Raw genomic sequence first — 54,803 nt, forward strand, 5'->3', positions numbered from 1 at the left:
GCGGGGTCACCTTCATGACGGCGATCCCGTGCCGCAGCACCCCGGACTCGTTGCCGCTCTGCACCATCGCATCGACGAACGCCCGGATGAAGGCACCCGCTCCGACCTGCAGGATCCGTACCGGTAGGGGTGGCATCACGGTCCTCTCGACGCACGTCAGGAGCGCGTGCCAGGATACCCATTGCAAACGTTCCCGCAAATTTTCATCGATGGGCTCGTCCATGCTGGAGCGGTGCGCGTACCCGAAGAAGGAGCGTGAGATGACAGCCCTGACCGAGGTGGCACTGATCCTTCGCGACGGCGACGACGTCGCCGTCGCGACCCGGGACCTGGCGGTGGGGGAGACCTTCCGGCACGCGGGCGCCGACCTGACGGTCACCGCTGCGGTGCCGCGCGGCCACAAGCTGGCGTTGCGCGATCTGCCGCCGGGCGCGCTTCTTATCAAGTACGGTCAATCGATCGGACGCACCACTCAAGAGGTGGCCGCCGGATCCCATATCCACTCCCACAATCTGGGCATGGGAGAGGTTTCCCAGTCCTACGAGTTCGGTACCGCAGCCGGTTCTATGGAAATGTCATCGGACGTCCGGACGTTTCAGGGCTTCGTGCGCGCGGACGGCTCGGTCGGCACCCGGAACGTCGTCGGCATCGTGACCTCGGTGAACTGCTCCGCCTCGACGGCTCGCATGATCGCCGACCAGTTCCGTGGGCCGATCATGGACGCCTGGCCGCACGTGGACGGCGTGGTCGCGCTCGCCCACGACTCCGGCTGCGGGCTGGTGCCCTCCAGCGAGGGCGGGCGGATCCTGTGGCGCACGCTGCGCGGCTACGCGTCCCACCCGAACATCGGCGGCCTGCTCGTTCTCGGTCTCGGCTGCGAGATGATCGGCGTGGAGACGCTGCTGGACGGCCTGCCCGCACCCGCTGACACCGTCGTCTCGCACCTGACCATCCAGGAGTCCGGCGGGGTCCGGTCCACCGTGCGGGCCGGTGCCGCCGTGGTCCGCGACCTGCTCGACCAGCTGGAACAGCGCCGCCGGAGCACGGTGCCCGCGTCCCGGCTGGTCCTCGGGCTGAACTGCGGCGGCTCCGACGGGTACTCGGGCATCACCGCGAACCCGGCCCTCGGCTACGCCTCCGACCTGCTGGTCGCCCAGGGCGCGACCACCGTACTGGCCGAGACGCCCGAGGTCTTCGGCGCCGAGCACCTGCTCACCCGTCGCGCGGTGAGCCGCGAGGTGGGGCAGCGCCTGCTGGACCGGATCGAATGGTGGCACTCCTACGTCTCGGCGGGCGGCGGCACCCTGGACAACAACCCGTCGCCGGGCAACAAGGCGGGCGGGCTGACCACGATCCTGGAGAAGTCCCTGGGTGCGGTGGCCAAGGGCGGGAGCGCGCCGTTGACCGCGGTCTACGAGTACGCGGAGCGGGTCACCGAGCCGGGCTTCACGTTCATGGACACGCCCGGCTACGACCCGGTCTCGGTCACCGGCCTGGTCGCCGGGGGAGCGACGGTCGTCTGCTTCACCACGGGCCGCGGGTCGGTCCTGGGCGGCAAGCCCGCCCCGGTCATCAAGATCGCCACGAACACCGAGATCTTCACGCGCATGCGCGACGACATGGACATCGACACGGGCGGCATCGTCACCGGTTCGACGACGATCGCGGCGGCCGGCACCGAGATCTTCGACCGCATCCTCGCCGTAGCGTCCGGAGACCCGACGGCGAGCGAGGACCTGGACCTGGGCCGCGACGAGTTCGTCCCCTGGCAGTTGGGCGCCGTCACCTGACCCCGTCCCGCCCCGGCTTCGCTGTCAGGCCCCCGGTTCTGCTTGCCGGTGGTCGCGCACGCGGCCGAGCGGGTCGCCGCGGCCGCAGGGCGGCTCCCGGGTTTGATCGGCATTTCATGATCAACTAGGGATTCGACCTTCGTGGCTGGTGGTCAGGGGTGTGTCGGCGGGCTGGAGAGACCCGTGAGCGCCAGCTTTCCCGGCGTGGCTGGAGTTCAGGGGTCTCTCGGGGCACCTGAGGCACCCCGGATCGCCAGCCGACCGGCCTGAGGCACCCCGGATCGCCAGCCGACCGGCCTGAGGCACCCCGGATCGCGCGACCGGGCCTCGGTACTGCCCCTGGACATGCGCCCGGGCCCCGGTGCTGCCCCGGGCACACCAGCGTGTTCCGGCGTTGCCCCGCCCCATGCTGCGGGGCGAGGCGGGGATAACCGACCGGGCGCTCGCCGTGGGATCCGGCATCCCGCCCCGGCGGGCCGGCATTGACCGGCAGGGTCAGCGTTGTATCGGGTTGCGTGAAGCAGCGGTGAGGGCCAGCCGGGATCCGGCGCGGGGCGTGCGGTGGGGGATGCGCCGCGGGCGTGCGGTGGGGGCGTGCGCCGCGGGCGTGTGGGGCGTGTGGGGCGTGTGGGGCGTGTGGGGCGTGTGGGGCGTGTGGGGCGTGTGGGGCGTGTGGGGCGTGTGGGGCGTGTGGGGCGTGCGGTGGGGGATGTGTGGGAAGGGGTTGACGGGTATCGGGGTTCGTGGGAAGACTTGGAATACGTTTTCCCGGCCTTGCCAGGAGGCGGTCACGGGTGATCGGGTTGAGGAGGAACTAGGATATGTCGCGATATCGGGCGGCGATCGTGGGGACCGGGGCCATCGCCACCTCGCACGCTGAGGCCTTGCGAGCGCATGCCGACCGGATCACCCTCGTCGCCGTAGCGGACCTGGCGCTCGACCGGGCGCAGACCTTCGCCGACGCGTGGGGAATCCCCGCCGTCTACCGCGACGTGGCCGGGCTGCTCGCCGCCGAGAACGGTGATTCCTCCGGAGGCGGGCTCGATCTCGTGCTGCTCTGCACGCCGCCGTCCACGCACGCGCCGATCGCCGTCCAGTGTCTGCGGGCGGACGTCAACGTCCTCGTCGAGAAGCCGCCCACCCTCTCGCTCGCCGAGCTGGACCACATCGCCGAGGTCGCGGCGACGTCGGCCGCCGGCGTCGGCACCGTCTTCCAGCACCGGTTCGGGGCCGGCGCCGCCCGGCTGCGGAACCTCGGGTCCGAGCTCGGCCGATCGCTGGTCGCCACCTGTCATACGCTCTGGTACCGGGACGACGAGTACTACCAGGTCCCGTGGCGCGGCCGGTGGGAGACCGAGGGCGGCGGCCCGACCATGGGCCACGGCATCCACCAGTTCGACCTGCTGCTCTCGGTGCTCGGACCCTGGGAGAAGGTCACCGCGATGGCCGCCCGCCGGTCCCGTCCGGTGGAGACCGAGGACGTCTCGATGGCGATCGTCGAGTTCGCCGACGGCACCCTCGCCACGGTGGTCAACTCGGTGGTGTCCCCGCGGCAGACCTCCGACCTGCGCTTCGACTTCGAGCATGCCACCGTCGAGGTGTCCCACCTGTACGGGTACACCGACGCCGACTGGACGTTCACCCCGGCGCCGGGCCACGAGGACCTGCGCCGCCACTGGACGAGCGACGGTACGGCGACCAGCGGGCACGCCGATCAACTCCGGAGTGTCCTCGACGCCCTCGACGCCGGTGAGCCGCTCCCGGTCACCCTGCCCGACACCCGGATGACCATGGAGCTGATCGCCGCCATCTACGCCTCGGCGGCCACCGAACGCCCGGTCCGCCGCGGCGAGATCGGCCCGGACCACCCCTTCGCCACCCGTATGAACGGAGCCGTATCCGCATGGCAGACCTCCTCGTCGATCACGCTCTCGACCGATCGGTAACGGTCACCGCCGGAGACATCCCGCTTTTCACGTACGTCTACCGCCCCGACACGGTCCAACTGGAATCGCCCAAGCCGTACCTGCACCCGATCCGGACGCTCGCCGGTGACCTGGTCTCGCTCTTTCGTCCGCACGACCACGTCTGGCACAAGGGCATCGCGCTCTCCCTGCCGCACGTCGGCGAGCACAACTTCTGGGGCGGCAACACCTACACCGACGGGCGATATGTCCAGCTGGCCAACAACGGTGCGGCCGTGCACCGCGAGCTGATCGCGCTGACCGGGGAGAGGATGGCCCACACCCTCGACTGGACCTCCCAGGCCGGTGCGCCGATCATCACGGAGGAGCGCGAGCTCACCTGGTCGCTGGCCGACGAGACCACGTGGGCGCTCACGTTCAGCACGGCCCTGACGAACGTTTCCGGTGACACGATCGATTTCGGCTCGCCGACGACCAAGGGCCGGGAGAACGCGGGCTACGGCGGCCTGTTCTGGCGCGGCCCGCGCGACTTCACCAACGGCCTGATCCACTCGCCGGACAAGACCGGCGGCGACGAGCTGCGCGGCAGCCGGGCCGAGTGGTTCGCCTTCACCGGAAAGCACGACGGCTCCGACCGTACGTCGACCGTCCTGATGCTGGACGACACCACGAACCCGCAGCACCCGCCGCAGTGGTTCGCGCGCACCGAGGAGTTCGCCTGCCTGAACCCGGCACCGTTCTTCAGCGAGGAGGTCGCCCTTCCCCATGGTGACACCCTGTCCTTCCGGTACGCCGTGGTGGTCGCCGCCGGTGACCCTCCGGCCTCGGAGCTGGCCGACCACGGCCGTGCTGCGCTGCGCTCCGCGACGGCCGGCGCATGACGACGTTTCCGGGCGGTTGTTCGGTCACGCGCCTCTTCTCGTACGCCGACGGCAGCGCCCCGCACCTGCACACCGTCTCGACCGAGTCCTATGTGGTGATCGGCGGCACCGGAACCCTGCAGACGCTGGACATGTCCGGGTACCGGGAGACCCCGCTCGCCGAGGGCAGCACGATCTGGTTCACGCCGGGCACCATCCACCGCGCCGTCAACCACGGTGATCTGCGCGTCATCGTGGTCATGTCGAACGCCGGTCTCCCCGAGGCGGGCGACGCCGTGATGACGTTCCCGCCGTCGATCGTCGCCGACCCTGAGCGCTACCGGAACGCGGCGCGCCTGCCCACCGTCAGCACCCGCCCCGGCGGTGCCCAGCCCGGCGGCACCAGCCCCGGCGAGACCCGAAGCGACGGGAAGCGAAACGGCGAGGCGCGAGGCGGCGAGATCGAGAGAGCGGTCGACGCCCGGCGTGCTCTCGCGCTGGAGGGGTTCCAGCAGCTCATCGACGGTGGGCCGGAAGCGCTCGCCGTGTTCTACGAGCACGCCACCGCGCTGGTCCGCCCGAACGTGGACGCCTGGCGTGGGATCGTGGCGGAGATCGTACGGAAGCAGACCGAACGGACGACCGCCGTGCTGGACGCCCTGGAGGCCGGCGACGGCCGGCACCTGCGAGACGCGGCGCTGTTCGGCGCACCGCAGAGCGAGACGGCCGGATGGGGGATGTGCGGCCGGCTGCGCACCCACGACGTTCACGATCCGAAGGGGCTTTGAGATGACTCGCCGTTACGCCGTTGTCGGGCTCGGTCACCGTGCGCAGCTCTACATCGACGCGCTCGTGGGCGACTGGAGTGACGCGGGCCGGATCGTCGCGTTCTGCGACACCAACCGTACCCGGATGGCCTTCCACAACGCCCGCCTCGCCGAGCCGGTCCCGGAGTACCACCCGGACGATTACGCGAAGCTGCTCACCCAGGTCGACGCCGTGATCGTCACCACGGTGGACGCCACCCACGCGGACTACGTCTGCGCGGCGCTCGACGCGGGCGTGGACGTCGTGGTGGAGAAGCCGCTCACCGTCGACGAGGAGGGCTGCCGCCGGATCGCCGACTCGGCCACCCGGAGCGGCGCGCGCCTGATCGTGACGTTCAACTACCGGTACTCGCCGCGCAACTCGGCCGTGCGTGAACTGATCGCTTCCGGACGGATCGGGCGCGTGACCGCGGTGCACTTCGAGTGGTACCTGGACACCATCCACGGCGCGGACTACTTCCGGCGCTGGCACCGGCGCCGGGAGAGCTCCGGCGGCCTGCAGGTGCACAAGTCCACCCACCACTTCGACCTGGTCAACTGGTGGCTGGGCAGTTCGCCGGCGCTGGTCTTCTCCCAGGCGTCGCTGAAGTTCTACGGCTCCCCGCCGGAGTCCCGGGGCGAGCGCCCGGCCCGGTCGCACGGAGCGCCCGGCCTCGGCACCGACCCCTTCCTGCTCGACCTGACGAAGGATCCACGTCTCAAGGGCCTTTACCTGGACGCGGAGCACGAGGACGGGTACATCCGGGACCAGGACGTCTTCGCGCCCGGCGTCACGATCGACGACACGATGTCGGTGATGGTCCGGTACGCCGACGACGCGGTGCTGACCTACGCGCTCAACGCGTACGCCCCGCGCGAGGGTTACCGCGTGGTCTTCACCGGGACCAACGGGCGGATCGAGCTCGACGTGGTGGAACGGGCGTGGGCCTCGCCGCAGGCCGCGATCGACCCGACCGCGGGGAAGACCGACGGCATCGAGCGGCTGACCGTTCAGGAACACTGGAAGCCGGTCGCGGAGGTCCCGATCATCCAGGGCGCGGGTGGTCACGGTGGTGGCGACACGTTGCTGCTCAATGACGTCTTCCGCGGCCCGGGCGACGACCCGCTGGCCCGTCAGGCGGGGTGGCGCGACGGCATCCGCAGCGTGCTCACCGGGGTGGCGGCTGTCCGTTCCGCGCGTACCGGTCTCCCGGTCCTCCTCACCGAGGAGGGCACGGCGCTGGCCGGTTGAGAACCACGGCCGGAGAACCGGCTGGGGAGGGCGGCCGGAAACGGGGAGGGCTGCGGGCGACGGCCTGAAAAGAAGCTGGGAACTAACGGCCATCGAGGGGCGACTACCGCTCTGACGCGGGAACCGGGAGCGCGCCCCGGTGCGTCGACTGCACCCCTGCCGACCTTCGACGAGGACAGCCGATGGCCGTTACACCCGAGCTCCAGGAAATCGTCCCGCCCCCGCCGCGCGTCGCGCGCCGTCCCTCCCCGCTGGGCGCGCTGTTGCTGCGCCTGCACTTCTACGCGGGCGTCCTGGTGGCCCCGTTCCTGCTGGTGGCGGCGACGACCGGGATCCTCTACGCGTTCACCCCGCAGATCGAGAAGATCGTTTACGCCACCGAGCTCACCGTCGACGATCCGGGTTCCGCGGCCCTGCCGCTGGCCGATCAGGTTGCCGCGGCGCGCGCCTCGCATCCCGCCGGAGACCTGGTCTCGGTACGCCCGGGGGAGGGCCAGAGCACCACTCAGGTCGACTTCAGTGATCCCTCGCTGGACGCCGATCACCAGCACACGGTCTACGTGGATCCGTACACGGGTAAGGTCACCGGGCAGCTGACCACCTGGTGGGCGGCCACCCCACTCAACGAGTGGCTCGACAACATGCACGCCAACCTGCACCTCGGCGAGACCGGCGCCCTCTACTCCGAGTTCGCCGCCAGCTGGCTCTGGGTCCTCGCCCTCGGCGGCGTGGTCCTGTGGTGGCGGCGCCTGCAGGGCAACCGGACGGCACGGCGCCTGCTCACCCCCGATCTGGCTGCCAAGAAGGGCGTCCGCCGCAGCCGTGGCTGGCACGCCGCCACCGGCATCTGGATCAGCATCGGCCTGATCTTCCTCTCCGCCACGGGCCTGACCTGGTCCAACCACGCGGGCGCCAACTTCGGCGAGCTCGTCGACGCGCTGCACGGCAGCCGCCCCGAGGTCTCCACCACTCTGACCGGCACCGAGGCCGCCGCCACCGGCGGCCACCACGCCGGGATGAACATGGGCGGTTCCGCCGACGGCACCGTCGACCCGGCAGCCATCACCACGGTGTACAAGGCCGCCACCGACGCCGGACTCGACGGGCCGGTATCGATCACGGTTCCGGCCGACGCCGCGACGGCGTGGACGGTCACCCAGACCGACTCGCTCTGGCCGCTGCGCCGCGACAGCGTCGCCACCGACTCGACCGGCAAGATCGTCGAGCGGATCGACTTCGCCGACTGGCCCGTCATGGCCAAGCTGACGCAGTGGGGCATCTACGCCCACATGGGGAACCTCTTCGGCCTCGCCAACCAGATCCTCCTCGCGGCCCTCGCCGTCGGCCTGATCACCGTGATCATCTGGGGTTACCGCATGTGGTGGCAGCGCCGCCCCACCCGCGCCGGCCGTCGTGCCCTGGCCGGCACCCCGCCGCCCGGCGGCAACTGGACCGGTCTTCCGCTGTGGTCGATCGCCCTGGGCCTCCCGCTGCTCTTCGCCCTGGGATGGTTCCTTCCCCTCTTCGGCATCCCGCTCCTGGCCTTCCTGGCGCTGGACACCCTCGTCACCCTCGTCCGCCGTCGGCCCGCGCCGGTCATCCCGGTCTCCCCGCCGCCGGCCGGTTCCTGACCTCCGCTCCGCCCGCGGCCTCCCCGCACCGCCCGGCGCGCCGCCGCCCGGTGCGGGGAGGAGCCGCGGGACGACCGTGTGACTCCTGATCGGGCCCGCACCGGAGCCGCCGGTGGGTGGCCGCCTCTTGAGCGCGGGGAGGGCGCGGACGGCGTACGGGAAAAGAAGCGTGAGAAAAAGGCCGGAGCCTTACAACCGATCGATGAGGATCGCCGTCGGATACGCAGGAAGCGGGGACGGGACGGGCGGGGTATGCCGAGCGGATCTGACAGTGAGTATCTGGGGTACGTGCACGGGCGAATCGCCGGGCTGAGACGGACCGCCTACCTGCTCTGCGGGGACACGTACGAGGCCGACGACATGGTGCAGGAGACGCTGACCAAGCTGTACGTGCGGTGGCCGCGGATCCAGCACGTCGAGAACGTGGACGCGTACGTGCACACGATGCTGGTCCGGGTGTTCCTGGACGACCGGCGGCGCGGGTGGTGGAAGGTCGCGCTGCTGGGCTGGCTGCCGGAGCGCGCCGAGCCGGGAGCCGGGGCGGAGGACCGGTCGATGCTCCGGACGGCGCTGGCCAAGCTGCCGCCGCGCCAGCAGGCCGTGCTGGTGCTGCGTTACCTCTGTGATCAGCCGGTTCGGGAGGTCGCCCGCTACCTGCGGATCTCCGAGGGGACGGTGAAGAGCCAGACCACGCACGGGCTCACCCGGCTCCGGAAGGTGCTCGGCGACGTGCCACCGGGCGGGCCACAGCGAGCGAGGCCGGAACAGGCGGAATCGATGCGGGCGGATTCCGGGCGGGCGGATCCCGGGCGGGCGGAAGCCGGGCGGGCGGATCCCGGGCGGGTGGGATCGATGCGGGTCGGGGTGGAGCGGGGACTGTGATGAGAAACGAGGAACAGAAGGGCGACGACGAGCGGGCGGTCGTGCTGCTGCGCCCGTTGCGGGGCGAGCCGGCCGGTCCGTCCGCGGTGGACGTGCCGCGGGCGATGGCCGAGGGATCGCGGAGGCGGCGGCTGCGGCGCTGGTCGTCCGGGGTGGCGATGGCCGCGGTGACGGCGCTCGCGGTGAGCGGCGGGAGCGTGGCGGCGACGGCGCTGACCAGGCGGGACGATCCGCAGCCCGCGCCATCGATGACCGCCTCCGCCGGGGCGCCCGCTTCGGCTGGGGTGCCTGCTTCGGCTGGGGTGACCGCTTCCGCTGGGGTGGGCCGACCCGTCGCGGTGGCGCCCACCGATTGCACCGTTACCAGGTTGCCGACCGGCGGTGTGGAGAAGGCGCTGGTCACCGGTGGGGATCCGAGTGGCCGCTACCTCGTGGGACGGCTCTACCCGGCGGCCGGGCAGGACGCGAAGAAGAGGGTGGTGCTCTGGAAGGACGGGAAGATCGCGGCCTACCCGGCCCTCGCGGGGGCGGACGCCAGTCTCGAGGACGTCACCACCGACGGGATCGCGGTCGGGTCGAGTTTCGACGGCGCGGACCGGTACGGGTGGGTCTACCGGGACGGCCTGCTGTGGCGGCTGGCCGGTGGCACCGGGGAGGCCCGGTCGATCAACGAGGACCGGGTGATCGTCGGCAGTCTGGGCGGGGTGCTGGACCGGGTGCCGGCGCGCTGGAACGGGATGACCGCGGAACCGGTCAGGTTGCGCCTGCCGGACGGGGCGACGGGTGGGTCGGCGGACTACATCGGTGCGGACGGGACGATCGCCGGTACGGCGGGTGCGGAGGCCGGGAACGAGTCGGGTGTGCTCTGGCTGCCCGACGGGACGATGCGGGTGATGCCGCTGCCGACCGTGGACGGGCGGCGGGCGGACTTCTTCTGGCCCGAGTCGATCGTCGGCGACACCGTGGCCGGGCGGGCGGTCTTCGAGACGGCGGAGATCCGGGAGCGGACGTTCGTCGCGATGACGTACAGCATCGCGGGGGGCGGCTATCGGGAGGTGGCCGGCAACGTGGGGTTGCGGTCGTACGCCGCGGCGAACGGGTGGGTGGCCGGCTTCGCGGGGATGGACGATGCGAAGCCTGCCATCGTGGCCGGGGAGACCGTGGTGCGGTTGCCGCTCTACCGGGAGCAGCGGGAGTACGTGCTCTCCAGCCTCAGCGCCGACGGGAAGGTGCTCGGCGGGTACAGCACGGACGGGTTCACCAACGGCGAGGTGCGCAACCTGCCACTGATGTGGACCTGCCGATGACCAGGGGCGGCAGGCTCGGGGCTGCCGCCCCGAGAAGCGGGAGGCGCGCCGCCCCGGAATGCCGGGAACGGCGCTGCCCGCAAAGAGGGGGATGTCAGACCGTGAGGGTCCAGGTGTTGATGTAGCCCGTGTCCCCGGAGTAGTTGTCCTTGACGCTCAGGGTCCAGGTGCCGTTCGCGGTCTCGCTGGAGAGGTCTGCGGTGTACGTCGTGTCCACGTTGGCCGTGCTGTCCGAGCTGCTCGCGGACTTCAGGATGTAGTAGGTGCCGTCCGGGGCGTACAACCAGACCGAGAGGTCGCCGCGGTAGGTGTGCACGATGTTGACGTAGATCGTGGAGGTGGCCAGTGCGGCGGTGTGCCCGCAGCCGGAGATGGTGATCGCGCTGGTCACCGGGGAGCTGTAGTCCGGGATGCTCACGTCGGTGGCGTTGGTGCCGGTGCACGTCCCGCTCGTCGAGGTGGCGGTCGGGCTGCTGGTGGCGGTCGGGCTGCTGGTCGTGGTCGTGGTCGTGGTGGCGGTGGCGGTCGAGCCGCTGCCGAGCACCACCTCGACGGTGACCGTGCTGTTGGTGCAGGCGGCGGCGTACGAGGTCAGCGCGGTCTTCTCGGCCGTGTCGACGCTCAGGCCCCAGCGGGTCTTCACCACGGTCCACTCGGTGATGTACCGGCAGTAGACGCTGGTCAGGCTCGGCATCCACTCTGCCACGTCGGAGTCGCTCTTGCTCTGGTTCACGTTGTCGGTGACCGCGACCAGGTCCCGGTCGTCGCCGAGGTCGTTCGCGTACGCCTCCCGCTGCGCCGCCGTCCAGTTCCGGGCGCCGGAGTCCCACGCCTCGGCGAGCGGGACCAGGTGGTCGATGTCCAGGTCGGACGGGTCGGTCCAGGTGGCTCCGTCGTAGTACGAGTACCACGCGCCGCCGGTGAGCGAGCAGCCGGAGCCGACGGTGGGCGCGGTGGTGGCCTCGGCGATGAGGACCTCGTACCGGGTGTTGCAGCCGTCGCCGTCGGCGTCGATCCAGAGGTTGAAGAGGTCACGGTCGTAACCGGTGCGTACCTCGGTCTCGACCGGCAGGTTGGCGACCATGGTGCGCAGCGGCTGGGACACGGTCGCCGCCGCGGCGGGACCGGCGCTGATCAGTGTGACCAGCCCGGCGGCGACGACCGTGGCGGTCGAGGTGACCAGTGCCACGGCGCGGAGTGTGCGGTTCATCGCGGACTCCCTGAGGGGTGAGAGGGATTCGACGATTGTCAAGCCACACGCATCGACGCCAATAGATTGGTGGACGAAAATGTTCGCATGTCAAACGGGTAATACCGCCCCGCTATGTGGCCTGCACGGTGGTCGTCCGGAGTACCGTGGACCGGCCCCGGCGGGCGAATCCCCGGGCGGCGGCACGATCCCCGGACGTGCGGACGAGAGTGGAATCGGGGCCCGGGCGGGTGCGGTTGACCGTCCGGCGCAGGCTCGGGTGGCGGGTCTCCCAGGCCTCGCGTACCCGGAACGGCAGGTGCAGATCGCGCCAGACGCGGCGCAGGGTGGCCGGGTTGATCAGGTCCTCGACCTCGCCGCAGCCGGCCGCCTCGCAGAGCACCTGCTCGTAGGCGTGGCGGAGCTGGGCGGGATCCTCGAGGTCGTACCGGCGGCGGCTGGCGTGGCCGCAGGCCATGTGGTGCGGGACCTCGAGAACGCCGAGACTGTTTCCGTGCAGGTCGTCGATCCGGTCGGGGACTGCTGGAGCCCGGTTGGCGGCGCTGCGATTCCGGCGCCCGTCACGGGCGGCGACGTACGACATGCCACTCAGGTTAGGACGAGCGGAGGCCGCCCCTTTTCGACTTACCGGCACTGGTGACGAGGGTCTGCGGGAGTGCCGGATGGGGTTGCCGACACGGAAGGGGAGTGCCGATGCGGGTCACGATCGTGGACGCCTGCCTGAGGGACGGGCGCGGCGGCAGTCCGACGGCGGTCGTCGAGGAGCGGGAGACGGCCGGGATCGATCACCGCCGGGTCCCGGTGCTGGCGGGCACGTCCCACGCGGTCCTCCTGAGGCGGACCGTGGACGGTCCCACCGAGCTGCGCTTCTTCACCCGGGAGGGCGAGCTGCCGGCGTGCGGCCACGGAACGGTCGCGGCGCTGACCTATCTGGACCGCGACGGCGACCCCGGCACCGGCGGCCGTGGACGCGGGCATCGCGAGTCCGGCGCCGGCGGACGGGTCGGCGGATATCGCGAGCTCAGTGTCGGCGGGCGGGTCTTCGGCGGCCGTGTGGACGGTGGCGTCGCCACCTTCGAGCAGGGGAGGGTCCGGCTCCGCGACCCGCTTCCGGCCGAGTGCGACCAGGTTCTCGAGGCTTACGGTACGACCGGAGCCCGGGCCCACATCGCGTCCCTCGGCCGGGAACGGATGCTCGTCGAGGCGGCGGACCCGGCGGCCCTGACGCCCGATCTCCGCCTGCTGCGGGCGGCCTGTGACCGATTCGGCCTGCTCGGGTGTTATGCGTACTCGCCGCCGGACCCGCACGGCCGCCGGTCGGCGCGGATGTTCGCGCCGTCGATCGGGGTGCCCGAGGACATCGCGAACGTCAACAGCACCTCGTGTCTGGCCGCGCTGCTCAACACCCGGGTGGTCGTCGACATGGGCGACAGCCTGGGGCGGCCGGCGACCGTGGTGGCGTCGATCGGGCCGGGCGGCGTGGTCGAGGCCGGGGGTGCGGCGCGCGTGGTCCGGGACTTCCGGACATAGAGATGTGCCCCGCCGCAGGGGGATCGGCGGGGCACATCGGTCGGGAGGCCGCTCGTCACGGCGTACCGGAAAAGCTCTTGAAAGGGGGGTGGAGGGCTGGTGAGCGGTCAGTAACCGAAGTCCTGGGTGTAGTACGTGATGCCGTCGGCCGCGGTGACGACGCCGACGCCCAGCGTCTTGGAGGCGCAGCTGAGGATGTTGGCGCGGTGACCCGGGCTGCGCATCCAGCCGTCCATGACGGCCTCGGCGGTCTTGTAGCGGTAGGCGATGTTCTCGGCGGACGGGGCGGCGAAACCGGCGGCCTGGGCGCGGGCGACGAACGACGAACCGGCGTCGCCGACGTGCGAGAAGGTGCCGGTGCTGCCCATCCACGCGCTGTGCGTGCGGGCGGCCTCGGTGAGCTGGTCGTTCGCGGTCAGCGGGGCGCAACCGGCGGCGGCGCGCTGCTCGTTGGTGAGGCGCAGGATGTCGGCCTGCATGCCCCGCTCAGCGGCGGAGGCGGCGGAGGCGGCGGAGGCGGCGGAGGTGGCGGAGGAGGTGGTGGGGACGGCGGGCGCTGCTTCGGCGGGCGTGGCGAACATCGAGACGGCACCGGCGGCGGCCGGGGCGATGATGGCGGCCAGGGCGATACGACGAAGAAGCGAGCGCAAGAGGTGACCCTTTCGACGAGCGGTGCCTGACGTGGCGCCAGGTTCACCGTTCTCTTCGTCGCCCGCCGTGCCCCGGGGAGCGCAGATCGGTGGTGCACCGGTCGCCGTTCGGTTGCCGGGCCGTCCGGGCGCTCCAGCGGCCGTCGCGGTGCTCGACCTCGATCGGGTGCCGGAACGTCGCGCTGACGTTCGCGCTGGTCAGCACGGTCGCCACCGGTCCGGCCGCGACCACCTGGCCGTCCGCGATGAGCAGCGCGTGCGTGGTCTGCTCCGGCAGCTCCTCCAGGTGGTGGGTGACCAGCACCGACGCCAGCGTGGGGTGGGTGGCGTGCAGCAGGTCGATGGTGTCCAGCAACTGCTCCCGCGCGGCCACGTCCAGGCCGGTCGACGGCTCGTCCAGCAGCAGGAGCTCCGGCTCGGCGATCAGCGCGCGGGCGATCAGGGCCCGCCCGCGTTCGCCCTGGGAGAGGACCGGCCAGACGCTCTCCTCCCGGCCGCCCAGCCCGAGCATCTCGATCAGCTCGCCGGCCCGCTTGAGCTGCTCGTCCCCGGCGGCCCAGCGCATCGGGAGCTCGACGGTCCCGGTGATCCCGGTCAGCACCACCTCGCGGACGGTCAGCGGCGACCGCAGCGGGTGACGCGGGTTGACGTGCCCGATCGAGCGCCGCAGCGTCTGCAGCTCGACGGTGCCGAGCCGCCGGCCGAGCACGTGCACGCTGCCGGTGGTCGGGTGGGTGACCGCCCCGCAGAACCCGAGGACGGTGCTCTTGCCGGCGCCGTTCGGCCCGAGCAGCACCCAGTGCTCCCCGGCACGCACGGTGAAGTCGATGCCGTGCAGGATCTCCCGGCCGTCACGCCGGAAGGTGACCCGGTCCAGTCGCAGGACGCTCACGTGTGCTCTCTCATCGAGGTCTTGACCGATTCGATCAGGTGGTAGGAAGCGGTCACCGCGGCGTCGCGGTCACCGGCCCGGACGGCGTCCAGGATGGCGTGGTGCGCGTCCCGGACATCCGGGTCCTCGGGGAGGATCGTGGTGTCCTCCATCGACCGCTCGATCGCCTCGGCGACCGCGTCGTAGAGGCGCAGCAGCAGCGGGTTCCCGCCGGCCACGACCACGCCGCGGTGGAAGGCGGCGTCCGCGGCGATGTACCCGGCCCGGTCGCCGGCGTCGTGCGCGGCGGCGCGGGTGGCGAGTGCGGCCTCCAGCGCGGCCAGGTCACCCGGGGTGGCGGCGGTGGCCGCGAGCCGGGCCGAGGCGGCCTCCAGCCCGGCGCGGGCGTCGAGCACACCGGTCAGCTCGTCGCGGACCAGCACGCCGGTGATCTCGTTCGTGGCGCGGACGTAGGTGCCGTCACCGATCCGTGGTTCCAGCAGTCCGGTCACGCTCAGTGCGCGTAGGGCCTCACGGACCGTGCCGCGACTGACACCGAGCTCGGCGGCGAGAGGTATCTCGCCGGGGATCCGTTCGCCGACCGCCCACGCACCGGACGCGATCAGCCCGCGGAACTGATCCGCGACCTGGGTGACGAGCGGCGTCTGCCGTACCGGACTGTTCAGGACCACGAGCGGGAAGGCTACCCACGTTCAGTGCAGATGTCCAACATTTGCAAACCCTTCTCTTCGCGTACGTGCCCAAGCCGCGCCGCCCGTCGCCGATCGTTGTCGCCGTGACCGTACGCAGTCTCGCCGGCCACCGGTCTTCGGCTGGCGTGCCGGTGTGCCTGAGCCCGTTCGTGGCACCCCTGGTCGCCGGCCGTCGGTCGTCGGCTGCGTGCAGGGCCCACCTCAACCGCAGGAAGTGGCGGGCCTGGTTCGGCTGGAAGTGAACCGCGCATACCGGCAGTCCGCCCCGGACCGGGGTGGCTCGCCCGCCCCCACAGAGCATGATCGTGAACCCGGACCGCCCCCGACCAGAACCCGGCGGCCAGTGGCGGCGAGTCGCTGGGCGGGTGGTCGGGAGAACGGAGCGGCGCGTGGGGACCTTCGGCCCTGAACGGGGTGAGTGTCCGGTTCTAGCGTCGGGGTATGGGAGTCGCGGGTGCGGTGAAGCGGTGGATGTATCGCGATGGGCGGCCCAACGGGCTGGCGCGGGTGCTCAATCGGGTCTCGGCGGCGCAGTACAGCGCCGGGATCCTCTCGCCGGGGACCTGGGTCACCCTGGAAGTCGTCGGGCGCACGAGTGGGCGGGTGGTGTCCTGTCCGCTGGTGGTCACGGTCCATGAAGGCGAGCGCTACCTCTGCTCGATGCTCGGGGGGAGCGCGAACTGGGTCGCCAACGTCCGCGCGGCGCACGGGGACGCGGTGATCAGGCGCGGTGACCGGGAGCCGGTCCGGCTGGTCGAGGTGCCGGTCGAGGAGCGCGCCCCGATTCTGCGCCGGTACCTGGCCGTGGCGCCCGGCGCCCGCCCGCACATCCCGGTGAACCGGCACGCCCCGCTCGCCGACTTCGCCGCGATCGCTGCCGAATATCCGGTTTTTCGGATTAATCCGCGCTGAGCGGCCACGAACGGTGGTGGCCACGAACGGTGGTGGCCACGAACGGTGGTGGCCACGAACGGTGGTGGCCACGAACGGTGGTGGCCAGGAACGGGTGGTGGGCGGGAACGGGCGGTGGCCAGGAACGGGTGGTGGCCGCGAACGGGGAACGGTTGCTCAGCTCGGGGACGGGACCAGGGCCGGGATGCGGCGCAGGGCCAGCGCGAGCACGCCGCCGACCGTGACGAAGACCGCGGCCAAGAGGACCACGCCCGGCCACGACGCGGCTGACCAGGCCGTACCGGAGAGGCTTCCGAAGATCGAGGAACCGGCGTAGTAGGCGAAGAGGTAGAGGGAGGCCGCCTGGGCGGCCGGGACGTCGCCCGCGTGGGCACGGACCGGGACCCAGCCGCTCGCCACGCCGTGGACGCAGAAGAAGCCCGCGGTCATCACCGCCAGGCCGAGGATCACGGTCGGGAGCGCGTCCGGCAGGGTCAGTAGCAGGCCCGCGGCGGTGAGCAGGCAGCCGAACGGCAGGACCGCGCGGCGGCCGTAGCGGTCGGCGAGGCGGCCGGAGATCGCGGAGCTGAGCGTGCCGACCGGGTAGACCAGGAAGACCGCGCCGGCGGCCGCCGCGCCCAGGCCGAAGGGTGCGCTGGTCAGGCGGAAGCCCATGGTGTTGTAGACGGCGACGAACGCGCCCATCGCGCACGCCCCGATCCCGTAGAGGCCGAGCAGTGCCGGGTCGGCGAGCGCCCGCCAGGTCATCGCGGCCGTACGCCGGGGGACGAAGTTGCCCGACGGTGGGAGCAGCGCGGCGACCAGGGACGCGCAGGCCAGGCCGACCACGGCGACCGCGGCCAGCGCCCACCGCCAGCCGAACCACTCGGCGACCGTGCCGGAGAGCAGCCGGCCGACCATGCCGCCCAGCGCGGTGCCGCCGATGTAGAGGCCGGCGACCCGGCCCTGGGTGCCGGCGGGCAGTTCCTCGCGCAGGTACGCCGTCGCCACCGCGGGCAGCCCGGCCAGCGTCACGCCCTGGAGCAGCCGCAGCGCGAGCAGCACGTGCCAGCCGGGCGCCAGGGCGCAGAGGATCCCGACGAGCGCCGAGCTGAAGAGCGAGAGGTGGATCAGCGGGGTACGCCCGATCTTCTCGGAGAGCGGGCCGGTGATCAGCAGGGCCACGCCGAGGCCGACCGTGGCGAGGGAGAGCGACCAGGAGCTCTGCGCCGGTGTCACGCCGAAGTGCGACGCGAGCGTGGGCAGCAGCGCCTGCGTGCTGTAGAGCAGGGCGAACGTCGCGACACCGGCGGCGAACAGGGCGAGGGAAACCCGGCGATAGGTGCTCACCCCGGTCACTCTCCGCCGGAAAATTCCATGCGTCCAATGCATGAAAATCATCAACCTGATACGAAGTACGCATGATGCTGGATGATCTGCGCGGGCTGCTGGCACTCGGTGAGCATCACCACGTCACGGAGGCCGCGGCCGCGCTCGGCGTGAGCCAGCCGACCCTGTCCCGGCTGCTCTCCCGGGTCGAGGCGGAGCTCGGCGCCCGGCTCTTCGAGCGCGACGCGCGGGGTGTGCACCCGAACCCGCTCGGTGACGTGGCGCTGACCGGCGCCCGGGAGATCGTCGACCGCTACGACCGGCTGCGGCGTGACCTGGCCGGGCTGCTCGACCCGGACTCCGGAACGGTCCGGCTCGCGTTCCTCGACTCGATGGCGATCTCGCTGGTGCCGCGGCTGCTCCGGGACGTACGCCGGGCCGCCCCGAACCTGCGGGTCGAGCTGCGCCAGGAGCCGAACCACGTGATCGTGCCCGACCTGGCGTCCGGCGTCGCGGAGCTCGCGCTCACGTCACCGCACCCGCCGGGACCGTACGGCTGGCTGCCCCTGCAACGACAGGTGCTCGCCCTGATCGTGCCGCCCGGGCACCGGCTGGCCGGCCGCCGCAGTGTCCGGCTGACCGACGTCGCGGACGAGGACTTCGTCAGCATCCCGCCCGGGTTCGGCTTCCGTGTCCTGCTCGACGACCTCTTCGCCACGGCCGGGGTGACGCCGCGGATCGCGTTCGAGATCGGTGACCTGGCCACCATCGAGGGCCTGGTCGGGGCGGGGCTCGGCGTGGCGCTGGTGCCGGAGCAGTTCGCCGGGGCGTCCGGTACGGTCGCTCTGGCGCTGACCTCGCCGAGCGCCGAGCGGATCGTCGGCCTGACCTGGCGCGACGACCGGCCCCTGGGGCCGGCCGCCGCGCGTTTCCGGGAGATCGTGGCCGCGGCGGGCCCCTACGACGCGGCGGGCTGACCCGTGTTTCGCAAACCCTAGGCGGCGGCCGGGATCACCATGGTGGGTGCGTTCGCCATGCTCGCCACGCCCGCGGCGGTCATCCGGTTGGCGATCTTGAAGATCTCGTTGTCGGTGACCTCGTGGCCGTGCACGGCGTGCTCCATCGCGTGCCGCTCGGCGCGGGCGACCAGGCGGATCAGGTCGGAGACCGCGCACGGGTAGTACCGGCAGAGCTTGACCGCGATCCGCAGCTCGCGGTCGGTGACCCCGTGCAGGTACTCCGGCATGCCCGCCTGCCAGGCCGGGCCGTAGACGAGGTACCCGGCGGGCAGGTTGCCGGGACCGCCGAGCACGTCGAGGATCCGGCGGCGGTCGATCCTCGGCGGCGGCGCCTTCACGCCGGCGTAGACCAGGCCGAGCGCCGCGAGGCCGACCGCCACCAGGAGGCCCAGGACCGGGTTGCCGGTGCCGACCGAGATGATCACGCCGAAGACGCCCAGCACCAGCCCGCCGGCGGCCACCGTGGTGGTGGAGCCGGACTCGGCGCCGCGCCGGTGCGAGTCCTCGATGCATTTGCGGATGATGCCGTTGAGTACCACGTCCGTGGGTCTCCACCGGTCGTCGCGTACGGGTACGCCACGATTCACGGTCTGGGCCATTGTCATTCCTTCCGTCCCTGGATGCTCGCGAACATCGGCGGAAGGGGGAGGTGCTGAAGGGTTTTCAGGCGAGGAGGCTCTCGCGCATCTGCTGGCCCGGGTTCCACTTGCCGACGATCCGGCTGATCGCCGGGTCCAGCACGTCGACGCTGTTGTTCCGGCGCATCTGGGCGCGGGCCGGCGGCGGGATCGGCGGCGGGTCGGTCATCGCGCCACGGACCTCGGTCGCCGTGGTGATCAGCTGGGTGGCGAGCGTCGCGCCGTCCACGTCCACCAGGACCCGGCCGAACTCCCAGCCGGCCAGGGTCAGGTCGAGGATCTCGAAGAGGTGGCCGACCATCGGGAGCGGGTTGATCACGCGGACGGTCTGCTGGGACTGGATGCCGAGCAGCGTGACCGCGCCTGCGACGTGCACGTACGGGTGAAAACCGCCGGGCGAGGCGAAGAGCGGCGAGCGCATCCGCTTGCCGGCCTGCTCCCACAGTGGCCGGTAGGCGCGCCGGTCCGGGGTCAGCCCGAGCTCCCGGCACTGGCCGGCGACGTCGTGGTACGCCGCGTCGGCGAACTCCCGGAGCACGAAGGCCGCGACCACGATGCCGTCCGGGTCGTTCAACATGTGAGCGACGTCGTTGGCCTGCTCGGCCAGCGGCCGCCCGGACGCCTTCGGCCCATAGCGTTCCCGGACGTCCCGGAGCATCACCTGCTGCCGGGCCGGATCGTGCTGGATTCGCCGTTTACGGAACCACCGCATGTCGCCTCCACCGCTCGCCGAACGCAGCACATGCTAAAGGTGGTCGAGGCCGGTGTCTTTCGCGCCCTTCTCGTAACGTACGTGACCTACCTCGCTCTCGCCGTGACCGGCGCCGATGTGGACCGCCGTGCCGGATTCAGCCGCGGAGGGCCTCGGCGATCGGGGTCGGGCCGTTGTTGAAGCGGATGGTGTGGCCGATCGTGGCCGGGTCGGCGAGCGCCGCGACCACCACGGCGGCGACGTCGGACCTGGTCACCGAGCCGGCCACGGCGCCCTGGGCGGCCGTCTCGATCCGTCCGGTCGGCTCGCCGTCGGTCAGGGCGCTCGGCCCGAGGACGGTCCACTCCAGAGCGCTCGATGTGAGGAAGGCGTCGGCGGCGGCCTTGGCCTCGGCGTACGGGAAGAAGGGGTTCTGCGGCGGAACGCCGTGCTCCTGATTGGCGCCGAAGTAGCTGACCATCACGTAGCGGCGGGCGCCGGACCGGTCGGCGGCCTCCATCGAGCGGATCGCGGCATCGCGGTCGACCGCGTAGGTCCGGGGCGGATTGCCGCCGCCGGCACCGGCCGACCAGACCACGCCGTCGCGGCCGCGAAGGAGGTCGGTCAGCGCGCCCGTCCCGGTCTGCTCGACGTCGAGGGCGAGCGGGGTCGCGCCGGTCGCGGCCACGTCCGCGGTGTGCGCGGGATCGCGGAAGACGGCCGTCACGGTGTGCCCGGCCGACACCAGCAAGGGGAGCAGCAGGCGCGCGACCCTACCGTGGCCGCCGACGACGATGAGGTCCATTCCGGTCAGCCTACGGCCGGAGCAGCGGCGGATGCAGGAGGTGGGCCGGGCCGCGCCGGAACAACTGAGCGGGACGTCCCCGGTCGCGCAGGGCGGTGTGGCCGGTCGCCTCGACGAAACCCTCGGCGGTGGTCACCTTGCGGTGGAAGTTGCGGGGGTCGAGACGCGTACGCCAGACGGTCTCGTAGACGGCGCGCAGCTCGGCCACGGTGAACTCGGGCGGGCAGAACGCGGTGGCGAGCGGGGTGTACTCCAGCTTGGCGCGGGCCCGTTCCAGGCCGTCGGCGAGGATCCGGGCGTGGTCGAACGCGACGTCGCCGACCTCGTCGCAGGGGCGCCACCCGGCCGCCGAGGCGTCGCTGCCGGCCACCGGGGCGGGCAGGTCGGGGAGGAGTGCGAGGTAGGCGACGGTCACCACCCGGCCGCGCGGATCCCGGCCGGGTGTGCCGTACGTGGCGAGCTGCTCCAGATGGCCGGCGGACGGGTCCAGCCCGGTCTCCTCGCGCAGCTCCCGGCGGGCGGCCTCGTCGAGGTCCTCGCCGGGGAGCACGAACCCGCCCGGCAGCGCCCACCGGCCCTCGAACGGCGGGATGCCCCGCCTGATCATCAGCACCTGGAGCGCGCCCTGCCGGATGGTGAGCAGCACGAGATCAACGGTGATGGAGGTCTCGTTTAGCGTCATGTTGACGATAATACCCCGGACGCTTTATCGTCGTCCTGACGATATTTCGGGGCATGGCTGGTTCGCCGGGGTACCCCACGCCTTTCGGGGCACCCCGGCGAACCGGCCACCACCCAAGGGGGAGGACGGCCACCATGGCTGACGTGACACGACGACTGCACCTGCGGCACCTGCGCTCGGCGCCGACCAGCTGGGTCAGCCACAGCGCGAAGGGGCGGGTCAAGCGCTCCGGGACCGGACTCGCGTTCTGGTACCGGCCGCTCACCGCGGTGCTCTCCGAGGTGCCGGTCGACGACCGTGAACTGCCGCTGCTCTTCCACGCCCGGACCGAGGACTTCGCCGACGTGACCGTGCAGGCCACCGTGACGTACCGGTTCAGCGACCCGGCCGCGGCGGCGGGGCGGCTGGACTTCTCGATCGACCCGTACCGGGGGCGCTGGCGCGGTCAGCCGCTCGACCAGGTGGCCACCCTCCTCGCCGAACTGGCCCAGCAGCCCGCGCTCGACCTGCTCGCCCGGGTGCCGCTCGCCGAGGCGCTGACCGCCGGGATCGCCCCGGTCCGCGAGTCGGTCACCGCCGCGCTCGCCGGTGACCCGCGCCTCGCCGAGACCGGGGTGACCGTGGTCAGCGCCCGGGTGGTCGCCATCCGCCCGGAGCCGGACCTGGAGCGGGCGCTGCAGACGCCCACCCGGGAGAAGGTCCAGCAGGACGCGGACCGGGCCACGTACGCCCGCCGTGCCGCCGCCGTCGAGCAGGAGCGCTCGATCGCCGAGAACGAACTGAAGAGCAGGATCGAGCTGGCCCGGCAGGAGCAGCAACTGGTCGAGCAGCACGGCGCGAACACCCGGCGCGGCGCGGAGCTCTCCGCCGAGGCCGAGCTGGTCGCGGCGCAGGGCGAGGCCGACCGGTCGCGCCTGGCCGCGGCGGCCGAGGCGGACGCCGGGCGGTTGCGCGACGAGGCCCGTGCCGAGGGCGTCCGGGTGGTCGGGCTCGCCGAGGCGGAGGCGGAGGCCGCGCGGCTGGCCGCGTACCGGGACCTGCCGGCCGAGGTGCTGCAGGCGCTGGCGCTCAAGGAGCTGGCCGGGAACGTGCCGTCGATCAACGAGCTGACGGTGACCCCGGACCTGGTCGGCAGGCTGCTCGGGCGGATCGGATCATGAGGAGCTTCTCCGGTACGGCTGTGCGGGAGCGGTCATGACGCTCTCCCCGCGCGTGGTGGTCGTGTCCCGGCGCAGTGAGCTCGACGAGCTGCTCGGGCGGCACGGGACCCGGGGCGCGGCGGCGTACTTCCTCCGCCAGCGCGGCCGGGACCTGGACGAGGTCACCGCGCGGCACGAGGCCCTGACGGCGGCGCTGACCGAGGTCGGCGCCGCGGTACCGGCCGACTGGCGGCGCGGCCACGTGGAACGTGCCGACCTGCCGCGCTTCCTCTTCGCGCCGGAGGACATCGTGATCGCGGTCGGGCAGGACGGCCTGGTCGCGAACGTGGCCAAGTACCTGGACGGTCAGCCGGTGATCGGCGTCGACCCGGAGCCCGGACGCAACGCCGGCGTCCTGGTCCGGCACCGCGCGGCCGACGTGGCGCAGCTGATCCGCCCGGCCGGTTCTGCGGGCGGCCCGTCCGGTTCGTCGGCTCGCCCGGCGGGTTCGTCGGGTCGTCCGGCGGGTTCGTCGGGTCGTCCGGAGGCCGAGGAGCGCACGATGGTCGTCGCGCGCCTCGACGACGGGCAGGAGCTGTCCGGCCTCAATGAGATCTACATCGGTCACGCCGGGCACCAGTCGGCGCGCTACGTGATCGCGGCGCCGTCGGGTTCGCGGGAACGTCAGTCCTCCTCGGGCCTGATCGTCGGCACCGGGACGGGAGCGACGGGCTGGTGCGCGTCGATCGCCCGGGACCGGGTCGCGGCGCCGCGGCTGCCGTCCCCGGACGACCCGGCTCTGTGCTGGTTCGTCCGGGAGGCCTGGCCCTCCCCGGCGACCGGGGCCACCCAGGTCGCCGGGGTGCTGACCGGCGCGGAGGAGCTGGAGCTGACCAGCGAGTCGGAGCGCCTGGTGGTCTTCGCGGACGGGCTGGAGTCCGACGCGCTGGAGCTGAGCTGGGGCCAGCGGGTCCGGGTCGGCATCGCGAGCCGCCGCCTGCACCTGATGTGACGGGAGGGGGTGGGGCGCAGTCCGGTCGTTCGGGGGAGTGGGCGGTCGGCTGAACGGCTTCCTCGGCGGGGAAGGGGAAATGGCGCCCGAAATAGCATGATGGGATCGGCTCGTCGGGTTTTTTCCGGATAAAGGGGCCACGATCATGACCATGCTGGTGCGTGTGATGACGGCAGCGATCGGGACGTTCTGCGGCGCGGTGATCGGGATCGGTCCGGCGCTCGCCGACTGCCCGGCCGGTGGCTGCCCGCCGGGTGGGGAGGTCCCGGATGTCGCCGGCTCGGGTTCCCCGCCGGTCGTCCCGGGTTCCCCGCTGCCGGGCGCCGGGGTGCCGCCGTGGAAGGACCCCAGGGTCATCGGGGGCGATCCCTGGACGGTCGGCCGCCCATGACCGTGGTGGTGCCGGCCGGGGAGCGTCTGGCGGGTGACGGGCGATCCGCGTACCGGAGGAAGGGTTTCGGGGGTGAGAATGGCGGGATGCCGGTGATCCGTGAGCTCGGAGCTCTTCCGTATGCCCGTTTCCTGCGACCGTTCGAGGGGGAGCTGGAGGTCGGCGGCGACTACACCGAGATGCACTTCGAGGGCGGCGACCTGGACCACGAGGACGGTGGGGGCTCGCGGATCGTGGAGAGCGCGCTGACCGGGCTGACCCTGACCGGGGTGAAGCTGGACCGGGCGCGGCTGGACGACGTGTGGATCTCCAAGAGCCGGTGGATCGGCGGGAGCTGGTCGGACGCGAGCCTGTTCAACGTCACGATCCTGGACGGCGCGCTGGCGGGCGTGCAGGCGTATGGCGGGATCTGGCGGAAAGTGGTCGTCGAGGGCTGCAAGGTGGACAGCCTGAACCTGCGGGCGGCGAAGCTGCGGGACGTGGAGTTCCGGGACTGTGAGCTGACCGAGGTCGACTTCGGCGGTGCCGAGCTGAACAACGTGACGTTCCCCGGCTCGGTGCTGCGGCGGGCCCGGTTCAGCAAGGTGACGGTGAAGACGGTGGACTTCCGCGGCGCCCGGGAGCTGGACGTGGTGGAGGGCTGGGACGCGCTGCGGGGGGCTGTGATCAATAGCGGGCAGCTCGCGGAGGCCGCCCCCGCGCTGGCACAGACCCTCGGCATCGTGGTGAAGGACCGCTGACCCGATACCCTCGGCACCGCGAGACGCGTCCGGGAAAGGGTTAACGGGGTCTTGGAGATCGAGGACGAACGTCGCCTGCTGCGGGCGTACGAGCCGGTGGCCCGCTTCACCGAGGGGGAGTTCTTCTTCCCGGTGTCGGTCGACCGGTACGTGAGCCGGGCCAGCCTGTGGCGCTCCCAGCAGGGCGGCAGCCCGGTACAGGAGCGGCCGGCGGCCTCGCTGACCCTGGAGACGCTGCCGGTGGCCGCCCTGGGGTACTCGCTCTCCGGGATCGGGAGCAACGAGAAGCACCTGGGCGTCGCGCACATCCCGCTCCGGGAACGCCCGCACCACCTGCGCCGGTCCAGCCGGCTGGCGTCGGTGGGGCTGACCGCCCGGCTGGTCGACGCGATGAACCGGTTCTCCCTGCTCTTCCGGGGCAGCGTGCCCGGTGGCAGCGCGGCGCACGCGTTCCTGCTGCAGCGTGACCACCTGGAGCCGGGGCGGCCCACCTACTACGGCCGGGTGATCCGGGACGGCTCGTGGATCGTCTGCCAGTACTGGTACTTCTACTGCTTCAACAACTGGCGGTCGGCGTTCGGCGGGGTCAACGAGCACGAGGCCGACTGGGAGCAGGTGACGATCTTCCTGGACGGCACCGGGGTGACCGGAGTGGACGGGCTGCCGCCGCCGCGCTGGGTGGTCTTCTCGGCGCACGACGAGACCGGGGACGACCTGCGCCGCCGCTGGGACGACCCGGACCTGGCCCTGGTCGACGGGCGGCACCCGGTGGTCTTCGTGGGCGCCGGGTCGCACTCCGGGGCGTACCTGCCGGGCGACTACCTGATCACCGTGAAGCCGCCCCGGCTGGGTGGGCTGGTCGCCGCGCTGCGCTGGTCGGCCCGGCTGCTCGCACCCTGGCAGGGCGACCACGGCGGGCTCGGGATCCCGTACGTCGACTACGCGCGCGGGGACGGCCGGGCGGTCGGGCCGGGGCAGGGCGAGGAGTGGCACCCGGTGGTGATCGGCGACGAGACCCCGTGGGTGCGGGACTTCCGCGGGCTCTGGGGGCGGGACACCCGGGACCGGCTCGGGGGCGAGCGTGGTCCGGCGGGCCCCCGGTACGGGCGGGACGGCACTGTACGCCAGCCGTGGGCGGACCCGGTGGGCTGGGCGGGACTGGCGAAGGTGCTGCCCAACCCGGCGGCGGAGCGGGAGTACGCGGAGATCCGCACCCGCCGGGGCAACGAGCGGCTGGCCGCGCTGGACCGGGAGGTCGGCGAGCTCCGGCACGAGCTGGAGGTGGCGGCCGCCGGGCTGCCCGCCGCGTCACCCGAGGTCCGCGCGCTGCTCCCGCGCGAGCAGAAGCTGCTCGGCCTGCGGATGGAACGGACCCGGCTCGCCGACGAGCTGGCCCTCTCCGCGGTGGCCGAGCCGGTCGACCAGCACCCGCACGCCCATCTGCTGCACCGGCGCGTCCCGCTGGAGACGGCGACCGGCCTGCGCGGGCGGGCCCAGTCCTGGTGGGCGGTGATGAGCACCCCGCTGATCCTCTGGGCGGCGGGCACGGTGGTCTCCCCGCTCGGCACCCGTGGCACGGACACCGCGTTCGGCCTGCTGCTGATGCTGCTGACGGTGGAGGGGCTGGTCCGCGGCAAGTTCTGGGCCGTGCTGTTCCGCCTGGTGATCGCCACGGCGATCGTCGGCGCGCTCGCCGTGCTCTGGTTCGACGGCCGCTACGTGGTCACGTTCACCTGCTTCACCGCGGCCATCCTGGTCCTCCTGGTCAACATCCACGAGTCCTGGCGCCGCTGACGCCGGGTCCGTGCCGGAAGCAGGGGCACGCCGGGTGGGTGGTTCGGCGGACTGGATAATCTAGTGACGTGACCCGGGCGGAGCGGCGAACAGGCAGGTGCGGGCGGTGATGACCGGTCCGCAGAGCGGTGATCAGCAGGTCGAGCGGTGGCAACAGCCCGTCGAGATGCGCGAGGAGGCCCTCAAGCGGCTCGCCCTGGCGCTCGGCGCGGGGCACGCGGAGCACGATGCGCTGCACGAGCTGATGACCGATCTCAACCAGTTCCTGATGGTGTACAAATTCGGGCTCGCCGAGATCGAGACGAAGATCAACATCCTGGCCGAGGAGCTGGCGCACCGGGGACGGGGCAACCCGATCGAGCACGTGCGGCCGCGGCTCAAGACGGCGGCGAGCATCGCGGCGAAGGCCCGGCGGACGAACTGCCCGGTCACGCTCGACGACCTGCGGGCGCGGATCCGGGACATCGCCGGCGTGCGGATCGTGTGCAGCTTCGTGTCGGACGTCTACCGGGTCGCCGACATGCTGATCCGCCAGCCGGACGTCAAGCTCGTGCTGACCAAGGACTACATCGCGCAGCCGAAGCCGAACGGGTACCGCAGCCTGCACCTGATCGTGGAGATCCCGGTGTTCATGTCCGACCGGGTGGTGCTCGTGCCGGTGGAGATCCAGCTGCGCACGGTCGCGATGGACTTCTGGGCCAGCCTCGAGCACAAGATCTATTACAAGTACGACCCGGTCGGCGTGCCCACCGCGCTGCGGGACGAGCTGCTCTCCGCGGCCGAGGACGCGGCGAAGCTGGACCGCCGGATGGAGAGCCTGCACCAGGAGATCCACGGCCCCCGGATCTGACCCCGCTCCCCGGATCCGGTCCTGGCGGGCGGGACGGATCCGACGGCTCATGGGATTCACAGGCGTGACATAGCGGGTACCAGGGAGCGCGATCTTCTCTTGAGGACATCGACCACGACCTCAGGGAAGGACGGCCACCATGCCCGTACCGGGAAGCAGGCGCCCGATGTCGCGCCGGGCGTTCGGCACCGCGCTCGCCGGAGTGTTCGGAGTCGCCGTCTTCGCGGGCTGTGGCAGCAGCAGCGACGCGGCGTCGTCCGGGAGCACGACCGGCGGCGACGACTCCGGTGGGCTCTTCGACACCAGCAAGGTGCACGACGTCGAGCTCACCTTCGACACCGACGACTACAGCGAGATGCTGAGCAAGTACCTCGACGGCGGGGACAAGGAGTGGATCGAGACGGCCGTGACCATCGACGGTACGGCGTACCAGAAAGCGGGTCTGAGGTTCAAGGGGAACTCCTCGCTGCGGGGGGTGAGCACGTCGAGTGACCCGAAGGACCTGCCCTGGCTGGTGCGCCTGGACAAGTACGTGGACGGGCAGACGCACGACGGCTACAACGAGTTCGTGATCCGGTCCAGCAACACGTCGACCGCGCTGAACGAGGCGGTGGCGCTGGAGCTGCTCGGGATGGCCGGGCTCGCCACCCAGAAGTCGTTCTCCACCCGGTTCACGGTCAACGGCGGGTCCGCGGTGCTCCGGCTGGCGATCGAGAACCCGGACGACACCTGGGACGCGGAGAACTTCAGCAGTGCCGGGCTGCTCTACAAGGCCGAGGCGAACGGCGACTACAGCTACCGGGGCGACGACGCGTCCAGCTACGACGACGTCTTCGACCAGGAGGCCGGCGACGACGACCTGACGCCGCTGATCGCGTTCCTCAAGTTCATCAACCAGTCGAGCGACACCGACTTCGGTACGGACCTGAAGAAGTACCTGGACGTGGAGGCGTTCGCGACGTATCTCGCCTTCGAGGACATGATCTCGAACTCGGACGACATCGACGGGCCGGGGAACAACTCGTACCTGCGCTACACCACCGACTCCAAGGTCATGACCGTGGTGGCCTGGGACCACAACCTCGCCTTCGGCGGCATGGGCGGTGGCGGCGGTGGCGGGAACAACGCCGGTGGGGGCGGAATGCCGTCCGGTGGCACCCGGCCGTCCGGTGGCGCGATGCCGTCCGGCGCCGCGATGCCGTCCGGTGGCGGGCAGATGCCGCAGAACGGTGGCGGCGGGAAGGGCGGCGGTGGCGGGCCCGGCGGGAAGAGCAACATCCTGGTCACCCGGTTCAAGGCGAACACCACCTTCGCGGCGGCGTACACCAAGGCGGGGACCGATCTGAAGTCCGGCCTCTACACCAGCGGCAAGGCGGCCGCGGTGCTGAAGGCGCGGGCGGCGGTGCTGACCGCACAGGCCAGCGACCTGGTCAGCACCGACACCATCACCTCGGAGACCTCCAAGATCGAGGCGTACTTCTCCTGATTCCTGGGTAGTCGATCATCCATGGAGACCGACCCGAAGTACCCGCCGCTCGACCCGGGGGCGCCGATTCCCGACGACCCCGGGGAACTCTCGCCGGACAGCCCGGACCCGCTGCCACCGGCGCCGATCGAGCCGGTGCCCGAGCCGTCGCCTGATCCGGACGGCGTTCCGGAGCCGGCGTAGCCCGTGTTCCCACACACGGGCTACGCCAGGACCGGTTCTTCGGTACGGGCGGGGGCCTTCTCGGTGCGGAAGCTGAGCTCGGCCATCACCAGGCCGAGCACGGTCAGCGCCACGCCGATCCACGCCGAGCTGAGGTAGCCCCAGCCGGCCGCGATCACGGCGCCACCGATCGCGGCGCCCGCGCTGTTCGCGGTGTTCAGCGACGACTGGTTGACCGCGGCGCCCATCAGCTGGGCGCCCGGCGCCACCGCGATCAGCCGGGCCTGCACGGCCGGGACGATGAAGAGGCTGGCCGCGCCGACCAGGAACGCGCCGAGGAAGAGCCCCACCGGGTGGACCGCGCCCAGGGCGAGCACGGCCAGCGCCACGATGATCCCGAGGTAGCCGAGGCGGACCGCGCGGCGCAGATCGCGGTCGGCGGCGAGCCCGCCGGCGGCGATGCCCACGGTCATGCCGAGGCCGACCGCGGCGAGCACCCACGGCACGCTGCCCGCGGAGAGCCCGGTGACGTGCGTGGTGATCGGCGCGATGTAGCTGTTCACCGCGAAGAACCCGCTGGTGCCGACGGCCACCGCGCCGGCGACCAGCCACACCTGCGGCGAGCGGAACGCGGCCAGCTCGGCCCGGGGCGACCCGCCCGGCGCGGCGGCGACCGGCGGCACGGTGAGCAGCACCGCGATCAGGCTGAGCGCGAACATCGCGGCCACCCCCAGATAGGCGGCCCGCCATCCCGCGGACTGCCCGAGCAGCGTGATCAGCGGGACGCCCACCAGGTTCGCCGCGGTCAGGCCGCCGATCACGATGGAGACGCCCCGGCCCTGGTTGCCGGGGCCGAGGATGTTCGCCGCGAGAATGCCGGCCGCACCGAAGTACGCGCCGTGCGCCAGCCCGGAGACGAAGCGCCCGGCGAGCACGAAACCGAAGCTCGGCGCGAGCGCGGAGGCCACGGTGCCGATCACGAAGAGCCCGAGCAGGCCGAGCACCAGGCGGCGGCGCGGCACCCGGGCGGTCAGCGCGGCGATGGTGGGCGCGCCGACGACGACGCCGAGCGCGTACATGGTGATCACCCAGCCCGCGGTGGCGACGGCGCCGGAGACGGAGTGGGCGTACTGGTCCGGCAGCAGGTCACGGGCGATGTCGGGCAGCAGGCCCATGGCGACGAACTCGGTCAGTCCGAGCCCGAAACCGCCCAGCGAGAGGGCGAGCAGGGCCGCCCAGCGGCGGCCGGCGGTGAGGGTGTCCACGTACGCAAACTCTAGAACGTTCTAGTGCGCGTGGAGATAGAACGTTCTAGTAATCACACAGTACGATCGCGCGTATGCAGACACCCGACCGGCGTATTACCCTCGCCGACGTCGCCGCCGAGGCCGGTGTCTCCACGGCGCTCGTGTCGATCGTGATGCGCGGTGCGCCCGGCGCGGGGGCCGCCACCCGGGAGCGGGTGCTGGAGATCGCCCAGCGCCTCGGCTACCAGCCGGACAGCCGGGCCCGCCTGCTGCGCAGTGGTCGCAGCCGCCTGCTCGGGGTGGTCTTCGACGTACGCCACCCGTTCCACGTCGACGTGCTCACCGGTCTCTACGACGCCGCCGACAAGGCCGGCTACCAGCTCACCCTGAGCGCCGAGACGCCCCGCCGCGCCGACCGGGCCGCCGTGGACGACCTGCTGCAGGACCGCTGCGAGGCGCTGATCCTGCTCACCCCGAGCCTGCGTACGGCGGACCTGGCCGCGCTCGCCGCCCGGCTCCCGGTGGTGGCGATGATGCGGGCGGTCCGGCAGCGCGACGTCGACGTGGTGCAGACCGACGACCGGCGTGGCGCCCGGCAGGCCGTCGACCACCTGGTCGGTCTCGGTCACCGGCGGATCGCGCACGTCGACGGCGGCACCCAGCACGGCGCGGCCGAACGGCGCACCGGATACGAGGAGGCGATGCGTGACCACGGCCTCGGCGGGCTGATCCGGATCGTGCCGGGCGGCTCCGGCGAGGAGGACGGCGCCCGGGCGGCCGCCGGGCTGCTCGCCGACCCGCCCACCGCGGTGACCACCTTCAACGACCTCGCCGCGACCGGCCTGCTGGACGTGCTCCGCCGGCACGGCCTGGACGCGCCGCGCGACATCAGCGTGGTCGGCTACGACGACAGCAGCTTCAGCCGCCTCGCGCACGTCGACCTGACCACGGTCGCCCAGGACATCGAGGAGATGGCGACCCGCGCGGTGGGCCGGGCCATCGACCGGATCGAGACCGTCCCGGTGGCCCGGCGCGAGGTGGTGATCGCACCGCGGCTCGTGGTCCGTGGCACCACCGGTCCGCTCCCCATCCGGTCCTGAACCGGGTAAACGTCCGACCGGGCCGGGCCGGGCCACGTAGTTTCGCATCATGCGTGCCTTCTCGCCGGGCCGGCGGTCGATGCTGATCGTCGCCCTGGTCGTCCTGCTGGGCGCGCTGGGCACCGGTCTGGCCTCGGCCGCGCTGCACTCCTCCGCGGAGAGCTGGAGCAGGCGCGCCTTCGCCCAGAAACAGGACGTGATCGCCAAGATCGTGATGGCCGAGCTCTTCCAGTACGCCGTCGCCCTCACCGACCTCGCCGCCTCGCTGAGCGCGCAACCGGAGGTCACCGCGTCCGCGTTCGCGACCATCACCGCCCCGGTCGACAGCCTGCGGCTGCCGGGCGCCACCGCGGTCGGGTACGTCGTACCGGCCGCGCCCGGGGACGTGCCGGCGACGCAGGCCGAGTGGCGGCGGCGGGGGAGCGGCGACCTCGCGCTGACCCTCGCCTCCGCCGATCCCGGCGACCACTACTTCCCGGTGCTGGGCCGGAGCCTGGACGGCGGCCCGAACCCGCTCGGCACCGACCTGAGCGCGACTCCGGAGATCGTCCAGGTGCTGCGGGACACCCGGCTCGGCAACGACGTCGAGGCGAGCCCCGCGTACCGGGCGGTGGACGGGGGCGAACTGGGCTTCGTGATGGCCTGCCCGGTCTTCGACCAGGCGAGCCGCTTCCTCGGGTGGGTCACCGTGACCTACCGGGGGCGGGACTTCCTCGGGCCCGCGATCGGCGTGATCGCCGGTGACCAGGTCGGCGTCGTGTTCGCCGACACCTCCTCCGGCACCCCGGTCACGCTCGCGACCTGGCCCTCACCCGCCCGGGGCGACCCGGGCCAGCGGCTCCGGCGGATCGGGCTGCCGGTCGATCAACCACGCTGGCTGCTCACCGTACGGCCCACGGTGCGGCTGCTCCCGGCCACCGAGCGCTGGCTGGCGCGCGGGGCGGCGGCGATCGGCAGCGTGCTCACCGTGCTGCTGGCCACCCTCACCGCCACCGTCGTCACCTCCCGGGACCGCGCGCTGCGCCGGGTCGGCGACGCGACCGCCGAGCTGCGGCGGGACATCGCGCGGCGGGAGGCCGTCGAACAGCAGTTGCGCGTACGCGAGGAGGAGCTCGTCGGTTTCGCCGGAGTGGTCGCCCACGACCTGCGGAACCCGCTCTCCAACGTGATCGGCTACGCCGAGCTGATCCACGTCGCCGACCAGGGCGCGCTCTCCGAGAAGCAGCGCGGCTACCTGACCCGGGTCCGGGGCAGCGCCGCGCTGATGCAGCGCCTCATCGACGACCTGCTCGCCTACGCCACCGCGGACAACGCCACGCTGCGGCTCACCGAGATCGACCTGGACGAGGTGGTGACGGGCATCCTCGCCGAACGCGAGGGCGCCGCCGCGACGGCCGAGCGGTCCGCGCTGCCCACCGTGGTCGGCGACCCCACCCTGATCCGCCAGGTGCTGGACAACCTGATCGGCAACGCGATCAAGTACACCCCGCCGGAGCGGTCCGCCGAGATCCGGATCGGTGCGGCCGACACCGGTGCGGGCTACCGCATCGAGGTCGCCGACCGGGGCATCGGTATCCCGGAGAAGCAGCGCGCCGAGGTGTTCAACGCGTTCACCCGGGCCGAGGGCAGCGAGCGCTATCCGGGCACCGGCCTCGGCCTGGCGATCGTCCAGCGGATCGTGGACCGGCACGGCGGCGAGGTGGGTGTCGGCGCGAATCCCGGCGGCGGCAGCCTGTTCTGGTTCACCCTGCCCAAGCCCACGTCTGGTGAGATGGGCGGATGAGCCCGACGAGATCGCTGACCATGATGGCCGTGCACGCCCACCCCGACGACGAGGTGACCAGCACCGGCGGGGTGCTCGCCCGGTACGCCGCCGAGGGTGTCACCACCGTGGTGGTGACCTGCACCGACGGCCGCTGCGGGGACGGGCCGAACGGCGTCAAGCCCGGCGAGCCGGGGCACGACCCGGAGGCCGTGGTCGCCACCCGCCGCCGGGAGCTGGAGGCGAGCTGCGCCGCGCTCAAGGTCGCGCACCTGGAGATCCTCGGGTACCACGACTCCGGGATGATGGGCTGGGACACCAACGGCGCGCCCGGCTCGTTCTGGTCCACGCCGGTCGACGAGGCCGCCGCGCGTCTGGCCGCCCTGATCAGGAAGTACCGGCCCGACGTCGTGGTCACGTACGACCCCAACGGCGGGTACGGCCACCCCGACCACATCCAGGTCCACCGGATCTCGATGGCCGCCGTCGCGCTCGCGGAGAGCCCGGCCCGGGTCTACTGGAGCACCATCGCGCGCTCGGCGATGACCACGGTGGCCGAGCGGATGCGGGAGATGGGGATCGGCGCCGACGGACCGGATCCCGCGGAGGGCGAGCCGATGGGCTGGCCGGACGAGGAGATCACCACCCAGGTCGACGTCGCCGAGGTGCTGGACCAGAAGTTCGACGCGCTCTCCGCGCACGCCAGCCAGGGCGACGGCGCGTTCTTCCTGAGCCTGGGCCGGGAGACGTTCGGGAGGGTGATGGGCGTGGAGTCCTTCATCCGGGTCGGCGACGCGTCCGTACGGGAAGACGATCTGTTCGCGGGGCTGCGCTGAACTCGTTCCGGCGGGAGTGGCCCAGATTATATTTACGAACGGTCGGTCGTTTTGTAGCGTCGGGGCATGACCCAGGACGGCCGGCTGATCCGCGGCGAGCGCACCCGCGCCGCCGTGCTCGACCAGGCGCTGCTGCTGGCGACGGTCTCCGGGCTCGACGGGCTGTCGCTGAGCCAGGTCGCCGACGCGCTCGGCGTGAGCAAATCCGGTCTCTTCGCGCACTGGCGTTCCAAGGAGGCGCTGCAGCTCGCGGTGATCGGGCACGCCCGCGAGCAGTGGACCGCCCGGGTGGTGCGGCCCGCGCTGGAGAGTCCTCCGGGCGTACGCAGGCTGTGGGCTCTTCATGATCATCGACTGGGCTTCTACGAGTCGCGGGTGCTGCCCGGCGGCTGTTTCTTCGCGAACGCGCACTTCGAGTTCAACGCCCGCCCCGGCGTGCTCCGGGACCGGCTCGCCACCGAGCAGCACGACTGGATGGCGTTCCTGATCCGGGTCGCGACCGAGGCGGTGACCGTCGGCGACCTGCGTCCGGGCACCGATCCGGGCGAGCTCGCCTACGTGACCGAGTCGCTCGGCGTCTGTGCGGTGATGCAGGCCCCGCTGCTCGGCGACGCGCTCACTTTCGGGCACGCGCGCCGGGCTCTCCTGGACCACCTCCGTCCGCTGACGACCACTTCCTTCTCGGAGCTGCCGACATGACCTCTTATGGCGACATAGTGCACATGCCGGTGCATTTCGATGACCTGGACGCGCAGGGGATCCTGCACAACGCCCGGTACGCGGTGCTGGTGGAACGGGCCACCGCGCTGTGGTGGACCGAGCGCGGCGTGTCGTTCTCGGGCGGCCGCCCCACGACGCCGGACGCGTTCAACGTGGTCCGGGAGTACGCGATCACCTTCCACACCCCGGTTCGGGGCACGGGTGACGTCGCCGTCCACTTCTGGCTGGACAAGCTGGGGTCGAGCAGCGCCGCGTACGGCTTCCGGGTGACGTCGCTGGACGGCGCGACGCTCTTCGCCGAGGGTCGCCGGGTGAACATCCGGGTGAACGCGGTGACCATGCGCCCGGAGCCGTGGACCGACCACGGCCGGGGCATCGCGTCCGTTCTGGTGCGTGCCGCGTGATTACCTGTGGTGCTGATGTGCATTCGCTGTGTAGCGGGTAATGCTGGGGTACCGGTGGCGCGGCGCTTGAGCTTGGCGGCCAGACGCCGTCGCCGCCGGCCCCCTCCCGTCGATGGTCGTGGTTGATCATTGACGGGTGTTCTCACTGGGGAAGCCGCCGCTGTTCGCCGTACTCGAAGACGCCCGCAACGTGCTGATCGCCGGGGCGGGAGGGGGCTTCGACGTCTACGCCGGGCTGCCGCTCGCGTTCGCGCTGCAGGCCGGCGGTGCCACCGTGCATCTCGCCAGCCTCTCCTTCTCGGAGCTGGAGCTGGTCGACCGGGAATCCTGGGTGGCGGATCACGTCGTCGCGGTGACGCCCGCCTCGACCAGCCCGGACTGGTACTTCCCGGAGGGGGTGCTGGCGCGCTGGCTGGCCGCCCACGACCTGCCGTCGACCGTGTACGCGTTCCCGCCGCTCGGTGTCGAGCCGCTTCGGGAGGCGTACCGATACCTGGTGGAGAAGCTGGACCTGGACGCGATCGTGCTGGTCGACGGAGGGACCGACATCCTGCTGCGCGGTGATGAGAACTCGCTCGGCACGCCGGTCGAGGACGTCACCAGTCTCGGTGCGGTGGCCGGGATCGACCTGCCGGTGAAGCTGGTGGCCTCGCTCGGGTTCGGGATCGACGCGTACCACGGGGTCAGCCACGTGCACGTGCTGGAGAACATCGCGGCGCTGGACCGGGAGGGTGCGTACTACGGCGCGCTCTCGATCCCGGGGGAGAGCCGGGAGGCGCGACTGTACCGGGACGCGGTCGCCGACGCCCAGGCCGCCACCGAGCAGCGGCCGAGCATCGTCAACGGGCAGATCGCGGCGGCGCTCGGCGGGGCGTTCGGGGACGTCCGGTTCACCAGGCGGACCAGCGGCAGCCCGCTCTTCGTGAACCCGCTGATGGCGATCTACTTCACCGTCGGGCTGGACGCGCTGGCCGCCCGGTGCCTCTACCTGGACCGGATCGAGAACACGTACGGGCGGCAGCAGGTGATCACCCGGATCGGCGCCTTCCGCGACGAACTGACGTCGACCCGGATCCCACGGGCCTATCCCCACTAGGAGAGCAGCGTGTCGATCTGGTTGATGGCCAGCGTGGAGCCCTCGACGATGCCCATCTCCAGGACCTTCTTCAGCGCGTCGGCCGACTCGTACACGCCCGTGTACGTGGCCCGCGTGCCGCCCTCGTACCCGGTGAAGGTGTAGACGTTGCGGGAGACCGGCATGGCCGGGTTCGGCGTGAAGTCGAGGTCGGCGAAACCGTCCTCGAAGGTGAGGCTGTTCGGCTCGTCGACGGCGGTGACCAGCCAGTATCCGGCGTGCCGGTCGCCGGTCGGCCCGGTCATGTAGTAGGTCACCCGGCCGCCGGGCGTGAGGTCGTGGTCGACCACCGTCGCCGGGTAGGTCGGCGGGCCCCACACCTTCTCCAGCTGGCGCGGGTCGGCGTAGATCTGCCAGACCCGCTCCACCGGGGCGGCGAACTGTGCGGTGATGGTGAGTGTCAGGTTGTCGAGGTCGTGGTGGACGTCGGTCACGGGCATGGTCATTCCTCCGGAGAAAGGTCGGCTTCGAGGAGCGCGTCGATACGGGTGATGCGGCCGCGCCAGATCTGCTCCAGGCCGGCGAGCATGGCCGTCACCGACCGCACCGCCTCCACGTCGCCGCTGGCCAGCTGCTCGCGGCCGCTGCGCCGTTTGGTGAGCAGACCGGCCCGCTCCAGCACGGCGACGTGTTTCTGTACGGCCGCGAAGCTCATCTCGTAGTTCGCCGCGAGCGCGGAGACCGAGTGCTCGCCGGCGAGCACCCGGCGCAGGATGTCCCGCCGGGTGCGGTCGGCGAGCGCGTGGAACAGGGCGTCCACGCGCTCGGCGTCCTCCTCGTTCACCCTCCCAACATACAACCAATCAGTTGTACGTTGTCAACCGGTGACCCCTCGCGGTAAACGATGATCGACCGCCGCTCCGAGGCCCGCGCCGTTCCGCCAGGCCTTCCGGGTGGTTCTCGTGCCGCCGGCCGGGGTGCGCGCGGACTTCGTGAATCGTCAGCCGAATCATGGGGTCGCCCGGGGTGAGGATCGGGGTAAATTGGGATTTAGACGCCTATGAGCGGGTGGGTTCCGGCAGCGGGATCGGAACCGGTCCCCGGGCGGATCCGCAGGGGAGGCCATGGACCAGCCCGGTGCACCCGCCGCTCAGGCCGGCACGCTCGCGGCCGGTCACGACGCGGCCGAACGGGTTCCGGCCGGGCAGTCCGCCGACAGCCGGGCCGACGGGCGGGCCGGTGGCGCGGGCGGGAGCCTGGCGCCCGGGTCGGACGCCGTACTGGCGCTGATGTCGGAGGCCTATGTCGCGGTCGGGGCCGGGGGAGAGGTCGTCGGGTGGAATCCGGCGGCGCGGAAGACCTTCGGGTGGGCACGGGAGCAGGTGATCGGGCGGGACGTCTTCGGGCTGATCGCGCCGGAGCGGTTCCGGGCCGCCTACCGGGCCAGCCTGCGGCGGCTGGGCAACGGGGACGCGGGTGGGGCGCTCGGGCGGCGGATGCAGCTCACCGCCCTGCACCGGGACGGGTTCGAGCTGCCGGTCGAGCTCATGCTGACGGCCACCGGGACCGGAACCGATCAGGTCGTGCACGCGCTCGCCCACGATGTGACGGCGGCGCTGCGCAGTGGGCGGTTCACCATGGTCGAGGCGGCGATCTCCGGTGGCCTGGCCGGGGCGCCGTCGAGTGCCGACGCGGCCACCCGGGTGGTGGAGGCCCTCGGGCTGCGGATGGGGTGGCCGGTCGCGGAGCTCTGGCTCCACGACGAGCACCGGGGGATCCTCACCTGCGCGGCCCGGCACAACCGGTCGGGCCGGGATCTGACCGGGTTCGCCATCGAGGAGAGCGCGCCGGGGACCGGGCTGCCGGGCGTCGTGTACCACGAGGCCCGGGCGGTCTGGGTGCCCGATCTCGCCGCGGACGGGGTGTCACCGGTCAGCCGGGCGGGGGCGCGGGCCGGGTTGCGGGTGGCGGTGGGTGTCCCGATCTGTTCCGGGGACCGGGTGCTGGGGGCGCTCTGCGTCTACGGCGACCGGGCCGAGGATCCCGAGGACACCCTGATCGACCTGCTGACCGGGGTGGCCGACCGGGTGGGGCAGTACCTGGAGCGGCGGCACTCCGAGGAGCTGGCGATCGACCTCGCCCGTACCAAGGACGAGTTCCTGGCCCTGGTCACCCACGAACTGCGCAATCCACTCGCGGTGATCGTCGGCGCGATCACGCTGCTCGACGAGGAGCTGGCCGAGCTGAGCCTCGACGAACTCCGCGACCAGCTGCGGATCATCAGCGGCTGCACGGACCGGCTGAACATCCTGGTCAACGACCTGCTCGACCTGGCCAGCCTGGAGTCGGGCAACCTCGACATCAAGACCGAGACGGTGGACCTCTGCGCGGTGCTGGCGGAGAGCATCGTGACCGCGAACGTGACCGCGGGTGCGAAGGATCTGACGGTACGCGCCGTCCTGCCCCCGCAGCTGATGCTGAGCGGCGACCCGGACCGGCTCCGCCAGGTCGCGGACAACCTGCTGTCGAACGCGGTCAAGTACACGCCGCCGGGCGGCACGGTGACGGTGACCGCGGCACTGGACCGGGCCGACCCGGGGTGGCTGACCTGGACGGTGGCGGACACCGGCATCGGGATCCCGGTGGAGGAGCGGCCCCGGTTGTTCCGCCGCTTCTACCGGGCGTCGACCGCGGTGACGGCCCGCATCCCGGGTACCGGGCTGGGCCTGGTCATCACCCGTACGATCATCGAACGCCACCACGGCACGATCACCATCGCGGACGGGACCGGGCCGGGCACGACGTTCGCCATCCGGCTGCCGCGCGGCGCGGCGGCCGCCGGGATGTACCCGGTCGGGCGGGCCCCCGCCGCCCGTACCGGTGTCCCGCGCACCGTCTCCGGCGCGATCCGCGGATCCTGAGGGATGTCGCCGTCAGCGCCAGGCGGAGGTGAAGAGGGCGAGGACGTCCCGCCGGGCGACGGTGCCCAGGCCGGCCAGCAGCCAGTCGGCCACCGAGGGGCCGGACCAGCCGAACGCCAGGGCGCGGGACCGACGGAAGACCGCGACGCTGTCGCCCTCGTAGCTCCACGGGCGGAGGGTGGCGTACGGCCCCAGCGCGGTGAACATGGCGGCGGCCGACTCGCGGTCCCCGGCGAGCGAGAACGCCATGGCGAAGGTGTTCATCACCTGGACCCATCCGGGTTCGCGGCGGAAGTCCGGGTGCAGGACGGAGGCGTGGGCCGCCTCGGTGACGGCGTCCCGGACGTACGGTGAACTCATGAAGTTGCGGCCGCCCTCCGGGTACTGCTCCAGGTAGGCGTCGGCGACCAGGACGGCGTTCGGGGATCCGGGCGGCGCGCCGGCCATCGCCTCGCGGCTGAACGCGTGCACCAGATCCCACCGGCCGCCCCACTTGGGGCAGAGCTGCTGCAGCATGGTGCTCTGGGCGGGGAGATGGTTCGGGTCGACGGCCGCGAGGCGTTCGTAGCGGCCGCGGGCCACCGGCAGGCCCATCTGGAGGCCCCGGGCCGTGGTCAGCGTCGCGGTGAGTATCGCCGGGTCGTCCGGTGTGTGGCCGAGGCCGGTGGCCAGGACCTCCTCCGCGCGGTGCAGCTCGGCGTGGAAGCGACGGAACCGGCGGCGGCTCACCTGCCGGGCCTGTGCACTGGTACGGATCCGCCAGGCGGTCCCGATCCGGTGGAAGCCGAGCATGGCGGCGGCGGTGGGGTCGGACGGGTCGGCGGCGAGTACGCCGTCCAGCACGCGGTCGGCCCGTGCGGTGTTCTGGGCGGTGATCATCAGCGTGGTGCGGGCGGCGGGCGCGGCGCCGTCGAGGAGGGTGCGGGCCGTGGGCCAGTCGCCGCTCTTCAGGGCCGTGCGCAGGGCGGCCGTCTCCGGGTATGCGGCGCCGGGATCCGTGCGTACCCGGAAGCGATTCTCCACCGCGACACCATAGACGATCGTGATTCGGAAGATGATCTTAATTCGGGAGGGCGAGGCGCGATCGCCGGGTCACGTGAGGAAATCGGTCACCAGGGCGTGGAAGAGGGACGGCTGCTCGGTCCAGGGGCGGTGGCCGGATTCGGTCATGATCTCCAGGCGGGCGCACGGGTAGGTGGCCGCCACCAGGCGGGCCGGAGCGGTGCCGATCAGGCCGTCCGAGGCGCCCGCGATCACCAGGACCGGGATCGGGACCGCGGCCAGCCGGGCGAGGCGGGCCGGCTCGGTCGCGGCGGTGGCGGAACCGGCGTAGAACGCGTCGCGCAGCCACGGGAGCGCCGAGGCGTGGCCGGGTACGTACTCGGCGCGGCGCTCCCGCGACCAGGTGTGCCAGGAGAACGGCTGCATCCGGGCCTGCGCGAGTGGACCGTCGGTGCCGGTGGTGGCCGCGGCGTACCAGGGCTCGTGACGGCGGGCGGCGCGGAGGGCGGCGAGCTCGGCGGGGTCGGGTTCGCGGCGGGCCCGGCCGACCGGGGTCACCAGGACCATCCGGCGTACGCGGTGCGGCTCGCGGGCGGCGTACTCCTGCGCGGTCAGCGTCCCGGCGGAGTGCGCGAGCAGGTCGACCGTCTCCAGGCCCAGGTGACGGCGGAGGGCCCCGACGTCGCGCGCCTGCTCCACGAAGGAGACCGTCGCGGGATCGGCGGGCACCTCGGATCGCCCGGCGGCGCGAGCATCGGCGCGGATCAGCCGGCGCGTGGCGGCCAGACCTCCGAGGTCCCGCACATACCGTACGTCGGTGCCGGGCCCTCCGGGCAGCACGAGCAGCGGGGTGCCGTCGCCGGCCTCGTCGTAGTGCAGGCGCAGCCCGTCGTGCGACGCGTAGAACGGCATCTCAGGAGAGCTCCCTGGTCAGGCGGCGCTCCCGGCGTCCCCCGGAGACCTTGACGTCCTCGGTCGGCAGCCAGCCGGAGCGCTCGTAGACGCGGACGGCGCGGTGGTTGTCCGCGATCACCCAGAGGTCGAGGCCGGTGCACCCGGCGGCTCGGGCGTGGTCGTCGACGTGGGTCAGCAGGGCCGCGCTGACGCCGGTGCTCCACGCGGGCGGGTCGACCGCGAGGTAGACCAGTTCGAGCCGCCCGGCCGGGTCTCCCACCAGCACGGTGAAGCCGACCGTGGTCTCCTCCCGGAGCGCCAGGTGCAGCGTGCCGCCCTCGGCCAGGCGGCGCTGGATGCCGGGCAGCTTCGCCGCGGGGTCCGCCGGCCCGGCGAGGTCGTCGCGGACGGCCGTGGCCCGGGCCCAGATGCCGGCCGCGGCCAGGACGGCTGCGGCGCTCCGGTCGCCGATGATCCGGATGTGGTCACTCGTCACCCGGACATTGTCCGGATCCGGTCCGAGGGCAGCAGGGCCGCATCGTCCGGATCGCTCCGAGGGCACCAGGGCGGCATCGTCCGGATCCGGCTCGGGGGATCCGGGGCGGTGGCCGGTCGGGCGGACTTTCGGGCTCGGCGGCGGTTGTTCGGGTTCGGGGGATAGGAGAGCATTCCTGCTCACGTCGATCGCAGGTCAGGAGCAGACATGCCGCACCCGAAGTACGCCGGTCGCCCGCACCTGCGGGTGGCGGGGGTGGCCGCGCTCGTCTTCATCGGCGCCGGGTCGCTGCTCCTGAGCAGAACGGTGGAGGGAACCGCCGGCACGGTGGTGTACTCCCTGCTCCCGATCGCGTGGCTGACCATCTGCGTGAGCCTCGCCAGCCTCTCCCTGGCCGCCGCCCGCCGCTGACCGAAACCCGCCGGCCGCCCCTGACCGTCCGCCGCTGACGGCCCGCCGCTGACCGTTCGCGGCCGCCCGGAACGGCCGCGATCACCGCGAGTGGTCCCGGCCGTAGCGCGGTTCTGGCTGGTGCGCAGGGGTGCCCCTGCGCACCAGCCGCTCTGCGGGGGTGGGGTGCCGGGTCATCGGGGTGTGGTGGACGTGACGGTCAGCTCCACCCGGCGGTTCATGGCCCGGTGGGCCGGGGTGTCGTTCGGGGCCACCGGGTGGGCCTCGCCGTAACCGACCACGGTCAGCCGGTCCGCGGCGACGTCCTGGTCGCGCAGGGCCGTACGGACCGCGTCGGCGCGGGCCCGGCTCATGTACAGGTTGGTGGCCCGGGAGCCGCTGGAGTCGGTGTGCCCGGCGATGCGGATGGCGGCGCTCGGGTTCGCCTCCAGGAGCGCGGCGACCCGGCGCAGCGCCGCCCGGGACTCGCCGGTGAGGGTGGCGCTGCCGGTGCGGAAGGTGAGCGCCGGGATCTCGTCGATCTGCGGCTGCAGCGCGGCGACGGTGACCCGGTCGTCGACGGTGAGGCCGCTGGTGCGGACGGCGCGGGCCAGGGTGGTGCGGGCGGTCTCGGCGGGAGCGACGCCGGTCAGGGTCACGGCGCCCCCGGCGAGGCGTACCGAGAGACCGGTGGCCTCGCGCGGAACGGCCCGCAGCAGCGCCGGGAGGGCGGTGAGGGCCGGGTCGCCGGCGACCGTGTCCGCGACGGTGATCCGGTCGTCGACCGAGTCGGGGCCGAAGACCGTGGTCACGGCGTCGTGCAGGGCGGACCGGATCGCCGTGGTCGGTACCGATCCGGTGAGGGCGGCGGTGCCGGCGGTGGCGGAGACCAGCACGGTGGGCGGGGAGAGCACCGGGGCCACGGCGACGACCCGGGTACGCACCACGCGGACCCCGTCGACGGCGCCGACGACCTCGCGGGCCCGGGCGGCGTCGGCGTCCGAGGCGGTGACGACCAGGGCGTCCCGGCCGCGGAAGGAGAGGCGGGAGACCGGCTGGGCGGCGGCGGTCAGGGCCTCGGCGGAGCGCTGGGTCAGGTCGGCCTCGACGCGGTGCCGGACCGGGACCAGCTGGGCGGCGAGGACGGCGGCCAGGCCGAGCACGGCGATCAGCGCGACGATCCAGCGGCGGCGCTTCTCGGCGGGGGTCCGCGGCGCGGCGGTGACCCGGGGAGCGACGGCGATCATCGGGCGACCTCGGCGTCCCGGGCGGCGGCCGGCGCGGCGGCTTCAGTGGCCGGCGCGGCGGCTTCAGTGGACGGCGGTGCGGTGGGCGACGGCTTGGTGGGCTTCGTGGTGGGCGGGACCGCGGGGGACGGCGTGGGGGTGGACGTGTCGCGGCCGGCGATCAGGCGTTCGGTCAGCTCTAGGAAGGCGGCCTCCTCGCCGTCGGCGAGCAGTTGGGCCTGGCGGCTCCAGGTGACCAGGCTGGGCGCGAAGCTGAGTCCCGCGGCACGGATCGCGGCGCGCTTGGCGTCGTCGGTGGATTCGGCGAGCTGGGCGAAGGTATGAATTCCGGCGGAACGGAGCGCCGAGGCCATTTTCGGGCCGATCCCCTCGATTCTCTCCAACTCGTCGGGCTTTGCCGGGGTCTCCGCGGAAGGGGTCTCGGTGACAGTTTCCAGAACGGGCTTCGAACGGCGTACGGAAAGACGGCCGACGATCACACCGAGTGCGAACGAAAGCAGGACGATAACGAGTGACTGGCCGATGAACCAGGCCACGATGACCTCCGGAAACGGGCGCGCGGACGCGTGAAGTGTCGGGGAACCGCACAGTGCTGCCTGCATGCGAAAGGGTGTGCGGTGACGGTTTCCCGCGTCCGGGACGCCGCGAAGTACCGGGCCATCCTATATGGCCTCTCGCGTCATCCAAAATTAGGTTAATCAGTTACCGGGAAGCAAGGAATTGATTACCCGGCGCAGTCGATCGTCGATTTGGCCGTCATTCGCGGAAACGAGCGGATCGAGTCCGGCGGCGGTCAGAATGGCGAGTCCGAGTGCGGTGGCGAGGACGAACTGGGCGTCCAGGACGGCGGACTCGTCGCCGGGGGAGCGGCCGGCGGCGGCGGCGATCTTCTCGGCGAACGAGCGCAGGATGCCGAGGCGGAGCTCGTCGATCCGTTCGTCGCCGGAGGTGCGCAGCAGCATCAGCAGACGGCTCGGGTAGTGCCGGTTCTGCGTGTCGGTGAGCTGGCGGGTGATCAGCCGGGAGATGTCGTCGAGCGTCGGGTCGTCCCGGACGGCCTGTTCCAGGTCGTCGGCGGTGCCGGCCAGGCAGGCCCGGAACAGGCCCTCCTTGGAGCCGTAGTAGCGGCTGATCAGCGCCACGTTGACCCCGGCGTCGGAGGCGATGTCGCGAATGTAGGTGTTCGCGTACCCGTCGACGGCGAAACGGCGGCGTGCGGCTTCGAGCAGCAGGCCCCTGGTGGCGGCGGCGTCACGGCGTCGTGGAGTCATGCCGTCACAGGGTAGTGGGCGCTGGTGTGACGTAATCCCCGGTTGACTTGATCGTGGGAAGCTTCATACTGAGCGAAGTAATCCAGGAATTACATCTAGCACTGGGGAATCCATGACGGACAATCGGCCACGCGTCCACGCCAACCTGCTGGTGCTCTACCTGTCACTGGGCGGCCTGGCCTTCGCGGTGCTCCAGTCGCTGGTCGCGCCGGCGCTCTCCACGATCGCCCGGGACCTCGAGGTCTCCAGCAGCGACGGGAGCTGGGTGATCACGGCGTACCTGCTGTCGGCGTCGGTGCTCACCCCGATCCTGGGACGGCTCGGCGACATGGCCGGCAAGCGCCGGGTGCTGATCGGGGTGCTGGTCCTGCTCGCCGCCGGCACGCTCGGCGCCGCGCTCGCCCCCAACCTCGCCCTGCTGATCGCCGCCCGGGTCTTCCAGGGCGCCGGTGGCGCGATCCTGCCGCTGTCGATCGGCATCGTCCGCGACGAGCTGCCCCGCGAGCGGGTCGGCGTGGTGATCGGCCTGCTCTCCGCGATCTTCGGGATCGGCGCGGGCGTCGGCATCGTGGCGGCCGGCCCGATCGTCGAGCACCTCTCCTGGCACTGGCTCTTCTGGCTGCCGCTGGCCCTGGTGGCGATCGCCCTGCTCGGCGCGATCTTCGGGATGCCGGAGTCCCCGGTACGCACCCCGGGCCGCCTCGACCTGGCCGGCACCGCGCTGCTCTCGATCTCCCTGGTCGCACTCCTGCTGGCGGTCAGCAGGGGCCAGTCCTGGGGCTGGGGCGCGGGCAGCACGATCGGCCTGCTGGTGCTCGGCGCGGTTGCGATGGTGGTCTTCGTGCTGGTCGAGCTCCGGGTCGCCGAGCCGCTGATCGACATGCGGCTGATGCGGATCCGCGCGGTCTGGGCCACCGACCTGGTCGCGCTGATCCTCGGCTTCGCCATGTTCGGCACGTTCCTGCTGGTCCCGACGCTGCTCCAGCTGCCCGCGCTGACCGGGTACGGCTTCGGCAAGTCGGTCTCCCAGTCCGGCCTCTTCCTGCTGCCGACCGTGATCATGATGGTCTTCACCGGCCCGGTCGCCGGCATCCTGTCCCGCCGGTTCGGCCCGAAGCTGCCGATGTTCCTCGGCGCCGTGCTGGTGGTGGCCGCGTTCGCGCTGCCGACCGTCGCGCACGGGGAGATCTGGCAGATCCTCGCCTCCGGCCTGCTCACCGGCTCGGGCATCGGGTTCGCCTTCGCGGCGATGTCCAACGCGATCATCGAGGCCGTACCGGTGACCCAGACCGGCGAGGCGACCAGTGTGAACACCATCGCGCGGACCATCGGCAGCAGCATCGGCACCGCCGTGGTCGCCGCGGTGATCACGTCGAACACCACGGCACAGGGGCTGCCGACCGACGATGCGTTCACCTATGGTTTCGGAGCGTGCGCCGGGGTGGCCGTCCTCGCGGTGATCGCCGCGCTCCTCCTCCCGTCCGCGCATCGACGCCATGAGCAGGCGATCGCCGACGGCGTCGAGGACCTGCCGCCGGAGCCGGCGGAGATCCACCTGCCGCACCCGGGCCACGCGGCGGAACCGCACGCGGGGAACGGGACGCACGCGCCGCACCTGCAGCACGCGGCCGACAAGCCGCGGGGCTGAGACCGCGTCGCGGCACGGGGGAGCGGGATGACCGCCACGGCGGAGCACGCAGAGCCGGAGCAGGCGGGGCCGGAGCAGGCGGGGCCGGAGCAGGCGGGGCCGGAGCCTGCAGACCAAAAATCGATAAAAGACGAAAAATCGGTTTCTGGTACGGTTCGGCGCTGGCTGCGCGTCGGCGTCGCCGTCGGGGCGCTCGCCGTGGTGGTGGTCCTCCTGCGCGGTCGCCTGCCCGACCCGGCGAGCGTGTTCGCCGTGGTCCGGCAGGCGGACCCGCGCTGGGTGGCGGCCGCGCTGCTGGCCCAGTTCCTGGCGCAGGCCGCCTTCGCCCGGCAGCAGAGCGTGCTGCTCGCCGCGTTCGGGGTGCGGATCCCGGCGGGGGAGATGGTCGCGATCACGCTGAGCCGGTCGGCGATGAGCATGGTGCTGCCGGCCGGTTCGGCGGCGTCGGCGGCCTACGCACTCCAGCGGTACCGGCGCCGGGGCGCGGGGACGACCGCGGCGACGGCGACGGTCCTGCTCTCCGGTGTGGTCTCGATCGCCGGGCTGGTCACGCTCTACGCGATCTTCAGCATCCCGGCGGCGTGGCGCTGGGCCCTGCTCGCCCTCGCGGCGGCGGCGCTCGTCACCGCGGGCGCCGCGACCGGGCGTGCGAGGAACGGGCGCTCGGGAGAGGGGCGTACCCGAAACGGTCGTACGGGAAGAGGCGAGCGGGAAGCGGGAGACGGCGCGGAACCACCGGGGGTGGGGGTCGCCGGCCGGGCGCGGCGGGTCGGGCGGCAGCTGCGGGCGGTGGGAGCCGATCACCTGACGCGGGCGATGTTGTCCGCCCTCGCCAACTGGCTGTTCGACCTCGCGTGCCTGACCGCCGTGGCGCAGGCGTGTGACCTACGGATCGATGCGCACCACCTGGCCACGGTCTATCTCGCGGTGCAGGTGGCCCGGCAGATTCCGATCACTCCGGGCGGCGTCGGGCTGGTCGAGGCGGCCCTGCTGGCCGGGCTGGTCGCGGCGGGCGTGCCGGAGGCGGGGGCGACCGCGGTGGTGCTCGGCTACCGGCTGATCTCGTTCTGGCTGATGCTGCCGGCGGGCCTGGCGGCCTGGCTCCACCTGCGCCGCGGCGGTGGGCCGGGTGGCGGGGCGGATGGCGGGGCGGATGGCGGGGCGGCCGGGCACGCGGGGCTACCTCTCGGTAACGCAGGGGCGTAGCGTCGGGCTCACCTGTCCGCAGCGACAACGGCGTCAGAGGGGCTACGCCCATGACCACGACACGCGGAAATCAGCCGGAGGTCTCCGAAGCACAGGCACGCAGGGTGGCCGAGGCGGCCCGGGAGTCCGAGTGGCACCAACCCAGCTTCGGCAAGGAGCTGTTCCTCGGGCGGCTCCGGCTCGACCTGATCGACCCCTGGCCGCGGCCGGCGCCCAGCCCCGAGGCGGACGCGTTCCTCGCGCGGCTCACCGATTACGCCCGCGACGGGATCGACGGCGCGGCGATCGAGCGGGACGCCCGGATCCCCGACGAGGTCTTCCAGGGGCTCGCCGCGCTCGGCGCGTTCGGGATGAAGATCGACAGGGAGTACGGCGGCCTCGGGCTCTCCAACCTGCACTACTGCAAGGCGCTGACACTGCTCGGCTCGGTCAGCGCGTCGACCGCGGCCCTGCTCTCGGCGCATCAGTCGATCGGCGTCCCGCAGCCGTTGAAGACCTTCGGGTCCACCGTACAGAAGCAGGAGTTCCTGCCTCGTCTGGCGGGTGGGGAGGTGTCGGCCTTCCTGCTCACCGAGCCGGACGTGGGATCGGATCCGGCGCGGCTGGGCACCACGGCCGAGCCGGTGGAGGGCGGCTTCCGGCTCAACGGGGTGAAGCTCTGGGCGACCAACGGCACGGTCGCGACGCTGCTGGTGGTGATGGCGCGGGTCCCGGAGAGGGGGATCACCGCGTTCGTGGTCGAGGGCGACTCGCCGGGCATCACCGTCGAGCGGCGCAACGCGTTCCTCGGGCTGCGCGGGCTGGAGAACAGCGTGACCCGGTTCCACGACGTGTTCGTCCCCGAGGGCAACGTGATCGGTGGGCTCGGCAGGGGCCTGCGCATCGCGCTGACCACGTTGAACACCGGACGGCTCTCGCTGCCCGCGATGTGCGTCGGTGCGGGGAAGCGCTCGCTCGCCATCGCCCGCGAGTGGTCGGCCGAGCGGGTGCAGTGGGGGCGCCCGGTCGGCACGCACGAGGCGGTGGCGAGCAAGATCGCGTTCATCGCGGCGACCACGTACGCGATGGAGTCCATGCTCGACCTCTGCTGCATGATCGCCGACGACGCGCGCAACGACATCCGGATCGAGGCCGCGCTGGTCAAGCTCTTCGCCAGCGAGATGGCCTGGCGGGTCGCCGACGAGCTGATCCAGATCCGCGGCGGGCGCGGCTACGAGACGGCCGCGTCGCTGGCCGCTCGCGGCGAACGGGCGACCGAGACTGAACAGATCCTGCGGGACCTGCGGATCAACCGGATCTTCGAGGGCTCCACCGAGATCATGCATCTGCTGATCGCCCGGGAGGCCGTCGACGCGCACCTCTCGGTCGCCGGTGACATCATCGACCCCGAGGCCGACCTCGGCCGCAAGGCCCGCGCCGGGGCGCGAGCCGGCCGGTTCTACGCGCGCTGGCTGCCGACGCTCACGGTCGGACGGGGACAGAACCCCCTGGAGTTCGGGCAGTTCGGACCGCTTTCGCGGCATTTGCGGTACGCCGAACGCGCATCCCGGCGGCTCGCCCGCTCCACGTTCTACGCGATGTCCCGCTGGCAGGGCCGCCTGGAGCGTAAGCAGGGCTTCCTCGGCCGCATCGTGGACATCGGCGCCGAGCTGTTCGCGATCTCCGCGGTCTGCGTCCGCGCGCACGCCGAGCGGACCACCCGGCCCGAGGGCGTGGAGCTCGCCGACCTGTTCTGCCGCCAGGCCCGGCTGCGCGCCGAGTCCCTTTTCGACCAGCTCTGGCAGAACACCGACGCGCTCGGTGTCACGGCTGCGGAGCGCGTCCTCGACGGCCGGTACGCGTTCCTGGAGGAGGGCGTGATCCACCCGGACGGCGGCGCCGCCTGGGTCGCACCGTGGACTCCGGGCCCGTCCGCGGCCGACGACGTGCGGCGCCGTATTCCACCCGTACCGTAAGACCGGTTTTGATCTCTTCAGGTCTTGCGTCTCTCGCCGGCCTCCCTCGCCAGTGAGTCGATCAGGCGGTCGAGGACCGTGGGGACCGCGGAGTCGGCCAGCTCCGGCAGGTGCTCGCGGGCGGCCGCCAGGTGGGGGAACTCGGTCTCGGAGAGGGAGGCATACGCGCTGGTCAGGGCCTCGTCCTCGGAGCGCTGCTGCTCCGGGGTGAGCTCGCTGGCGTCGATGACGGCGAGCGAGAGCACGGTCTCGATCACGTCGCGGTAGTGCCGGACCGCCTCGGCGGCGCTGAAACCGGCGCTCATCAGCAGGCCGATGCCGAGGTCGGCGGCCTTCAGCTCGTACGGCCCGGCGGTGAAGCGGACCGCCCGGAGCATCGCCAGCCGGGGGTGGCGCAGCATCGACGCGTGCAGCCGTCCGGCCAGTTCGCGCAGGGCGGGCTCCCAGTCCGGGCCGGGCTGGTAGCCGTCCAGGCTCTCCACCACGAGGCGGTCGGCGATGGCGAGCAGCAGCGCGTCCAGGTTACGGAAATATCGGTATATTGCGGTGGGATCGGCGCCCAGCTCCACGCCGAGCCGCCGGACGGTCAGCGCGTTGCCGCCGGGCGCCTCGATCAGCCGCAGTGCGGTATCGATGATCAGGCCCGGGTCGAGCACCACGCCGGCGCGGGTGGGCCTGCGCCGGACCCGGGTGGAACCGGACCGGGATGTCGCCATCGTCGTCACCCCTTATGTCAACGCATTGACATAAGAGTAGCGCGGCGGTTTCCTAAGGCTCTGACCAGGGAGGAACCTCATGCCTGCGGATAAGGCCGCCTACGATCTCGACATCCGGACCGGCGAGCGCCGCATCCGGGCAGCGCTCTCCGAGGCTGTCCGGGCGCCGTTCTGGCTCGAGGATCCCGGCCGTCCCGCCCCCCAGCCCTGGTTCACCGGCTCGACCGATACTGATCTGCTCGTCATCGGCGGCGGATACTGCGGGCTCTGGACCGCGCTGCAGGCCAAGGAGGCACGGCCCGAGCGCGACGTCGTGCTGGTGGAGAGCGCGGAGATCGGCTGGGCGGCGAGCGGGCGCAACGGCGGGTTCGTCGAGGCGAGCCTCACCCACGGGCCGGAGAACGGCCGCCGGTACTTCGCCGAGGACCTCGGCGTACTGGAGAGACTCGCCGAGGAGAACTTCGAGGGCTTTCGGGAGTCACTGCTGCGGCACGGCATCGAGGCCGAGTTCGAGGAGGACGGCAGCCTGCTGGTGGCGACCGAGCCGCACCAGGAGGAGTGGATGCGCGGCGGGGAGGGCGAGGGCGAGTTCTACGACCGGGAGCGGCTGGCCACGCTGGTGCGCTCGCCGCTCTACCGCGCCGGGCTCTTCACCCGGGACGGCAACGCCCTCGTGCACCCGGCGAAGCTGGCCTGGGGCCTGAAGGCGGCCTGCCTGCGTCTCGGCGTACGGATCCACGAGCACACCCCGGTCACCGGCATCACCGACCAGGGCGGCAGCGTCCGGGCGATCACCGACAACGGCGTGATCCGGGCCCGGCAGGTCGTGCTGGCCACGAACGGCTTCCCGTCGCTGCTCAAGCGCAACCGGTTCCTCACGATCCCGGTCTACGACTACGTGCTGATGACCGAGCCGCTGACGCCGGCACAGCTCGAGGAGATCGGCTGGCAGGGGCGATTCGGCATCTCCGACACCTCGCGCCAGTTCCACTACTACCGCAAGACCGCCGACGACCGGATCCTCTGGGGCGGCTACGACGCGGTCTACCATCGGGGCGGCAGGATCCGCCCGGATCAGGACCAGCGGCCGGAAACCTTCAACCGCCTTGCAGACCACTTCTTGCGTACGTTCCCCCAGCTCGGCGACGTCCGGTTCAGCCACGCCTGGGGCGGCATGATCGACATGTCCACCCAGCTGGCCGCGTTCCAGGGCACCGCGATGGGCGGGAAGGTCGCCTACAGCAGTGGCTTCACCGGCCTCGGGGTGGCGGCGACCCGGTTCGCCGGCACGGTGATGCTCGACCTGCTGGCCGGTGCGGACACCCCGCGGACCCGGCTCCGGATGGCCCGGCGGCGCCCGCTGCCGATCCCCCCGGAGCCGATCCTGTACCCGGCGGTGCAGATCATCCGCAGGGCGATCGCCGCGTCGGACCGGAACGGCGGCCGTGACGGCGTCATCCTGAAGGCCGCCAACATGCTCGGCTTCTCCTTCGACTCCTGACCCTGCTCCCGGTTGTCCCCCAGGGCTGCTTCCCGTGCGGGGAAGCAGCCCGTTTCCGTGGGAGTGAGCCGCGTATACCGGCAGCCCGTGCGCGCCGTTCGCTTGTGCGCGCCCGCCCGCTTGTGCGCGCCCGCCCGCTTGTGCGCGCCCGCCCGCTTGTGCGCGCCCGCCCGCTTGTGCGGGCTGCGCACACGGGCGGGCGGAACGGTCGTCGGGGCGGGTCAGCGGGCGATGTAGCCGCCGTCGACGAAGAGCTCGGCGCCGGTGATGAAGGAGGCGTCGTCGCTCGCCAGGAACGTGATCGCGGCGGCGACCTCGTGGGGCTGGCCGACGCGGCCGAGCGGCGTGGTGGCGATGTACGGCTCCTTGTCGGTGTCGCCCATCATGGCGGTCTCGATGAAGCCCGGGTGCACGCTGTTGACCCGGATGTTCAGCGGGGCCCACTCGATCGCGATGTTCTTGGTCAGGGTGCGGACCGCGCCCTTGGCCGCGTGGTACGCCGGCGAGGTGCCGAAGCCCCCGGACGCCCCGAAGATCGAGCTGGTGTTCACCACCGACGCCGCTGTGGAGAGCTTGAGCAGCGGGGCGAAGGCCTTGGTGCCGAGGAAGACGCTGGTCTGGGTGACCGCCACGACCTTCTCGTAGAGCGCGAGCGACGTCGTCTCCAGGGTGTCCGCCTGGCCGAGCCCGGCGTTGTTGACCAGCACGTCGAGGACGCCGTACTTCTCGGTGACGGTCGCCACCGCGGCCGCCCAGGCCTCCTCGGAGGTGACGTCCAGGTGCAGGTAGAGGGCCTCGCCGCCGTTCTTCTCGATCTCGGTGACCACCTCGGCGCCGGGGCCGTCCTGTACGTCGGCGACGACGACCTTCGCACCCTCGGCGGCGAACCGCAGTGCGGTCTGCCTCCCGATGCCGCTCGCCCCACCGGTCACGAGCGCGATCTTGCCAGTCAGCTGTGCCATTGTTCTGTCCTTGTCACGGGAGCCACAGGTTCGTCGTCGGTTGGGCGGCGACCCCTTGATAGCTAAACGATACGTCTAGTATTGAATTCAAGCGCCTGTGACCTGCACGACGTCACGGCGTACCCGGAAAGGGGTTTGATCGTCAATGGCCGCAGGGGGAGCGCGCTCGGGAGCCGGGCGCAAGCGTGATCCGGAGGCGCACCGGGCCGTGCTGGCCGCCGCCGAGGAGCTGCTCAACGAGATCGGCTACCACCGGGTCACCATGGACCGGATCGCCGAGCGGTCCGGTGTGGCCAAGATGACCCTCTACCGCTGGTGGCCGAATAAGGCCGCGGTGATCACCGACGCGGTGCGGGAGAGCCTCGCGCCGGTCGCGGTGCCGGGGACCGGAGACGCCGTCGGCGACGCGCGGGCGCACCTGGCCGCCCTGCTCGGCACGCTCACCCGGTACGGCGACGCCAGCGTGGTGGCCGGCGCGATGAGCTCACGCGGTGAGGCCGGGCGGGCCGACCTGCGGGACATCCTGGCGCCGTGGCTCGACGGCCTGGTCGCGATCCTGGGGCGGGCCCCGCTGCCGCCGGAATTCCCGGTCGTTCTCACCGCACAGTCGTGGATCGGCTACGTGGTGTACCGGGTGGTGTTCCTTCAGGAAGTGATCACCCCGGATGACCTGCGAATTCTCGTCGATCTGCCCGTTCAGGGTTTGCGCGAACCGGCATTTTAGGGCACCCTAACGAAGGCAAGGCTAACCATAAGCAACGGGGTTTTTGTCCGATGTACGTGTGTATCTGTAATTACGTCCGCGAACGCGAAGTTCGCGCGGTGATTCGCGATGGTGCGCGTACCGAGGAGGAAGTCGGCGACGCGTGCGGCGCCGGAACCGGATGCGGATCCTGCCTTGACCGTATCTGTGAGCTGATCGAGGACGAGGAAGGACCCGACACGCGGATGCCATTCGCTGCATAAGCCCTTCCGGGCAATTATGCTTACCCCCAGTTAGCCATAATATGGGGGTATTTGGCATGCAAGGCGACGCCCGCGTCATCGAGTTCCTCAACGAACAGCTCACCGCGGAACTGACCGCGATCAACCAGTACTTCCTGCACGGCAAGATGCAGGAGAACTGGGGCTACACCGAGCTGGCGAAACACACCAAGCACGAGTCCATCGACGAGATGCGCCACGCCGAGATCCTGACCGACCGCATCCTATTTCTGGAAGGCTTGCCTAACTACCAGAAACTGTTCGCGCTGCGGATCGGCGAGTCGGTCAAGGAACAGTTCGAGTGCGACATGAAAATCGAATTGGAGGCGGTCGACCGGCTCCGGCGTGGCATCGAATACATGCGTTCGATCGGTGAGGTCACCTCGGCGCGCATCTTCGAGGACATCCTCGCCGACGAAGAGGGGCACGTCGACTACCTGGAAACGCAACTCGGCCTCATCGAGAAGCTCGGCGAGGCTCTCTACCTGCAGAACGTCACGGAACACCCCGAGGTCAGCTGATCGGGTTCTTCGGCCGTTCCCGTCCCTTTTCTTCAGGGGGCGGGGACGGCTTTTTTCGTGCCCGTGCGGGAGCTGTCCGTCAGTAGAGGGGCGTCGGACGAGGAGCAGGGGATGACGCCGCGATGGACTGGCCGTGGGGGATGCCGGAGACGGCTGCCGCGCTGATCGGGGTCGCCGCGATCCCGATGGCGGGCGGGTCGGTGCTGGCGGCACGGCGCGGGCGCCGGCTGCGCGGGCAGATCGTCGCGGAGGCGCTGGCGGCGATGGCCGAGCTCGCCGAGAGCGGGCCGGTGGCGCTCGACGACGACCTGGTCCGGGTGGTGCGCGGGCTCGCCGGGCAGCACCGGCTGGCGATGCGGGTGGAGGGGGAGATCCGGCCGTACGCGGGCACCGGCCGGCCGGTCGGTCACCTGATCGGCGCGGCGCTGGACGAGCTCCGGCGGGTGGCGCGGCGGCGAGGCGGCCCGGAGCCCGCGGCCGCCCGGCGGCCGGCGACCGGACCGGTGCCGCTGCCCGCGGACGCGGCGGAGCTGGCCGGGATCTGCGACCGGGTGATCGCGGCCGCGGAGGCCCGCATCCGGCAGGCCGGTCTGCTGCTCACGATGGCCGCCCCGGGGGGAGTCACCGTGCCTGCCGACGGCGGGAACGGCGGCCCGGGGACGAGCCGGGAGCGGATCGCCGCGGCGCTCCGGGCCGGGGACGTGCTCCGCCGCCGCGCCGCCGAGGAGGCCGGGAAGGGCCGCCTGATCGCGGCCCTGGAGACGGTGGCGGCGATCGAGGTGCCGGTGCCGCGGGACGGCGTGCCCGGTGAGGCCACCCGGCGGGAGCTGGCCCGGCACACGGCGCGGTTGCGGGAGATCGCGGTGACACACGAGGCGGAGCTGCTCGG

The 54,803-nt window shown here is 72.0% G+C and carries 57 protein-coding genes (2 of these 57 only partly in view); 35 read left to right on the top strand and 22 right to left on the bottom strand.

What is annotated here, in order from left to right:
• Window positions 1-136, bottom strand: the start of a protein-coding gene (locus AB0M08_RS07510; RefSeq protein WP_364490026.1) for a hypothetical protein. The gene continues 1,142 nt to the left of window position 1, outside the view; 136 of the gene's 1,278 nt are visible here — the first part of the coding sequence; it begins with the start codon at window positions 134-136; its stop codon lies beyond the left edge, outside the window.
• Window positions 137-260: 124 nt separating this feature from the next.
• Between AB0M08_RS07510 and AB0M08_RS07515 the strand changes: the two genes are divergently transcribed.
• The 8 genes from AB0M08_RS07515 to AB0M08_RS07550 all read left to right on the top strand — a co-directional run bounded on the left by AB0M08_RS07515 (window position 261) and on the right by AB0M08_RS07550 (window position 10,453).
• Window positions 261-1,790 carry an altronate dehydratase family protein gene (locus tag AB0M08_RS07515; protein ID WP_364490029.1) on the top strand — a complete coding sequence of 510 codons (1,530 nt, stop codon included), beginning with the start codon at window positions 261-263 and terminating at the stop codon, window positions 1,788-1,790.
• 821 nt (window positions 1,791-2,611) lie between these two features.
• Entirely contained in the window at window positions 2,612-3,736 is a 1,125-nt protein-coding gene (locus tag AB0M08_RS07520) for a Gfo/Idh/MocA family oxidoreductase (RefSeq protein ID WP_364490032.1), read from the top strand.
• A complete protein-coding gene (locus AB0M08_RS07525; protein ID WP_364490035.1) occupies window positions 3,694-4,596 on the top strand; it encodes a PmoA family protein in 903 nt (300 codons plus the stop codon). Before AB0M08_RS07520 ends, AB0M08_RS07525 begins: the two co-directional genes overlap by 43 nt.
• Complete coding sequence (locus tag AB0M08_RS07530; protein WP_364490038.1) at window positions 4,593-5,363, top strand: cupin domain-containing protein; 771 nt, start codon at window positions 4,593-4,595, stop codon at window positions 5,361-5,363. The genes AB0M08_RS07525 and AB0M08_RS07530 overlap by 4 nt, the downstream gene beginning before the upstream one ends.
• 1 nt (window position 5,364) lies before the next feature.
• Entirely contained in the window at window positions 5,365-6,633 is a 1,269-nt protein-coding gene (locus AB0M08_RS07535) for a Gfo/Idh/MocA family oxidoreductase (protein WP_364490041.1), read from the top strand.
• Window positions 6,634-6,815: 182 nt separating this feature from the next.
• On the top strand, window positions 6,816-8,264 hold the full coding sequence (locus tag AB0M08_RS07540) for a PepSY-associated TM helix domain-containing protein (protein ID WP_364490044.1): 1,449 nt from the start codon (window positions 6,816-6,818) through the stop codon (window positions 8,262-8,264).
• Window positions 8,265-8,552: 288 nt separating this feature from the next.
• Complete coding sequence (locus tag AB0M08_RS07545; protein ID WP_364490047.1) at window positions 8,553-9,146, top strand: SigE family RNA polymerase sigma factor; 594 nt, start codon at window positions 8,553-8,555, stop codon at window positions 9,144-9,146.
• On the top strand, window positions 9,146-10,453 hold the full coding sequence (locus tag AB0M08_RS07550; protein ID WP_364490050.1) for a hypothetical protein: 1,308 nt from the start codon (window positions 9,146-9,148) through the stop codon (window positions 10,451-10,453). The genes AB0M08_RS07545 and AB0M08_RS07550 overlap by 1 nt, the downstream gene beginning before the upstream one ends.
• 94 nt (window positions 10,454-10,547) lie before the next feature.
• On the opposite strand, the gene AB0M08_RS07555 is transcribed toward AB0M08_RS07550, so the two are convergent.
• Both AB0M08_RS07555 and AB0M08_RS07560 read right to left on the bottom strand, forming a co-directional pair.
• Window positions 10,548-11,663, bottom strand: coding sequence for a proprotein convertase P-domain-containing protein (locus AB0M08_RS07555; RefSeq protein ID WP_364490053.1), 1,116 nt, complete (start codon window positions 11,661-11,663; stop codon window positions 10,548-10,550).
• A gap of 112 nt (window positions 11,664-11,775) precedes the next feature.
• On the bottom strand, window positions 11,776-12,246 hold the full coding sequence (locus tag AB0M08_RS07560; protein ID WP_364490056.1) for a hypothetical protein: 471 nt from the start codon (window positions 12,244-12,246) through the stop codon (window positions 11,776-11,778).
• Between the two features lie 110 nt (window positions 12,247-12,356).
• Here AB0M08_RS07560 and AB0M08_RS07565 point away from each other — a divergent pair, with 110 nt between their 5' ends.
• On the top strand, window positions 12,357-13,193 hold the full coding sequence (locus tag AB0M08_RS07565; RefSeq protein WP_364490059.1) for a PhzF family phenazine biosynthesis protein: 837 nt from the start codon (window positions 12,357-12,359) through the stop codon (window positions 13,191-13,193).
• A gap of 107 nt (window positions 13,194-13,300) precedes the next feature.
• Here the strand turns inward: AB0M08_RS07565 and AB0M08_RS07570 are convergent, their stop codons facing one another.
• From AB0M08_RS07570 to AB0M08_RS07580, 3 genes are read right to left on the bottom strand one after another with little or no spacing between them, the layout of a single operon-like run.
• Window positions 13,301-13,843 carry a CAP domain-containing protein gene (locus AB0M08_RS07570; protein WP_364490062.1) on the bottom strand — a complete coding sequence of 181 codons (543 nt, stop codon included), beginning with the start codon at window positions 13,841-13,843 and terminating at the stop codon, window positions 13,301-13,303.
• 43 nt (window positions 13,844-13,886) lie between these two features.
• Window positions 13,887-14,735, bottom strand: a complete 849-nt coding sequence (locus tag AB0M08_RS07575; RefSeq protein ID WP_364490065.1) for an ATP-binding cassette domain-containing protein — start codon at window positions 14,733-14,735, stop codon at window positions 13,887-13,889.
• Window positions 14,732-15,406, bottom strand: a complete 675-nt coding sequence (locus AB0M08_RS07580) for an FCD domain-containing protein (protein ID WP_364490068.1) — start codon at window positions 15,404-15,406, stop codon at window positions 14,732-14,734. The genes AB0M08_RS07575 and AB0M08_RS07580 overlap by 4 nt, the downstream gene beginning before the upstream one ends.
• 462 nt (window positions 15,407-15,868) lie before the next feature.
• Between AB0M08_RS07580 and AB0M08_RS07585 the strand changes: the two genes are divergently transcribed.
• The gene (locus AB0M08_RS07585; protein ID WP_364490071.1) at window positions 15,869-16,339 is read left to right on the top strand and encodes a nitroreductase/quinone reductase family protein; all 471 of its coding nucleotides are present in this window, start codon (window positions 15,869-15,871) and stop codon (window positions 16,337-16,339) included.
• 156 nt (window positions 16,340-16,495) lie between these two features.
• On the opposite strand, the gene AB0M08_RS07590 is transcribed toward AB0M08_RS07585, so the two are convergent.
• Window positions 16,496-17,668 carry an MFS transporter gene (locus AB0M08_RS07590; RefSeq protein WP_364490074.1) on the bottom strand — a complete coding sequence of 391 codons (1,173 nt, stop codon included), beginning with the start codon at window positions 17,666-17,668 and terminating at the stop codon, window positions 16,496-16,498.
• Between the two features lie 71 nt (window positions 17,669-17,739).
• On the opposite strand from AB0M08_RS07590, the gene AB0M08_RS07595 reads away from it, so the two are divergent.
• Complete coding sequence (locus tag AB0M08_RS07595; RefSeq protein ID WP_364490077.1) at window positions 17,740-18,624, top strand: LysR family transcriptional regulator; 885 nt, start codon at window positions 17,740-17,742, stop codon at window positions 18,622-18,624.
• Between the two features lie 17 nt (window positions 18,625-18,641).
• Here AB0M08_RS07595 and AB0M08_RS07600 read toward each other — a convergent pair whose 3' ends face one another.
• The 4 genes from AB0M08_RS07600 to AB0M08_RS07615 all read right to left on the bottom strand — a co-directional run bounded on the left by AB0M08_RS07600 (window position 18,642) and on the right by AB0M08_RS07615 (window position 21,482).
• Window positions 18,642-19,265 carry a hypothetical protein gene (locus AB0M08_RS07600; RefSeq protein WP_364490080.1) on the bottom strand — a complete coding sequence of 208 codons (624 nt, stop codon included), beginning with the start codon at window positions 19,263-19,265 and terminating at the stop codon, window positions 18,642-18,644.
• A 64-nt stretch (window positions 19,266-19,329) separates the two neighbouring features.
• The gene (locus AB0M08_RS07605) at window positions 19,330-20,016 is read right to left on the bottom strand and encodes a hypothetical protein (protein ID WP_364490083.1); all 687 of its coding nucleotides are present in this window, start codon (window positions 20,014-20,016) and stop codon (window positions 19,330-19,332) included.
• Between the two features lie 136 nt (window positions 20,017-20,152).
• Complete coding sequence (locus tag AB0M08_RS07610; protein WP_364490085.1) at window positions 20,153-20,800, bottom strand: NAD(P)H-binding protein; 648 nt, start codon at window positions 20,798-20,800, stop codon at window positions 20,153-20,155.
• Between the two features lie 10 nt (window positions 20,801-20,810).
• On the bottom strand, window positions 20,811-21,482 hold the full coding sequence (locus AB0M08_RS07615) for an NUDIX domain-containing protein (protein ID WP_364490088.1): 672 nt from the start codon (window positions 21,480-21,482) through the stop codon (window positions 20,811-20,813).
• A 134-nt stretch (window positions 21,483-21,616) separates the two neighbouring features.
• Here AB0M08_RS07615 and AB0M08_RS07620 point away from each other — a divergent pair, with 134 nt between their 5' ends.
• The 8 genes from AB0M08_RS07620 to AB0M08_RS07655 all read left to right on the top strand — a co-directional run bounded on the left by AB0M08_RS07620 (window position 21,617) and on the right by AB0M08_RS07655 (window position 29,077).
• Window positions 21,617-22,642, top strand: a complete 1,026-nt coding sequence (locus tag AB0M08_RS07620) for an SPFH domain-containing protein (protein WP_364490091.1) — start codon at window positions 21,617-21,619, stop codon at window positions 22,640-22,642.
• Between the two features lie 34 nt (window positions 22,643-22,676).
• Window positions 22,677-23,633 carry a hypothetical protein gene (locus AB0M08_RS07625; protein WP_364490094.1) on the top strand — a complete coding sequence of 319 codons (957 nt, stop codon included), beginning with the start codon at window positions 22,677-22,679 and terminating at the stop codon, window positions 23,631-23,633.
• Between the two features lie 151 nt (window positions 23,634-23,784).
• The gene (locus tag AB0M08_RS07630) at window positions 23,785-24,024 is read left to right on the top strand and encodes a hypothetical protein (protein WP_364490097.1); all 240 of its coding nucleotides are present in this window, start codon (window positions 23,785-23,787) and stop codon (window positions 24,022-24,024) included.
• Window positions 24,025-24,110: 86 nt separating this feature from the next.
• The gene (locus AB0M08_RS07635) at window positions 24,111-24,764 is read left to right on the top strand and encodes a pentapeptide repeat-containing protein (RefSeq protein ID WP_364490099.1); all 654 of its coding nucleotides are present in this window, start codon (window positions 24,111-24,113) and stop codon (window positions 24,762-24,764) included.
• A gap of 51 nt (window positions 24,765-24,815) precedes the next feature.
• Entirely contained in the window at window positions 24,816-26,558 is a 1,743-nt protein-coding gene (locus tag AB0M08_RS07640) for a hypothetical protein (RefSeq protein WP_364490102.1), read from the top strand.
• Window positions 26,559-26,667: 109 nt separating this feature from the next.
• Window positions 26,668-27,408, top strand: coding sequence for a GTP pyrophosphokinase family protein (locus AB0M08_RS07645; RefSeq protein ID WP_364490105.1), 741 nt, complete (start codon window positions 26,668-26,670; stop codon window positions 27,406-27,408).
• A 166-nt stretch (window positions 27,409-27,574) separates the two neighbouring features.
• On the top strand, window positions 27,575-28,894 hold the full coding sequence (locus AB0M08_RS07650) for a CotH kinase family protein (RefSeq protein ID WP_364490108.1): 1,320 nt from the start codon (window positions 27,575-27,577) through the stop codon (window positions 28,892-28,894).
• 21 nt (window positions 28,895-28,915) lie between these two features.
• Window positions 28,916-29,077 (top strand): hypothetical protein, encoded by a 162-nt coding sequence (locus tag AB0M08_RS07655; RefSeq protein WP_364490111.1) that lies wholly within the window; start codon window positions 28,916-28,918, stop codon window positions 29,075-29,077.
• Between the two features lie 20 nt (window positions 29,078-29,097).
• Here the strand turns inward: AB0M08_RS07655 and AB0M08_RS07660 are convergent, their stop codons facing one another.
• Entirely contained in the window at window positions 29,098-30,321 is a 1,224-nt protein-coding gene (locus AB0M08_RS07660; protein WP_364490114.1) for an MFS transporter, read from the bottom strand.
• A 74-nt stretch (window positions 30,322-30,395) separates the two neighbouring features.
• On the opposite strand from AB0M08_RS07660, the gene AB0M08_RS07665 reads away from it, so the two are divergent.
• The 6 genes from AB0M08_RS07665 (at window position 30,396) to AB0M08_RS07690 (ending at window position 36,221) form a co-directional block, all read left to right on the top strand.
• Entirely contained in the window at window positions 30,396-31,403 is a 1,008-nt protein-coding gene (locus AB0M08_RS07665; RefSeq protein ID WP_364490117.1) for a LacI family DNA-binding transcriptional regulator, read from the top strand.
• 49 nt (window positions 31,404-31,452) lie between these two features.
• Window positions 31,453-33,186: an ATP-binding protein gene (locus AB0M08_RS07670; protein WP_364490120.1), complete on the top strand. Its 1,734-nt coding sequence runs from the start codon at window positions 31,453-31,455 to the stop codon at window positions 33,184-33,186.
• Window positions 33,183-34,001, top strand: coding sequence for a PIG-L family deacetylase (locus AB0M08_RS07675; RefSeq protein ID WP_364490123.1), 819 nt, complete (start codon window positions 33,183-33,185; stop codon window positions 33,999-34,001). Before AB0M08_RS07670 ends, AB0M08_RS07675 begins: the two co-directional genes overlap by 4 nt.
• Window positions 34,002-34,067: 66 nt before the next feature.
• Window positions 34,068-34,700, top strand: coding sequence for a TetR/AcrR family transcriptional regulator (locus AB0M08_RS07680; RefSeq protein WP_364490126.1), 633 nt, complete (start codon window positions 34,068-34,070; stop codon window positions 34,698-34,700).
• Window positions 34,697-35,125, top strand: coding sequence for a hotdog domain-containing protein (locus AB0M08_RS07685; protein WP_364490129.1), 429 nt, complete (start codon window positions 34,697-34,699; stop codon window positions 35,123-35,125). Before AB0M08_RS07680 ends, AB0M08_RS07685 begins: the two co-directional genes overlap by 4 nt.
• A 136-nt stretch (window positions 35,126-35,261) precedes the next feature.
• Window positions 35,262-36,221, top strand: coding sequence for a DUF1152 domain-containing protein (locus AB0M08_RS07690; RefSeq protein ID WP_364490131.1), 960 nt, complete (start codon window positions 35,262-35,264; stop codon window positions 36,219-36,221).
• On the opposite strand, the gene AB0M08_RS07695 is transcribed toward AB0M08_RS07690, so the two are convergent.
• Together AB0M08_RS07695 and AB0M08_RS07700 are read right to left on the bottom strand one after the other, a co-directional pair.
• Window positions 36,218-36,700: an SRPBCC domain-containing protein gene (locus AB0M08_RS07695; protein ID WP_364490135.1), complete on the bottom strand. Its 483-nt coding sequence runs from the start codon at window positions 36,698-36,700 to the stop codon at window positions 36,218-36,220. The two genes, AB0M08_RS07690 and AB0M08_RS07695, sit on opposite strands and share 4 nt — an antisense overlap.
• A 2-nt stretch (window positions 36,701-36,702) precedes the next feature.
• Window positions 36,703-37,044: a metalloregulator ArsR/SmtB family transcription factor gene (locus tag AB0M08_RS07700; RefSeq protein ID WP_364490138.1), complete on the bottom strand. Its 342-nt coding sequence runs from the start codon at window positions 37,042-37,044 to the stop codon at window positions 36,703-36,705.
• Window positions 37,045-37,324: 280 nt separating this feature from the next.
• On the opposite strand from AB0M08_RS07700, the gene AB0M08_RS07705 reads away from it, so the two are divergent.
• Window positions 37,325-39,121, top strand: coding sequence for an ATP-binding protein (locus tag AB0M08_RS07705; protein ID WP_364490141.1), 1,797 nt, complete (start codon window positions 37,325-37,327; stop codon window positions 39,119-39,121).
• Window positions 39,122-39,133: 12 nt separating this feature from the next.
• Here AB0M08_RS07705 and AB0M08_RS07710 read toward each other — a convergent pair whose 3' ends face one another.
• The 3 genes from AB0M08_RS07710 to AB0M08_RS07720 all read right to left on the bottom strand — a co-directional run bounded on the left by AB0M08_RS07710 (window position 39,134) and on the right by AB0M08_RS07720 (window position 41,513).
• Window positions 39,134-40,144 (bottom strand): hypothetical protein, encoded by a 1,011-nt coding sequence (locus AB0M08_RS07710; RefSeq protein ID WP_364490144.1) that lies wholly within the window; start codon window positions 40,142-40,144, stop codon window positions 39,134-39,136.
• A gap of 69 nt (window positions 40,145-40,213) precedes the next feature.
• On the bottom strand, window positions 40,214-41,035 hold the full coding sequence (locus tag AB0M08_RS07715; RefSeq protein ID WP_364490147.1) for an alpha/beta hydrolase: 822 nt from the start codon (window positions 41,033-41,035) through the stop codon (window positions 40,214-40,216).
• A gap of 1 nt (window position 41,036) precedes the next feature.
• On the bottom strand, window positions 41,037-41,513 hold the full coding sequence (locus tag AB0M08_RS07720) for a GNAT family N-acetyltransferase (protein ID WP_364490149.1): 477 nt from the start codon (window positions 41,511-41,513) through the stop codon (window positions 41,037-41,039).
• 207 nt (window positions 41,514-41,720) lie between these two features.
• Between AB0M08_RS07720 and AB0M08_RS07725 the strand changes: the two genes are divergently transcribed.
• Window positions 41,721-41,924, top strand: a complete 204-nt coding sequence (locus tag AB0M08_RS07725; RefSeq protein ID WP_364490152.1) for a hypothetical protein — start codon at window positions 41,721-41,723, stop codon at window positions 41,922-41,924.
• Window positions 41,925-42,097: 173 nt separating this feature from the next.
• Here AB0M08_RS07725 and AB0M08_RS07730 read toward each other — a convergent pair whose 3' ends face one another.
• The 3 genes from AB0M08_RS07730 to AB0M08_RS07740 all read right to left on the bottom strand — a co-directional run bounded on the left by AB0M08_RS07730 (window position 42,098) and on the right by AB0M08_RS07740 (window position 44,421).
• The gene (locus AB0M08_RS07730) at window positions 42,098-43,150 is read right to left on the bottom strand and encodes an OmpA family protein (protein ID WP_364490155.1); all 1,053 of its coding nucleotides are present in this window, start codon (window positions 43,148-43,150) and stop codon (window positions 42,098-42,100) included.
• Window positions 43,147-43,686: a helix-hairpin-helix domain-containing protein gene (locus AB0M08_RS07735; protein WP_364490158.1), complete on the bottom strand. Its 540-nt coding sequence runs from the start codon at window positions 43,684-43,686 to the stop codon at window positions 43,147-43,149. The genes AB0M08_RS07730 and AB0M08_RS07735 overlap by 4 nt, the downstream gene beginning before the upstream one ends.
• A 162-nt stretch (window positions 43,687-43,848) precedes the next feature.
• The gene (locus AB0M08_RS07740) at window positions 43,849-44,421 is read right to left on the bottom strand and encodes a TetR family transcriptional regulator (protein WP_364490161.1); all 573 of its coding nucleotides are present in this window, start codon (window positions 44,419-44,421) and stop codon (window positions 43,849-43,851) included.
• A gap of 112 nt (window positions 44,422-44,533) precedes the next feature.
• Between AB0M08_RS07740 and AB0M08_RS07745 the strand changes: the two genes are divergently transcribed.
• From AB0M08_RS07745 to AB0M08_RS07755, 3 genes are read left to right on the top strand one after another with little or no spacing between them, the layout of a single operon-like run.
• On the top strand, window positions 44,534-46,069 hold the full coding sequence (locus tag AB0M08_RS07745) for an MFS transporter (RefSeq protein WP_364490164.1): 1,536 nt from the start codon (window positions 44,534-44,536) through the stop codon (window positions 46,067-46,069).
• A 27-nt stretch (window positions 46,070-46,096) separates the two neighbouring features.
• Entirely contained in the window at window positions 46,097-47,275 is a 1,179-nt protein-coding gene (locus AB0M08_RS07750) for a YbhN family protein (RefSeq protein WP_364490167.1), read from the top strand.
• A gap of 50 nt (window positions 47,276-47,325) precedes the next feature.
• On the top strand, window positions 47,326-49,230 hold the full coding sequence (locus AB0M08_RS07755; RefSeq protein WP_364490169.1) for an acyl-CoA dehydrogenase family protein: 1,905 nt from the start codon (window positions 47,326-47,328) through the stop codon (window positions 49,228-49,230).
• 17 nt (window positions 49,231-49,247) lie between these two features.
• On the opposite strand, the gene AB0M08_RS07760 is transcribed toward AB0M08_RS07755, so the two are convergent.
• Window positions 49,248-49,946, bottom strand: coding sequence for a TetR/AcrR family transcriptional regulator (locus AB0M08_RS07760; protein ID WP_364490172.1), 699 nt, complete (start codon window positions 49,944-49,946; stop codon window positions 49,248-49,250).
• 79 nt (window positions 49,947-50,025) lie between these two features.
• Between AB0M08_RS07760 and AB0M08_RS07765 the strand changes: the two genes are divergently transcribed.
• Window positions 50,026-51,447, top strand: a complete 1,422-nt coding sequence (locus tag AB0M08_RS07765; RefSeq protein WP_364490174.1) for an FAD-dependent oxidoreductase — start codon at window positions 50,026-50,028, stop codon at window positions 51,445-51,447.
• Window positions 51,448-51,668: 221 nt separating this feature from the next.
• Here the strand turns inward: AB0M08_RS07765 and AB0M08_RS07770 are convergent, their stop codons facing one another.
• Complete coding sequence (locus tag AB0M08_RS07770; RefSeq protein WP_364490177.1) at window positions 51,669-52,409, bottom strand: SDR family NAD(P)-dependent oxidoreductase; 741 nt, start codon at window positions 52,407-52,409, stop codon at window positions 51,669-51,671.
• A gap of 145 nt (window positions 52,410-52,554) precedes the next feature.
• Here AB0M08_RS07770 and AB0M08_RS07775 point away from each other — a divergent pair, with 145 nt between their 5' ends.
• The 4 genes from AB0M08_RS07775 to AB0M08_RS07790 all read left to right on the top strand — a co-directional run.
• Entirely contained in the window at window positions 52,555-53,133 is a 579-nt protein-coding gene (locus tag AB0M08_RS07775; RefSeq protein ID WP_364490180.1) for a TetR/AcrR family transcriptional regulator, read from the top strand.
• A gap of 50 nt (window positions 53,134-53,183) precedes the next feature.
• Window positions 53,184-53,375: a (2Fe-2S)-binding protein gene (locus AB0M08_RS07780; RefSeq protein ID WP_364490182.1), complete on the top strand. Its 192-nt coding sequence runs from the start codon at window positions 53,184-53,186 to the stop codon at window positions 53,373-53,375.
• Between the two features lie 56 nt (window positions 53,376-53,431).
• Entirely contained in the window at window positions 53,432-53,914 is a 483-nt protein-coding gene (gene bfr / locus AB0M08_RS07785) for a bacterioferritin (RefSeq protein WP_364490185.1), read from the top strand.
• A 122-nt stretch (window positions 53,915-54,036) separates the two neighbouring features.
• A protein-coding gene (locus AB0M08_RS07790; RefSeq protein WP_364490188.1) for a hypothetical protein crosses the window boundary here: on the top strand, window positions 54,037-54,803 show its 5' portion. It continues 55 nt past the right edge of the window; the window shows 767 of its 822 coding nt (coding positions 1-767); it begins with the start codon at window positions 54,037-54,039; its stop codon lies off the right edge, out of view.

This window comes from Actinoplanes sp. NPDC051851 (assembly GCF_040681165.1).
GTDB lineage: Bacteria > Actinomycetota > Actinomycetes > Mycobacteriales > Micromonosporaceae > Actinoplanes.

Coding starts and splice junctions, on each gene's coding strand:
- bfr (WP_364490185.1), top strand. CDS start 53,432: ATGCAAGGCGACGCCCGCGTCATCGAGTTCCTCAACGAACAGCTCACC.
- AB0M08_RS07745 (WP_364490164.1), top strand. CDS start 44,534: ATGACGGACAATCGGCCACGCGTCCACGCCAACCTGCTGGTGCTCTAC.
- AB0M08_RS07675 (WP_364490123.1), top strand. CDS start 33,183: ATGAGCCCGACGAGATCGCTGACCATGATGGCCGTGCACGCCCACCCC.
- AB0M08_RS07605 (WP_364490083.1), bottom strand. CDS start 20,016: ATGCGGTGGTTCCGTAAACGGCGAATCCAGCACGATCCGGCCCGGCAG.
- AB0M08_RS07565 (WP_364490059.1), top strand. CDS start 12,357: ATGCGGGTCACGATCGTGGACGCCTGCCTGAGGGACGGGCGCGGCGGC.
- AB0M08_RS07530 (WP_364490038.1), top strand. CDS start 4,593: ATGACGACGTTTCCGGGCGGTTGTTCGGTCACGCGCCTCTTCTCGTAC.
- AB0M08_RS07665 (WP_364490117.1), top strand. CDS start 30,396: ATGCAGACACCCGACCGGCGTATTACCCTCGCCGACGTCGCCGCCGAG.
- AB0M08_RS07775 (WP_364490180.1), top strand. CDS start 52,555: ATGGCCGCAGGGGGAGCGCGCTCGGGAGCCGGGCGCAAGCGTGATCCG.
- AB0M08_RS07535 (WP_364490041.1), top strand. CDS start 5,365: ATGACTCGCCGTTACGCCGTTGTCGGGCTCGGTCACCGTGCGCAGCTC.
- AB0M08_RS07650 (WP_364490108.1), top strand. CDS start 27,575: ATGTCGCGCCGGGCGTTCGGCACCGCGCTCGCCGGAGTGTTCGGAGTC.
- AB0M08_RS07515 (WP_364490029.1), top strand. CDS start 261: ATGACAGCCCTGACCGAGGTGGCACTGATCCTTCGCGACGGCGACGAC.
- AB0M08_RS07770 (WP_364490177.1), bottom strand. CDS start 52,409: ATGGCACAGCTGACTGGCAAGATCGCGCTCGTGACCGGTGGGGCGAGC.
- AB0M08_RS07540 (WP_364490044.1), top strand. CDS start 6,816: ATGGCCGTTACACCCGAGCTCCAGGAAATCGTCCCGCCCCCGCCGCGC.
- AB0M08_RS07625 (WP_364490094.1), top strand. CDS start 22,677: ATGACGCTCTCCCCGCGCGTGGTGGTCGTGTCCCGGCGCAGTGAGCTC.
- AB0M08_RS07555 (WP_364490053.1), bottom strand. CDS start 11,663: ATGAACCGCACACTCCGCGCCGTGGCACTGGTCACCTCGACCGCCACG.
- AB0M08_RS07610 (WP_364490085.1), bottom strand. CDS start 20,800: ATGGACCTCATCGTCGTCGGCGGCCACGGTAGGGTCGCGCGCCTGCTG.
- AB0M08_RS07740 (WP_364490161.1), bottom strand. CDS start 44,421: ATGACTCCACGACGCCGTGACGCCGCCGCCACCAGGGGCCTGCTGCTC.
- AB0M08_RS07525 (WP_364490035.1), top strand. CDS start 3,694: ATGGCAGACCTCCTCGTCGATCACGCTCTCGACCGATCGGTAACGGTC.
- AB0M08_RS07685 (WP_364490129.1), top strand. CDS start 34,697: ATGACCTCTTATGGCGACATAGTGCACATGCCGGTGCATTTCGATGAC.
- AB0M08_RS07520 (WP_364490032.1), top strand. CDS start 2,612: ATGTCGCGATATCGGGCGGCGATCGTGGGGACCGGGGCCATCGCCACC.
- AB0M08_RS07725 (WP_364490152.1), top strand. CDS start 41,721: ATGCCGCACCCGAAGTACGCCGGTCGCCCGCACCTGCGGGTGGCGGGG.
- AB0M08_RS07715 (WP_364490147.1), bottom strand. CDS start 41,035: ATGCCGTTCTACGCGTCGCACGACGGGCTGCGCCTGCACTACGACGAG.
- AB0M08_RS07780 (WP_364490182.1), top strand. CDS start 53,184: ATGTACGTGTGTATCTGTAATTACGTCCGCGAACGCGAAGTTCGCGCG.
- AB0M08_RS07755 (WP_364490169.1), top strand. CDS start 47,326: ATGACCACGACACGCGGAAATCAGCCGGAGGTCTCCGAAGCACAGGCA.
- AB0M08_RS07620 (WP_364490091.1), top strand. CDS start 21,617: ATGGCTGACGTGACACGACGACTGCACCTGCGGCACCTGCGCTCGGCG.
- AB0M08_RS07550 (WP_364490050.1), top strand. CDS start 9,146: ATGAGAAACGAGGAACAGAAGGGCGACGACGAGCGGGCGGTCGTGCTG.
- AB0M08_RS07645 (WP_364490105.1), top strand. CDS start 26,668: ATGACCGGTCCGCAGAGCGGTGATCAGCAGGTCGAGCGGTGGCAACAG.
- AB0M08_RS07585 (WP_364490071.1), top strand. CDS start 15,869: ATGGGAGTCGCGGGTGCGGTGAAGCGGTGGATGTATCGCGATGGGCGG.
- AB0M08_RS07750 (WP_364490167.1), top strand. CDS start 46,097: ATGACCGCCACGGCGGAGCACGCAGAGCCGGAGCAGGCGGGGCCGGAG.
- AB0M08_RS07760 (WP_364490172.1), bottom strand. CDS start 49,946: ATGGCGACATCCCGGTCCGGTTCCACCCGGGTCCGGCGCAGGCCCACC.
- AB0M08_RS07765 (WP_364490174.1), top strand. CDS start 50,026: ATGCCTGCGGATAAGGCCGCCTACGATCTCGACATCCGGACCGGCGAG.
- AB0M08_RS07655 (WP_364490111.1), top strand. CDS start 28,916: ATGGAGACCGACCCGAAGTACCCGCCGCTCGACCCGGGGGCGCCGATT.
- AB0M08_RS07730 (WP_364490155.1), bottom strand. CDS start 43,150: ATGATCGCCGTCGCTCCCCGGGTCACCGCCGCGCCGCGGACCCCCGCC.
- AB0M08_RS07595 (WP_364490077.1), top strand. CDS start 17,740: ATGATGCTGGATGATCTGCGCGGGCTGCTGGCACTCGGTGAGCATCAC.
- AB0M08_RS07670 (WP_364490120.1), top strand. CDS start 31,453: ATGCGTGCCTTCTCGCCGGGCCGGCGGTCGATGCTGATCGTCGCCCTG.
- AB0M08_RS07635 (WP_364490099.1), top strand. CDS start 24,111: ATGCCGGTGATCCGTGAGCTCGGAGCTCTTCCGTATGCCCGTTTCCTG.
- AB0M08_RS07680 (WP_364490126.1), top strand. CDS start 34,068: ATGACCCAGGACGGCCGGCTGATCCGCGGCGAGCGCACCCGCGCCGCC.
- AB0M08_RS07705 (WP_364490141.1), top strand. CDS start 37,325: ATGGACCAGCCCGGTGCACCCGCCGCTCAGGCCGGCACGCTCGCGGCC.
- AB0M08_RS07560 (WP_364490056.1), bottom strand. CDS start 12,246: ATGTCGTACGTCGCCGCCCGTGACGGGCGCCGGAATCGCAGCGCCGCC.
- AB0M08_RS07600 (WP_364490080.1), bottom strand. CDS start 19,265: ATGGCCCAGACCGTGAATCGTGGCGTACCCGTACGCGACGACCGGTGG.
- AB0M08_RS07630 (WP_364490097.1), top strand. CDS start 23,785: ATGCTGGTGCGTGTGATGACGGCAGCGATCGGGACGTTCTGCGGCGCG.
- AB0M08_RS07695 (WP_364490135.1), bottom strand. CDS start 36,700: ATGCCCGTGACCGACGTCCACCACGACCTCGACAACCTGACACTCACC.
- AB0M08_RS07615 (WP_364490088.1), bottom strand. CDS start 21,482: ATGACGCTAAACGAGACCTCCATCACCGTTGATCTCGTGCTGCTCACC.